The sequence below is a fragment of the Pseudomonas sp. 31-12 genome, from assembly GCF_003151075.1.
Classification (GTDB): Bacteria; Pseudomonadota; Gammaproteobacteria; order Pseudomonadales; family Pseudomonadaceae; genus Aquipseudomonas.
Map to the genome: position 1 here is coordinate 4,915,082 of NZ_CP029482.1, position 57,069 is coordinate 4,972,150.

At 55.0% G+C, this 57,069-nt stretch carries 53 protein-coding genes and 6 pseudogenes (2 of these 59 only partly in view); 21 read left to right on the forward strand and 38 right to left on the reverse strand.

The window, feature by feature from the left end; translation table 11 throughout:
* From DJ564_RS23165 to DJ564_RS23175, 3 genes and pseudogenes are all read right to left on the reverse strand, one after another.
* On the reverse strand, positions 1-717 hold the 5' portion of the coding sequence (locus DJ564_RS23165) for a L,D-transpeptidase family protein (protein WP_109633646.1). It extends 255 nt beyond the left edge of the window; the window shows 717 of its 972 coding nt (coding positions 1-717); its start codon is at positions 715-717; the stop codon falls past the left edge of the window.
* Between the two features lie 102 nt (positions 718-819).
* Positions 820-1,113, reverse strand: coding sequence for a hypothetical protein (locus tag DJ564_RS23170; protein WP_003226812.1), 294 nt, complete (start codon positions 1,111-1,113; stop codon positions 820-822).
* Positions 1,114-1,169: 56 nt separating this feature from the next.
* Positions 1,170-1,304, reverse strand: a pseudogene (locus DJ564_RS23175) (arylesterase); the annotation flags it as partial.
* Positions 1,305-1,476: 172 nt separating this feature from the next.
* Here DJ564_RS23175 and hxsA2 point away from each other — a divergent pair.
* The 4 genes from hxsA2 to hxsC are packed head-to-tail and all read left to right on the forward strand — an operon-like array spanning position 1,477 to position 4,672.
* Entirely contained in the window at positions 1,477-1,761 is a 285-nt protein-coding gene (gene hxsA2 / locus DJ564_RS32910; RefSeq protein WP_109633648.1) for a His-Xaa-Ser repeat protein HxsA2, read from the forward strand.
* A gap of 1 nt (position 1,762) precedes the next feature.
* Positions 1,763-2,065, forward strand: coding sequence for a His-Xaa-Ser system protein HsxD (locus DJ564_RS23185; RefSeq protein WP_109633650.1), 303 nt, complete (start codon positions 1,763-1,765; stop codon positions 2,063-2,065).
* Complete coding sequence (hxsB, locus tag DJ564_RS23190; protein WP_109633652.1) at positions 2,058-3,515, forward strand: His-Xaa-Ser system radical SAM maturase HxsB; 1,458 nt, start codon at positions 2,058-2,060, stop codon at positions 3,513-3,515. Before DJ564_RS23185 ends, hxsB begins: the two co-directional genes overlap by 8 nt.
* Positions 3,509-4,672, forward strand: a complete 1,164-nt coding sequence (gene hxsC / locus DJ564_RS23195) for a His-Xaa-Ser system radical SAM maturase HxsC (RefSeq protein ID WP_109633653.1) — start codon at positions 3,509-3,511, stop codon at positions 4,670-4,672. The genes hxsB and hxsC overlap by 7 nt, the downstream gene beginning before the upstream one ends.
* Before the next feature lie 86 nt (positions 4,673-4,758).
* Here hxsC and DJ564_RS23200 read toward each other — a convergent pair whose 3' ends face one another.
* Positions 4,759-5,364, reverse strand: coding sequence for an arylesterase (locus DJ564_RS23200; protein WP_162556232.1), 606 nt, complete (start codon positions 5,362-5,364; stop codon positions 4,759-4,761).
* 10 nt (positions 5,365-5,374) lie between these two features.
* Here DJ564_RS23200 and DJ564_RS23205 point away from each other — a divergent pair, with 10 nt between their 5' ends.
* From DJ564_RS23205 to greB, 3 genes are read left to right on the forward strand one after another with little or no spacing between them, the layout of a single operon-like run.
* The gene (locus tag DJ564_RS23205) at positions 5,375-6,058 is read left to right on the forward strand and encodes an ABC transporter ATP-binding protein (RefSeq protein WP_109633656.1); all 684 of its coding nucleotides are present in this window, start codon (positions 5,375-5,377) and stop codon (positions 6,056-6,058) included.
* Positions 6,058-8,562, forward strand: a complete 2,505-nt coding sequence (locus tag DJ564_RS23210) for an ABC transporter permease (RefSeq protein WP_109633658.1) — start codon at positions 6,058-6,060, stop codon at positions 8,560-8,562. Before DJ564_RS23205 ends, DJ564_RS23210 begins: the two co-directional genes overlap by 1 nt.
* A gap of 34 nt (positions 8,563-8,596) precedes the next feature.
* Entirely contained in the window at positions 8,597-9,094 is a 498-nt protein-coding gene (greB, locus tag DJ564_RS23215) for a transcription elongation factor GreB (RefSeq protein ID WP_033057207.1), read from the forward strand.
* Positions 9,095-9,098: 4 nt separating this feature from the next.
* Here the strand turns inward: greB and DJ564_RS23220 are convergent, their stop codons facing one another.
* The 3 genes from DJ564_RS23220 to DJ564_RS23230 all read right to left on the reverse strand — a co-directional run bounded on the left by DJ564_RS23220 (position 9,099) and on the right by DJ564_RS23230 (position 11,615).
* Positions 9,099-9,407, reverse strand: coding sequence for a hypothetical protein (locus tag DJ564_RS23220; protein WP_109633660.1), 309 nt, complete (start codon positions 9,405-9,407; stop codon positions 9,099-9,101).
* Positions 9,408-9,655: 248 nt separating this feature from the next.
* Positions 9,656-10,090, reverse strand: coding sequence for a DoxX family protein (locus DJ564_RS23225; protein ID WP_109633662.1), 435 nt, complete (start codon positions 10,088-10,090; stop codon positions 9,656-9,658).
* Between the two features lie 103 nt (positions 10,091-10,193).
* A complete protein-coding gene (locus DJ564_RS23230; protein WP_109633663.1) occupies positions 10,194-11,615 on the reverse strand; it encodes a transglycosylase SLT domain-containing protein in 1,422 nt (473 codons plus the stop codon).
* A gap of 236 nt (positions 11,616-11,851) precedes the next feature.
* Between DJ564_RS23230 and DJ564_RS23235 the strand changes: the two genes are divergently transcribed.
* From DJ564_RS23235 to DJ564_RS23245, 3 genes are all read left to right on the forward strand, one after another.
* Entirely contained in the window at positions 11,852-12,661 is an 810-nt protein-coding gene (locus DJ564_RS23235; RefSeq protein ID WP_109633665.1) for a TatD family hydrolase, read from the forward strand.
* Positions 12,662-12,868: 207 nt separating this feature from the next.
* Complete coding sequence (locus DJ564_RS23240; protein WP_109633666.1) at positions 12,869-14,350, forward strand: methyl-accepting chemotaxis protein; 1,482 nt, start codon at positions 12,869-12,871, stop codon at positions 14,348-14,350.
* Positions 14,351-14,582: 232 nt separating this feature from the next.
* The gene (locus DJ564_RS23245) at positions 14,583-14,948 is read left to right on the forward strand and encodes a terminase (RefSeq protein WP_109633668.1); all 366 of its coding nucleotides are present in this window, start codon (positions 14,583-14,585) and stop codon (positions 14,946-14,948) included.
* Here the strand turns inward: DJ564_RS23245 and DJ564_RS23250 are convergent, their stop codons facing one another.
* From DJ564_RS23250 to DJ564_RS23265, 3 genes are all read right to left on the reverse strand, one after another.
* Positions 14,949-15,746 (reverse strand): acyl-CoA thioesterase II, encoded by a 798-nt coding sequence (locus tag DJ564_RS23250; RefSeq protein ID WP_109633669.1) that lies wholly within the window; start codon positions 15,744-15,746, stop codon positions 14,949-14,951.
* A 243-nt stretch (positions 15,747-15,989) separates the two neighbouring features.
* The gene (locus DJ564_RS23260) at positions 15,990-16,757 is read right to left on the reverse strand and encodes a CHAD domain-containing protein (protein ID WP_109633672.1); all 768 of its coding nucleotides are present in this window, start codon (positions 16,755-16,757) and stop codon (positions 15,990-15,992) included.
* 43 nt (positions 16,758-16,800) lie between these two features.
* Positions 16,801-17,079 carry a hypothetical protein gene (locus DJ564_RS23265; RefSeq protein WP_034150181.1) on the reverse strand — a complete coding sequence of 93 codons (279 nt, stop codon included), beginning with the start codon at positions 17,077-17,079 and terminating at the stop codon, positions 16,801-16,803.
* Positions 17,080-17,300: 221 nt separating this feature from the next.
* On the opposite strand from DJ564_RS23265, the gene DJ564_RS23270 reads away from it, so the two are divergent.
* The gene (locus DJ564_RS23270; RefSeq protein ID WP_109633674.1) at positions 17,301-18,347 is read left to right on the forward strand and encodes a patatin-like phospholipase family protein; all 1,047 of its coding nucleotides are present in this window, start codon (positions 17,301-17,303) and stop codon (positions 18,345-18,347) included.
* A gap of 141 nt (positions 18,348-18,488) precedes the next feature.
* On the opposite strand, the gene DJ564_RS23275 is transcribed toward DJ564_RS23270, so the two are convergent.
* The 6 genes from DJ564_RS23275 to kdpF all read right to left on the reverse strand — a co-directional run bounded on the left by DJ564_RS23275 (position 18,489) and on the right by kdpF (position 26,632).
* Positions 18,489-19,187: a response regulator gene (locus DJ564_RS23275; protein ID WP_109636169.1), complete on the reverse strand. Its 699-nt coding sequence runs from the start codon at positions 19,185-19,187 to the stop codon at positions 18,489-18,491.
* A 36-nt stretch (positions 19,188-19,223) separates the two neighbouring features.
* Entirely contained in the window at positions 19,224-21,875 is a 2,652-nt protein-coding gene (locus tag DJ564_RS23280; RefSeq protein ID WP_109633676.1) for a sensor histidine kinase KdpD, read from the reverse strand.
* A gap of 130 nt (positions 21,876-22,005) precedes the next feature.
* Positions 22,006-22,551 carry a potassium-transporting ATPase subunit KdpC gene (gene kdpC, locus DJ564_RS23285; RefSeq protein WP_109633677.1) on the reverse strand — a complete coding sequence of 182 codons (546 nt, stop codon included), beginning with the start codon at positions 22,549-22,551 and terminating at the stop codon, positions 22,006-22,008.
* A gap of 220 nt (positions 22,552-22,771) precedes the next feature.
* A complete protein-coding gene (kdpB, locus tag DJ564_RS23290; protein ID WP_109633679.1) occupies positions 22,772-24,829 on the reverse strand; it encodes a potassium-transporting ATPase subunit KdpB in 2,058 nt (685 codons plus the stop codon).
* 10 nt (positions 24,830-24,839) lie between these two features.
* The gene (gene kdpA, locus DJ564_RS23295) at positions 24,840-26,534 is read right to left on the reverse strand and encodes a potassium-transporting ATPase subunit KdpA (protein ID WP_109633680.1); all 1,695 of its coding nucleotides are present in this window, start codon (positions 26,532-26,534) and stop codon (positions 24,840-24,842) included.
* 8 nt (positions 26,535-26,542) lie between these two features.
* Positions 26,543-26,632 carry a K(+)-transporting ATPase subunit F gene (kdpF, locus tag DJ564_RS23300; RefSeq protein ID WP_007899818.1) on the reverse strand — a complete coding sequence of 30 codons (90 nt, stop codon included), beginning with the start codon at positions 26,630-26,632 and terminating at the stop codon, positions 26,543-26,545.
* Positions 26,633-27,058: 426 nt separating this feature from the next.
* Here kdpF and eat point away from each other — a divergent pair, with 426 nt between their 5' ends.
* Positions 27,059-28,423 (forward strand): ethanolamine permease, encoded by a 1,365-nt coding sequence (gene eat / locus DJ564_RS23305; protein WP_109633682.1) that lies wholly within the window; start codon positions 27,059-27,061, stop codon positions 28,421-28,423.
* 123 nt (positions 28,424-28,546) lie between these two features.
* Positions 28,547-28,714 carry a DUF2897 family protein gene (locus DJ564_RS23310; RefSeq protein ID WP_010461642.1) on the forward strand — a complete coding sequence of 56 codons (168 nt, stop codon included), beginning with the start codon at positions 28,547-28,549 and terminating at the stop codon, positions 28,712-28,714.
* Between the two features lie 45 nt (positions 28,715-28,759).
* Here the strand turns inward: DJ564_RS23310 and DJ564_RS23315 are convergent, their stop codons facing one another.
* Together DJ564_RS23315 and DJ564_RS23320 are read right to left on the reverse strand one after the other, a co-directional pair.
* Positions 28,760-29,611, reverse strand: coding sequence for a DUF1989 domain-containing protein (locus DJ564_RS23315; protein ID WP_109633684.1), 852 nt, complete (start codon positions 29,609-29,611; stop codon positions 28,760-28,762).
* A 15-nt stretch (positions 29,612-29,626) separates the two neighbouring features.
* Positions 29,627-30,280: a GntR family transcriptional regulator gene (locus tag DJ564_RS23320; RefSeq protein WP_109633685.1), complete on the reverse strand. Its 654-nt coding sequence runs from the start codon at positions 30,278-30,280 to the stop codon at positions 29,627-29,629.
* Between the two features lie 176 nt (positions 30,281-30,456).
* Between DJ564_RS23320 and DJ564_RS23325 the strand changes: the two genes are divergently transcribed.
* Entirely contained in the window at positions 30,457-31,014 is a 558-nt protein-coding gene (locus DJ564_RS23325; RefSeq protein ID WP_109633687.1) for a TetR/AcrR family transcriptional regulator, read from the forward strand.
* Here the strand turns inward: DJ564_RS23325 and fabF are convergent.
* On the reverse strand, positions 31,011-32,285 hold the full coding sequence (gene fabF, locus DJ564_RS23330; protein ID WP_109633689.1) for a beta-ketoacyl-ACP synthase II: 1,275 nt from the start codon (positions 32,283-32,285) through the stop codon (positions 31,011-31,013). The genes DJ564_RS23325 and fabF overlap by 4 nt on opposite strands.
* A gap of 32 nt (positions 32,286-32,317) precedes the next feature.
* Positions 32,318-33,112 carry an SDR family oxidoreductase gene (locus DJ564_RS23335; protein ID WP_109633690.1) on the reverse strand — a complete coding sequence of 265 codons (795 nt, stop codon included), beginning with the start codon at positions 33,110-33,112 and terminating at the stop codon, positions 32,318-32,320.
* Positions 33,113-33,338: 226 nt separating this feature from the next.
* Between DJ564_RS23335 and DJ564_RS32915 the strand changes: the two are divergent.
* Positions 33,339-33,702 (forward strand): annotated as a pseudogene (locus DJ564_RS32915) (transposase domain-containing protein); the annotation flags it as partial.
* A gap of 118 nt (positions 33,703-33,820) precedes the next feature.
* Here DJ564_RS32915 and DJ564_RS23345 read toward each other — a convergent pair.
* The 5 genes from DJ564_RS23345 to DJ564_RS23365 form a co-directional block, all read right to left on the reverse strand.
* A complete protein-coding gene (locus DJ564_RS23345; RefSeq protein WP_109633692.1) occupies positions 33,821-35,353 on the reverse strand; it encodes a hypothetical protein in 1,533 nt (510 codons plus the stop codon).
* Positions 35,354-35,959: 606 nt separating this feature from the next.
* Positions 35,960-36,736 carry a class I SAM-dependent methyltransferase gene (locus DJ564_RS23350; protein WP_109633694.1) on the reverse strand — a complete coding sequence of 259 codons (777 nt, stop codon included), beginning with the start codon at positions 36,734-36,736 and terminating at the stop codon, positions 35,960-35,962.
* A complete protein-coding gene (locus DJ564_RS23355) occupies positions 36,733-37,128 on the reverse strand; it encodes a GtrA family protein (RefSeq protein WP_218277764.1) in 396 nt (131 codons plus the stop codon). The genes DJ564_RS23350 and DJ564_RS23355 overlap by 4 nt, the downstream gene beginning before the upstream one ends.
* Before the next feature lie 94 nt (positions 37,129-37,222).
* A complete protein-coding gene (locus DJ564_RS23360; protein ID WP_109633696.1) occupies positions 37,223-38,161 on the reverse strand; it encodes a glycosyltransferase family 2 protein in 939 nt (312 codons plus the stop codon).
* A 46-nt stretch (positions 38,162-38,207) separates the two neighbouring features.
* On the reverse strand, positions 38,208-39,416 hold the full coding sequence (locus DJ564_RS23365; protein WP_162556233.1) for a hypothetical protein: 1,209 nt from the start codon (positions 39,414-39,416) through the stop codon (positions 38,208-38,210).
* A gap of 609 nt (positions 39,417-40,025) precedes the next feature.
* Here DJ564_RS23365 and DJ564_RS23370 point away from each other — a divergent pair.
* Positions 40,026-41,187, forward strand: a pseudogene (locus DJ564_RS23370) (IS3 family transposase).
* 629 nt (positions 41,188-41,816) lie between these two features.
* On the opposite strand, the gene DJ564_RS23380 reads toward DJ564_RS23370, so the two are convergent.
* From DJ564_RS23380 to DJ564_RS32920, 6 genes and pseudogenes are all read right to left on the reverse strand, one after another.
* On the reverse strand, positions 41,817-42,152 hold the full coding sequence (locus tag DJ564_RS23380) for a helix-hairpin-helix domain-containing protein (RefSeq protein WP_109633699.1): 336 nt from the start codon (positions 42,150-42,152) through the stop codon (positions 41,817-41,819).
* Between the two features lie 112 nt (positions 42,153-42,264).
* Positions 42,265-44,253, reverse strand: a complete 1,989-nt coding sequence (locus DJ564_RS23385) for a nucleoside-diphosphate sugar epimerase/dehydratase (RefSeq protein ID WP_162556234.1) — start codon at positions 44,251-44,253, stop codon at positions 42,265-42,267.
* A 121-nt stretch (positions 44,254-44,374) separates the two neighbouring features.
* Entirely contained in the window at positions 44,375-45,391 is a 1,017-nt protein-coding gene (locus tag DJ564_RS23390; protein WP_109633702.1) for a glycosyltransferase family 4 protein, read from the reverse strand.
* A complete protein-coding gene (locus tag DJ564_RS23395; protein ID WP_109633704.1) occupies positions 45,391-46,374 on the reverse strand; it encodes an SDR family oxidoreductase in 984 nt (327 codons plus the stop codon). The genes DJ564_RS23390 and DJ564_RS23395 overlap by 1 nt, the downstream gene beginning before the upstream one ends.
* A complete protein-coding gene (locus DJ564_RS23400) occupies positions 46,371-46,781 on the reverse strand; it encodes a glycosyltransferase (RefSeq protein ID WP_218277765.1) in 411 nt (136 codons plus the stop codon). The genes DJ564_RS23395 and DJ564_RS23400 overlap by 4 nt, the downstream gene beginning before the upstream one ends.
* A gap of 67 nt (positions 46,782-46,848) precedes the next feature.
* Positions 46,849-47,000 (reverse strand): annotated as a pseudogene (locus DJ564_RS32920) (hypothetical protein); the annotation flags it as partial.
* 207 nt (positions 47,001-47,207) lie between these two features.
* On the opposite strand from DJ564_RS32920, the gene DJ564_RS23405 reads away from it, so the two are divergent.
* The 5 genes and pseudogenes from DJ564_RS23405 to DJ564_RS23425 form a co-directional block, all read left to right on the forward strand.
* Entirely contained in the window at positions 47,208-47,654 is a 447-nt protein-coding gene (locus DJ564_RS23405; protein WP_256597448.1) for a hypothetical protein, read from the forward strand.
* A gap of 48 nt (positions 47,655-47,702) precedes the next feature.
* A complete protein-coding gene (locus DJ564_RS23410; RefSeq protein WP_109633707.1) occupies positions 47,703-48,299 on the forward strand; it encodes a sugar transferase in 597 nt (198 codons plus the stop codon).
* A complete protein-coding gene (locus DJ564_RS23415; RefSeq protein ID WP_109633708.1) occupies positions 48,296-48,922 on the forward strand; it encodes an acetyltransferase in 627 nt (208 codons plus the stop codon). The genes DJ564_RS23410 and DJ564_RS23415 overlap by 4 nt, the downstream gene beginning before the upstream one ends.
* An 85-nt stretch (positions 48,923-49,007) precedes the next feature.
* Positions 49,008-50,186, forward strand: coding sequence for a DegT/DnrJ/EryC1/StrS aminotransferase family protein (locus DJ564_RS23420; RefSeq protein ID WP_109636174.1), 1,179 nt, complete (start codon positions 49,008-49,010; stop codon positions 50,184-50,186).
* Between the two features lie 165 nt (positions 50,187-50,351).
* Positions 50,352-50,549: pseudogene (locus tag DJ564_RS23425) on the forward strand (transposase domain-containing protein); the annotation flags it as partial.
* A 60-nt stretch (positions 50,550-50,609) separates the two neighbouring features.
* On the opposite strand, the pseudogene DJ564_RS32575 reads toward DJ564_RS23425, so the two are convergent.
* The 7 genes and pseudogenes from DJ564_RS32575 to rffA all read right to left on the reverse strand — a co-directional run.
* A pseudogene (locus tag DJ564_RS32575) lies at positions 50,610-50,714 on the reverse strand (NAD-dependent dehydratase); the annotation flags it as partial.
* A 54-nt stretch (positions 50,715-50,768) separates the two neighbouring features.
* Positions 50,769-51,929, reverse strand: a complete 1,161-nt coding sequence (locus tag DJ564_RS23435) for a glycosyltransferase family 4 protein (protein WP_109633710.1) — start codon at positions 51,927-51,929, stop codon at positions 50,769-50,771.
* 144 nt (positions 51,930-52,073) lie between these two features.
* Entirely contained in the window at positions 52,074-53,033 is a 960-nt protein-coding gene (locus DJ564_RS23440) for an NAD(P)-dependent oxidoreductase (protein WP_256597449.1), read from the reverse strand.
* On the reverse strand, positions 53,030-54,124 hold the full coding sequence (locus DJ564_RS23445; RefSeq protein WP_109633713.1) for an EpsG family protein: 1,095 nt from the start codon (positions 54,122-54,124) through the stop codon (positions 53,030-53,032). Before DJ564_RS23445 ends, DJ564_RS23440 begins: the two co-directional genes overlap by 4 nt.
* A 40-nt stretch (positions 54,125-54,164) precedes the next feature.
* Entirely contained in the window at positions 54,165-55,073 is a 909-nt protein-coding gene (locus DJ564_RS23450) for a glycosyltransferase (protein ID WP_109633714.1), read from the reverse strand.
* The gene (locus tag DJ564_RS23455; protein WP_109633716.1) at positions 55,073-56,368 is read right to left on the reverse strand and encodes an O-antigen translocase; all 1,296 of its coding nucleotides are present in this window, start codon (positions 56,366-56,368) and stop codon (positions 55,073-55,075) included. Before DJ564_RS23455 ends, DJ564_RS23450 begins: the two co-directional genes overlap by 1 nt.
* On the reverse strand, positions 56,352-57,069 hold the 3' portion of the coding sequence (gene rffA / locus DJ564_RS23460; RefSeq protein ID WP_109633717.1) for a dTDP-4-amino-4,6-dideoxygalactose transaminase. Its footprint extends 428 nt past the window's final position; the window shows 718 of its 1,146 coding nt (coding positions 429-1,146); its start codon lies beyond the right edge, outside the window; its stop codon occupies positions 56,352-56,354. The genes DJ564_RS23455 and rffA overlap by 17 nt, the downstream gene beginning before the upstream one ends.

Here is a 57,069-nt window from a genome sequence, read left to right on the forward strand (position 1 = left end):
GAACTTGTACGGATCGCTGAGGATGCGTACCGAGGTACCGACCGGCACCATGCCCGCCATTTCCAGCACGTTGTTGTTGAACATGCGGAAGCAGCCGTGGCTGGTGCGCATGCCGATGCCGAACTTCTTGTTCGAGCCGTGGATCAGGTAGCCCGGCGTACCCAGGGTGAACTTGAACGGCCCCAGCGGGTTATCCGGGCCGGCCGGCACGACGTTCGGCAGCGGATCGCCATCAGCGGCGTGCTCGGCCTTGATCGACGCTGGAGGGGTCCAGGTCGGGTTCGGCGTCTTGGCAATGATGCTGGTGTGGGCAATCGGCGAGCCCCAGCCTTCACGACCGATACCCAGCGGGAAGGTGTAGACCACGTTCCGGCCTTTCGGGAAGTAGTAGAGGCGGTATTCAGCCAGGTTGATGACGATGCCTTCACGCGGGCCCGGCGGCAGGATGAAGCGCGTCGGCAGGACGATCTCGGTACCAGCGCCCGGCAACCATGGATCGACGCCAGGGTTGGCCGCGACCATTTCCGAATAGCCCAGATCGTAAGTGGTGCCGAGGTCGGCGAAGGTGTCTTCGTACTTGGCCTTGATTACTTGCACCTGGCCGACGATGTCTTCACCGGGCGGTGGCAGGGGCAGCTCCAGTGCGGCTACGGGGCCCGCCATACAAAGGGCGGCAAGAGACAGGCAGCGGGTAACGGCAGGAAAACGCGGCAACATCCGGAAAATCCTTCGCATGATCGACAAGGGTATAAAAACGCGATTGTACACCGGCATCCGGAATTTCGGGGAGTTGGCCGATAGCAAGCTATCTTTGCCGCTTTACAGCTCGAACCGCAACTCTGGCCAGATCGGCGAGGTGCCGCGTTTCTGCGATTCGAGGATGGCCCGGCACAGCGAACACAGGCGCTGGTCCTGGAATACCCGACGGTCGACACTCGACCAGCGCGGTTGCGCGGGCAGCAGACTGCCGCACAAGGTTCGGTCGGCCGAGCCGCCCAGCTCCAGCTGACGAGTCACCAGATGCACCCGCACTTCCTGGCAGGCGAACAGATCCAGCTGTTCGTCAGGCTCGATCAGTTGGTAGGCAAAAAGGGACCAGGCAGGACGCGGCATCGGGGGCTCCAAATCGGGGGCGCCACCTTAGCCGAAACACCGCCGCTAGAAAAGCGTCAAAGCAGCGGTTTCAGTGTCGGCCAGACATTTTCCAGCAACTTGTCCTGAGCGCCCGCAGCCGGGTGCAATCCGTCGGCCTGCATCAGGTCTGGATGACCGCCCACGCCGTCGAGAAAAAACGGTACCAGCGGAATGTTTTTCTCGTTGGCTAGGCTTCTATACGCCTCGAAATTTGCCGGCCTTGCTACGTCTGTCGGATTTAAGAGATGGATAATCGTTCCAGCGCTAATTCCACATTGACATCACCGCCGAACGCCAGCGAGACTCGCTGCATAACCTCACCAATGATAAGGAAATCCAGTAATGAAAAAGCGTTCCTTTTTGGTACCAATGGCAACTCTGGCAGCAGCCGTAGCTACGGAGCAGGCTTCGGCTTTAGTCACCCACGAGGCTGTCGAGCCCAGCACCGACACCACAATCTCACTCCAATCGGCTACTCAGAGCGAAAACATTTCGGCTCGCGGCGGCAATGATCTATTTGCGTTTGTCCTGAAACGTGGAGATCAAGGTCAGTTCATGGCTTACCACAGCTCTCATAGCTCCCACGCTTCGCACAGCTCACATAGCTCCCACCACTCGGGCTCCTGAAATGGAATTTACGGCTAGGCTCGCGTTTGATGAGCGGCTTTATGACGGACAGGTTTTGCAAAAAGCCACTTACCGCTCGATGAATTCACTGACAGCTGATATCACATGCGCCGATGGGAAATTTATCTGCGCCTTATCCTCGAATATCGGCATAGATGAGCCTGCGTTTCTGTCTGCTGTTCAAGAATTCAAGAAGGATGTCCTCGACTACCAGCTGCGTCACAAGCTGAACGTTGAGACCCTACCGATCAGGAATCTGATCCTTGGGCTGGCCTTCTCAAAAACCGGGCTAATCAGTGAGTAAATTCCATAAGCTGGAATTTTATGTAGAGCAACGCCCCTACGAATTGCTGCCTTTCAAATTTGATCGCCTGAATGACGACGAGTACGTCATCACCAATATGGCAGGCGAGTATCACGTCATACCAATACCAATGCTCGAACCGCTGATCAGCAAAACGCTTGCGATCTCATCAGAGCTGATCCCTGCGCTCCGGTCGAAGCAGTTCATCCGATTCGCCAATGAGCAGGCGCCACTTCAGCTTCTGGCACTCAAAATTCGCACACGCTTGTCCCGACTAGCCCAGTTCACCAATCTGCACATCTTTGTCGTGACCCTTCGCTGCGACCATAGCTGCCCGTATTGCCAGGTATCAAGGCAATCGGAGAGTAAAGGGGAATTCGACATGACGAGAGAGATGGCTGAAAAGTCGCTTGATTTCGTTTTCAGATCCCCCAACCCAGCCATCAAAATAGAATTCCAGGGGGGTGAGCCACTGCTGAACTTTGAGATGGTGGAGTACGTCGTTCTTGAGGCTAAAAAACGCAATCTCAAAGAAGGTCGCGATCTTCAGTTCGTCATCGCAACCACGCTGTCGCTTCTGACTGATGACGTGCTCGACTTCTGCAAGCAGCACAACATCGTACTTTCTTCCTCTCTCGACGGGCCAATGGACCTTCATAATGCGAATCGCCCAAGACCCGGACGAGACAGTCATCAGCGTTTCGAAGAAGGCCTGAAAAAGGCCCGCGCAGCTCTTGGCTACGACCAAGTGTCGGCTCTAATGACGACTACTGATAAGAGCCTTCCGCTAGCCCGTGACATCATCGATGAGTATTTGCGTCTGGGTTTTGACGGAATTTTCCTCCGCACTCTTTCTCCATACGGCTTCGCAATCAAGACCAAAAAATTCATGTCGTATGACACTGAGCGCTGGTTGGAATTTTACAAGGAAGGTCTTGATTACATCATTGAACTGAACAAGTCCGGCATACGATTTGTCGAGCAATACTCCTCTCTCGTACTGACAAAAATGCTGACCTCTGGGGATCCTGGCTTTGTTGATTTGATGAACCCCGCTGGCGCAGGTATAGCCGCCATCGTGTTCAATTACGATGGAGCCGTCTATGCCTCAGATGAAAGCCGGATGCTTGCCGAGATGGGCGATCATACGTTCAGACTGGGCAACGTTCTTGAGCATTCCTATGAGGAAATCATTCTTTCCGATCAGCTTCTGGACGCACTGGAAAATTCCTTCACCTTGAGCGCCCCTATGTGCTCCGACTGTGCGTTTGAGCCTTACTGTGGTGCCGAACCCGTCTACCACCACGCCATGCACAAGGATCTGGTAGCGAGAAAACCTGAATCCTCGTTCTGCAAGCGCAACATGGCGATTTTTAAGCATCTCATTGAACTGATGGGAAGCGACGAACATACGAAACGGATTTTTATGGGGTGGGCCAATCGATGCTGAAGCTCAGCGGGAAGGTTATCCGTATCCACGCGGTCAATGTTTACAAGGACCTCACCCTGATCAAGGTTTCCACCAATCGGAACCTGCCTGAAATCCTGCGACGGGAAATGGCGTATCTGATTTCCGATCATGAGATACCCACAGGTTTCGCCCACTATCTACTGACTGAGCAATATCAGAAGCTGGCGGAGGGACTGCCTGCCGGCTCTGACTACTCCATCCTGGCGAATGAATTCAGTTACATCGGTGACAATGACGTTATCCGGCTTTCAGCTGATCGCCAGAGTATTCGAGTGTTGTTTAGGGCTACGTCACCCAACAACAGCATCCTGTTGACCGAGCAGTGCAATAACTACTGCCTTATGTGTTCTCAACCGCCTAAAGCTGCTGATGATTCATGGATACTCGATGAGGTCGAGAGCTTGATTCCGTTGATCCCGAAAGAGACCCGGGAGCTGGGGTTTACGGGAGGTGAGCCTACGACGGACAAAGAGCGTTTTCTTAAGATCATTCGCCTGACAAAGAGCTATCTGCCAAGAACCGCGATTCACATCCTTTCTAACGGTCGAAGCTTCAAAGATCCAACGTTCGCAAAAAAATATGCCGCAATTCAATTGCCTGACGCGATGATCGGAATCCCCGTCTACTCAGACGATCCGACACTGCATGATTACATCGTCCAGGCTCAAGGAGCGTTCGATGAAACCATTCAGGGCATTCTTAACCTCAAGCGCCTGGGTCAGAGGGTCGAGATCCGAGTGGTCATACACAAGCTCTCTGTGCAGCGACTTCCTGAGTTGTGTGAGTTCATCGCCCGCAATCTTCTTTTTGTCGATCAAGTGGCACTGATGGGCCTTGAAATGATGGGCTTCACCAGAGCCAATCTAGACGAGCTATGGATTGATCCAATTGAGTACAAAGACACGCTTAGCAGGTCCGTTAGCATTCTGGCCAAGTACGGCATGAACATTTCGGTCTACAACCATCAGCTTTGCTTGGTGAATCCCGACATCCTGCCCTACTACCGCAAATCGATCAGTGATTGGAAAAACGAGTTCGCACCCGAATGCCAGAGCTGTAAAAAACAGACTGAGTGCGGCGGCTTCTTCGCCTCGGGTGTCAAATTCGGCTACAGCAAACAGCTATCTCCTTTCTGACCCTCTCACGTAGAAATCTGCATTTTCAGTCACAAGCGTTCTATGTTCGACGATCAGCGTCCGAATTGATCCTCTTGGCAATTATTTCAAAGCAGCGGTTTCAGTGTCGGCCAGACATTTTCCAGCAACTTGTCCTGAGCGACCGCAGCCGGGTGCAATCCGTCGGCCTGCATCAGGTCTGGATGACCGCCCACGCCGTCGAGAAAAAACGGTACCAGCGGGATGTTTTTCTCGTTGGCGAGTGTGCTGTAGACCTTCGCAAAGGCCTCGGTATAGCGAACGCCATAGTTGGGTGGCAGCTGCATGCCAAGCAAAAGCACCTTGGCGCCACTGTTCCTGGAGCTGTCGATCATCGACGCAAGGTTTTGTTGCAAATTAGCTGGGGGCATTCCGCGCAGGCCGTCGTTGCCGCCCAACTCAAGGATTACCAGCTCCGGCTTATGCTCTGCAAGCAGCGCGGGCAGGCGCGCCTGGCCTCCGGCGCTGGTGTCGCCGCTGATGGAGGCGTTGACCACCTTATCGTCGAAACCTTCACGCTTGAGCCGTTGCTCAAGCAACGACACCCACCCCAAGCGGGTATCCAGGCCGAAACCGGCGCTGATACTATCGCCAACGATCAGGACTGTTCCCGCCGCTGCGTTCTGGGCCATGCACATCAAGGCCAGGCCAGCACTCAAAAACCACACTCGCATCGGATTCTCCATGGGCGCAAGCATTCTCACCGCGAAGAACCTCAGCAAAGTGGTTCCCAGCGCGGAAGGTGAACTGACTATCCTGCACGAACTCAGCCTGGAACTGAACAAGGGTGACAGCCTGGCCATCGTCGGCGCTTCCGGTTCCGGCAAATCCACCCTCCTCGGCCTGCTCGCCGGCCTCGACCTGCCGAGCAGCGGTGAAGTCACCCTCGCCGGCCAGGGCCTGAGCAATCTCGATGAAGACCAGCGCGCGCGCATTCGGGCCGAGCATGTGGGTTTTGTGTTTCAGTCCTTTCAACTGCTCGACAGCCTCAACGCTTTGGAAAACGTCATGCTGCCGCTGGAGCTCGATGGCCGCAAAGACGCTCGTGAACGGGCCACTCAATTGCTCCAGCGGGTTGGCCTGGGCCAGCGCCTGACCCACTCGCCGCGCCAGCTCTCCGGTGGTGAACAGCAGCGCGTAGCGATTGCCCGTGCGTTTGCCGCCGAACCGGACGTGCTGTTCGCCGACGAACCCACTGGCAATCTCGACAGCCATACCGGCGAGCGCATCAGTGACCTGCTGTTCGAACTCAACCAGGAACGCGGTACGACCCTGGTGCTGGTGACCCACGACGAACGCCTGGCACATCGCTGCCGGCGCCTGATCCGCCTTGAAGCCGGCCTGCTGGTCGCCCCTCTGGAGCCGTGATGGCACGCCTGCCGCTGTTGCGCCTGTTCAGCCTTGCCATCCGGCAACTCCTGCGCGACGCCCGCGCCGGTGAGTTGCGCGTGTTGTTCTTCGCCCTGGTGGTCGCCGTGGCGGCGAGTACCGCCATCGGCTACTTCGGTGCCCGCCTGAATGGCGCCATGATGCTGCGCGCCACCGAGTTTCTCGGTGCTGACTTGTTGCTCGAAGGCAGTTCACCGGCACGCCCCGAACAGATCAGAAGTGGGACGGAGTTGGGACTCGAACACGCTCAAGTGGTGGAGTTCTCCAGTGTCATCGCCACCGACAACGGCATTCAACTGTCCAGCATCAAGGCGGCCGACGATGTGTATCCACTGCGTGGCGAACTGAAAAGCGCCCCGGCGCCCTTTGCACCGGAGGAAGCCGGTGGCGGACCGAAACCCGGTGAAGCCTGGGTTGAAGCGCGACTGCTGACCGCGCTGGACCTGAAGATCGGCGACAGCATCGATGTCGGCCTGCGCACCCTGAAACTGGCGCGGGTCCTGACCTACGAACCGGACCGTGCCGGCAATTTCTACAGCCTGACGCCGCGGGTGCTGATCAACCTCAGCGACCTCGCCGCGACCGGCGTGGTGCAACCCGGCAGCCGGGTCAGTTACCGTGAACTCTGGCGTGGTAAAGCCGAGGCGCTGGAAACCTACCGTCAACTGATCAAGCCCGGCCTCGCCGCCAACCAGCGTATACAGGATGCCCGCGACGGCAACCGGCAGATCGGCGGCGCGCTGGGCAAGGCCGAGCGTTACTTGAACATGGCCAGTCTGGTGGCGGTTCTGTTGTCCGGCGTGGCCGTGGCGCTGTCGGCGACGCGCTTCGCCACCCGCCGCTTCGACGCCAGTGCCTTGCTGCGCTGCCTGGGTCTGTCGCGCCGGGAAACCATGGTGCTGTTCGGTTTGCAGCTGACGGTACTCGGCCTGCTCGCCAGCCTTGGCGGCGCCCTCCTCGGCTGGCTCGCACAGCTTGGATTATTCGCGCTGCTGCATGATTTGTTGCCGACCGATGTGCCACCGGGCGGTCTGTTTCCCGCCATCGCCGGGATCGGCACCGGGCTGGTGGCCTTGGCCGGTTTTGCCCTGCCGCCGCTGGCGGCACTCGGTCGAGTGCCACCGCTGCGGGTTCTGCGTCGGGACATGCTGCCGATTCCGTCCAGCACCTGGATGGTCTACGGCGCCGCGTTGGGCGCCCTCGGCCTGATCATGTGGCGCCTGAGCCTCGACCTGCTGCTGACCTTCGCCCTGCTCGGCGGCGGCGTGATCGCGGCGGTCATACTCGGCGGCCTGCTGTTGCTGCTGCTCAAAAGCCTGCGTCGGATGCTGGCGCGCGCCTCGTTGCCCTGGCGCCTTGGGCTGGGCCAATTGCTGCGCCATCCTCTGGCGGCAGCGGGACAAGCCCTGGCCTTCGGTCTGATCCTGTTGTCCATGGCGCTGATCGCATTGTTGCGCGGTGAGTTGCTCGACACTTGGCAGAACCAATTGCCGAAAAACGCGCCGAACTATTTCGCTCTGAACATTCTGCCCGCCGACAAACAAGCCTTCACCGATCGCCTGATCGAACTCTCGGCCCAATCGGCGCCGCTGTACCCCGTAGTGCCCGGACGACTGATCAGCATCAACGGCGAGCCGGTGCAGGAGATCGTCAGCAAGGATTCGGCGGGTGACCGGGCGATCCAGCGCGACCTGAGCCTGACCTGGGCGGCGGATCTGCCGGCGGGCAACAAACTGACGGCGGGCAACTGGTGGAGCGAACAGCCAGCTGATGAGATTCCTGGCGTATCGGTGGAGGGCAAGGTTGCCGAAAGCCTGAAGCTCAAGCTTGGCGATCACATGGTCTTTACCGTCGGCGGGGCCAATCGCGAAGCGAAAGTCACCAGTCTGCGGGAGATCAACTGGGACAACTTCCAGCCGAACTTCTTCATGATTTTCCAGCCTGGGACGTTGAAGGATTTGCCGGCGACCTACCTGACCAGTTTCTATCTGGCGGCGGGTCACGATCAGCAGATTGTCGACCTGTCCCGGTCGTTCCCGGCGGTGACCATCCTGCAAGTCGAAGCCTTGTTGGAGCAGCTGCGCAGCATCCTCGCTCAAGTCACTTTGGCGGTGGAATATGTGCTGTTGTTTGTCTTGGCGGCGGGGATGGCGGTGTTGTTCTCGGGCTTGCAGGCGACCCTCGATGAACGCATTCGCCAAGGAGCGCTACTGCGCGCACTGGGGGCCGAACGGCAGTTGCTGGTCAAGGCACGGCGGATCGAGTTCGGCTTGCTCGGCGCGGTCAGCGGGTTGTTGGCGGCGTTGGGTTCGGAGTTGGTGAGCCTGGTGCTTTACCGCTACGCCTTCGACCTGCCGTGGCATCCGCATCCGTGGCTTTTGGTGTTGCCTTTGATTGGCGCGGTGCTGATCGGCGGCGCCGGCGTGTTCGGTACCCGTCGTGCGCTGAACGCCAGCCCGCTGACAGTGTTGCGCGAGGGTTGATAGACTCAAGGCCTTTCCCTCACAAGAAGTTGCCATGAGCCGTTATCGCCCTCCCCGCACCGCTGGCACCGCGCTGATCACCCCCGAAGGTGAAGCGCGGATGCGGGCCGAGTTCCATGAGCTCTGGCATGTCCGTCGGCCTCAGGTGACGCAATCGGTCAGCGAGGCGGCGGCACAGGGTGATCGCTCGGAAAACGCCGAGTACACCTACGGCAAAAAGATGCTGCGCGAAATCGACAGTCGCGTGCGCTTTCTCACCAAGCGGCTCGAAGCGCTGAAAGTTGTCAGCGAAAAACCCAGCGACCCGAACAAGGTTTACTTCGGCGCCTGGGTCACCATCGAAGATGAAGACGGCAAAGAATCACGCTACCGCATCGTCGGGCCGGATGAGCTGGATTTGAAACTGGGACTGATCAGCATCGACTCGCCGCTCGCCCGGGCGCTCATTGGCAAGGCGCTGGACGCCGAGGTTCGGGTCCAGACACCGACCGGTGAGCAGTGCGTGTATATCGTGGCGATCGAGTATCTCTAAAGCCTCAGCGGCGCGTAATCAAACCTTGCCGGGCAACCCGGGTCAGTTGCTTGATCACTTCCGGCGCGTCTTCAACGCTGGGCGATTGAATGACGGCCAGATCAAAACTGTCGCTGGCAAATCGCGCCAGTGATTCACCGTCTTCGACAAACTGGATCAGGAACGCTGCGGGGCCGCCGGTACGACGTGGCCAGCCATCGAGATAACGCAGGAGCGTCGGCTGATGTTTTCCGCCAAGCAGGATTTTTGGATTGCGCTGGGTGAGGTGTGCCGTGATCGGCGCGGGGCGTACAACGGGGCTTAGTGCATTCATTGGGTCGTGTCTCTGCCTCAAAAGTCTGCATGGCAGGTGAGAGGCAACACCGAACCAGCGCTTTAGCGGTATTTCGAAGCCTGTTTCAAGCTTCTATCGGCAACTGGATAAGTCACCTGGCGCCCCGCAAGTAGCTGTTTAAATCGGCGCATGAGCAGCATCCTAGAGAAGCTGACCGGACAGTGTCAAGAATGACGCGCAACAAAAAAGGCCCGCGCAATGCGGGCCTTTTCGTTGAGCCAGAGCGGTCAGTCAGCGATCGCGCGGTCTACCGACAGTTTGCCGGCACCTTCGATCAGTACCGCAATGCTGCCGCCGAGCAAGGCCAGGGCGAATTCATAACCGTTATTGGACATGAACAGACCGTGGCTGATGTGTACGGTGAAAATGGCGACCAGCGAAAGGAAGGCCAGCCCCAGTGCTGCCGGGCGTGCCAGCAGACCGATGATCAGTGCCAGACCGCCGAAGAACTCGGTACCACCGGACAGAATCGCCATCAGGTGACCCGGTGCCAGACCCAGGCTTTCCATGTACTGCGCGGTGCCGGCAATGCCGTAACCACCGAACATGCCAAAGAGTTTCTGCGCGCCGTGAGCAGCGAAGATAATGCCGACGAAGATCCGCAGAACGGTCAAGCCGTAGCCAGCGCGGGTAAACAGTACCTTGTTGATCAGTGAGCTCATGCTGTGTCATCCATTGTGATTGTGTGTTGGTTGGCCGCTATACTAATCGATAAAACCAATGTTAAAAGCGCAATTTTTGCGACATAACAATCAGTTTAGTCGATCATTTGCGTGAGGCTACTTTCTGCCCCTGGGGCTCCAACGACTCCCTTTCACGATCGAACGCCAGGTAATACTTGTTCACGCTATTAACATAGCTGACGGCGCCCATTCCCACCTGCTCCATGGCAATGCGTTCGACCTGGAAGAACCACTGATTGGGATTCAAGCCTCGCCGCCGGGCTTCGGCGCGCATGCCCTGCACTCGTTCCGGCCCCATGTTGTAGGCCGCCAGCACGAACGCCATGCGCTCGCGTTCGTTGAGTTTGGGGCTTGCAAAGAACTTGCGACGGATCATCGCCAAGTACTTGGCACCGGCCTGCACATTGGCGTCGAGGTTCTGAATGTTGTTGACCCCGACGCGCTGGGCTGCGGACGGGGTGATCTGCATCAGCCCGGTGGGGCCGCTGCCGCTACGGGCGTTGGGTTGCAACGCCGACTCCTTGAAAGCCAGTGCCGCCAGGTTCAGCCAGTCCATGCCTTGGGCATCGGCGTGCTTTTGCAGCACCGGGCGAAGTTTCTCCAGACGCTGCCGATCAGCCTTGGCCAAGGGATAGTGCACTTGATACAGACGGCGATAGATGCGCAGAAACGCTGCGTCCTGGTCCGACGGTTTCTTGTAGGTGGTCAGGAAACGATCGATGCTTGCGCGCAACATCGAGGCATCGCGGCGCACGAACCAGAACTCTTCGCCCGGGTCGCTGATCGCCAGCTGCTTGTCGAAGCGCAACTTGGGCAGGATCTTGCCCCAGCGCTCGGCAATCGGCTGCTCGACGATGGTCAAGTGAAAGATCCCGCCCTGGACCATCTCCAGGACGTCTTCGACGGCCAGACTGGGATCGACCCATTCGATTTTCACCGGCGCCAGTTTGTGCAAGGCAAGTTTTGAATTGATCTGACTGACCGCGTCCCCGGCCGCACTGCCGGTGGGCAGTGCCAGGGTTTTACCCGAGAGTTGTTCGACGCGGGTGTAGCGGCGCTCACCTTTGATCCCCACCAGCACCAAGGGGATGTTGCTGGCAATCGGTTCGCTGCTGCTGACCGCATGCCCCGGTTGCAAGTCGAGCAACTCCCCCGGCGCGACCAGGTCACCCTCCCCGCGCTGCAAGGCACCGAGCAGTTGATCCTTGGCCTTGGGAATGATCTTGAGGGTGATTTCCTGTCCGTCACGGGCGTGACCGTTGAGGTATTGCTCGAAGGCGCGCAGGCGGTGGTATTCGACGCCGATGGCCTGGCCCTGGACTTCGCCAGAGCTGTTGCGGCTCTGGTTGACCAGCACCCGCAACACACGACTGCTGCGAATCTCCGCCAGGTCACGGACCTTGGCCGCCGGCACGGCTTGCAGCGGGCCGGCCAGACGTGCGACCGCCGGCATCGGCAGCAACAACGAACAGCACAGCAGTAGCAACATCGAGGGACGTGTCATCCACTCTCCGGAAAGAATACTGGGCCGACCTCACGAATTTTCATGACATCGAACGACAGAAACAGAGCGCCTTTGAGCGCTGACAAAGTGCGAAAGACTGGCACAGTGATGGCACCTTGACCACCCCGGCGTGTCTTGCGGCATCAAGAGACAGCTTTAACTCGTTGTAGTTCTTGGCTTTTCTTATAAATCTACAGCTCTGATATGCTTTCCGGCCTTTGGTCCGAGGTAGCACCATGCAACTCATCGATATCGGCGTCAACCTGACCAACCCCAGTTTTGGTGATAAACACCAGGCCGTACTCGATCGCGCGTATGCCGCGGGGGTCTGCCAACTCGTCCTGACCGGCACCAGTGTCGAAGGCAGCGAACAGGCGCTGGAACTGTGCCGGCAGCTGGACGAATCGGCGCAGCGGCTGTTCGCCACCGCAGGCATTCACCCACATTCGGCCAGTGACTGGAACGCTGACAGCGCCCGGCAACTGCGCAGTTTGCTCAAGGAACCCAACGTGGTGGCCGTGGGTGAATGCGGGCTGGATTTCAATCGCGATTTCTCGCCACGCCCCCAGCAGGAAAAAGTCCTTGAGGAGCACCTGGCGCTGGCGGTCGATCTGCAGTTGCCGGTGTTCCTCCACGAGCGCGATGCCAGTCAGCGACTGCTGGAAATCCTCCGTGATTACCGCGACCAGCTGCCGGCCGCGGTGGTGCATTGCTTCACAGGGGAAAAGAAGGCGCTGTTCAGTTACCTCGATCTGGATTTGCACATTGGCATCACCGGCTGGATCTGCGACGAGCGCCGGGGCACGCACCTGCATCCGTTGGTGAAGGAGATCAAGCGCGGGCGCTTGATGCTGGAGAGCGATGCGCCGTACCTTCTGCCGCGCAGCTTGCGGCCCAAGCCGAAGAACGGTCGCAACGAACCGGCGTATTTGACTGAAGTGCTGCGCGAAGTGGCGTTGCATCGAGGCGAAACGGAAGAGGATCTGGCTGCCCACACCACCGCCTGCGCTCGCGCGTTCTACGGCCTGCCCTCCATCCCCCAGTAACCACAAATCCCCTGTGGGAGCGGGCTTGCTCGCGAAAGCGACGAATCAGTCGACATCTACATTGACTGTTCCACCGCCTTCGCGAGCAAGCCCACACACATTGGATGTGGGTGTGGTCCTTTGATCCACATCAAGTCCAGAATCCCTGCATAGCGGCACAATGCTGGCACCTTGCCAATGCTGTTTCCGCTATCAGAGAAAACCTCCATGGGTGCCTGGCTTAGCAATATCTCGCTGAAATACAAATTCTGGGCGGTCAATGCGGTCGCCTTTTTCACCACCCTCTTGCTGGTGCTGTACGCCGTGCAGCTTGAACAACAGGCTCGCAGCCACGCGGCTCAAGCGTCGGCTCAGGCGCAGGCTCGCTTGCTCAATGCCTGGCCTGACGGGCAACCGCTGCCCAAGGCCGAAAACCTGCTGACTTTCAGTCGCGGCCAGGCGCCGTTGCTGAACGAGCAGCCGGTGCTGGAACTGGCCGATGCCCATGGCTGGGTCGAAATCAATTCAATGCCGCTGTTCGGCGACAACCCGTTGATGGGCGCCGAGGTGCTTTCTCGTCCCGACGGTCAGCAGGTCGCGGTGATCGCTCATGGACCGAGCCTGAGCCAGGTATTCGGCGAACGCTTCACCCATTACGCGGTGGCGGTGTTCATCCTGATGCTGGCGATGCTGGGCGCTTCGCAGTTGTTGATCCGCTTCCTGCTGAGTCAGCTCAACACCCTGAAAGACGTGATGCTTCACGTCGAGAAAACCGGAGACCTGTCAGCTCGCGTGCCGCTGGCCTGCAAAGACGAAGTCGGGCAGATGGCCAATGCCTTCAATGCGATGCAGGCCGGTTACCAGCGGGTGGTCAACACTGTCGCCAGCACTGCCCGGCAACTGGATGATGGCGCGGCGCGACTGGCCTCGAGCATGAACGAGGTGCGTCACGGCATGCTTGGCCAGCAAAGCGAAACCGATCAGGCCGCCACGGCGATCAACGAAATGACCGCCACCGTCTATCACATCGCCCAGCACGCCGGCGCCACCCGCGACCTTTCGCAAACCGCCGACACCTTGGCCGGCAGCGGGCAGGAAGTGGTCAGTCGGGTGCAGAAGTCCATCGCCGGGTTGTCCAGCGGCGTGCAGCAGACGGCCGAGATGATTCAGCGTCTGGCCGAGGACAGTCAGAAAATCAACGGCGTGGTCGGCGTGATTCACAGCATTGCCGAGCAGACCAATCTGCTGGCGCTGAATGCCGCGATTGAAGCAGCACGGGCGGGCGAAATGGGTCGCGGTTTTGCGGTGGTCGCCGATGAAGTGCGCAACCTGGCCAAGCGTGTGCAAACCTCGACCGACGAGATCACCATCATGGTCTCGGCGTTGCAGGCAGGGACCCGCGACGCGGTGGACTTCATGCAGGAAAGCTCGTTCAAGGCCGACGACTGCGTACAACAGGCCCAGGAAGCAGGCACAGCGTTGGCGCATATCACCAGCGCAGTGGCGCAGATGCGCGAAAGCAATACGCAGATTGCGGTGGCGGCCGAGCAGCAGAGTCAGGTGGCGGAAGAGATGAACCGGGCGGTGGTGAGTATTCGGGACGTGACCGAGAACACGGTTCAGCAGACGGTGGATTCGGCAGCCACCAGTAATGAATTGGCGGCGTTGGCTGGGGAATTGAACAAGGCGATCGGGCAGCTCAAGCTTTGAGGGCCCCATCGCGGGCAAGCCCGCTCCCACAGGATTAGCGCTATTTCAACATTTGCGCATTACCTGTGGGAGCGGGCTTGCTCCGGGCGGCGTTCCGACGATAGCGTCAGCCCGGTCAACATCAATCCCGACCATGGCCGCTATCACTTCGATAGCCAACCTTGATTCGCCGCCCTCATAAGCCAAGCCTATTCTTCAATCATGTGTTCAACATGGATCGAGGATCAGCATCATGGGCAAACGTCATCCCAACCTACCCGCCTGGCAATGGCGAGCCTACCCGGGCAATCACCAGCACCCGACCAATCTGGTGTTGCACCTGATTGCCGTGCCGCTGTTCATCGTGGCGTTTCTGTTGATTGTTTCCGGCGTGTTCGGCCTGAACTTCGCGAACTTCGCCATCGGTGTCATAGGCGTGATCGCCGCGCTGGGCTTGCAGCGCCACGGCCACAGCCTGGAGGCGCAAGCCTCCGAGCCGTTCAGTGATCGTAAAGATGCGCTGTCGCGCTTGCTGGTCGAGCAGTTCCTGACCTTCCCGCGATTCTTCCTCAGCGGCGGCTGGTGGCGCGCCTGGCGTGAGCGCCACCGTCGTCACTGATCAGGCGAAAATCGTCACCGTTTGCCGGCTCATGGCGATCAACTGGCCGTCCGCGCGCCACAGTTTCGCGGCCGCATGACCATAGCCGTCGGCGCCATGCTCGATTTCAACCAGGTATTTACACCAGTCCAGCGTGCTTAACTCAAGCAACGGCTGGACGAATTCGATGGTCCAGGTGAGTGTGCTGCCCATCGCGGGTTTGCTCAGGTGCGGCAACAGGGCCGGTGGCCAGGCGTCCACCAGCGCCAGAATATGCGACTCGCTGACCGCCTCTTCCTTCACATCCCCGCGCAAACGCACCCAGCCGCCCATCTCGCGGGATTTGTTGCCGGTGAACGGCAGACCGCCGACACTCCAGCGCATCGCCAGATGCTGCATGAATTCCGGGAGCACGCCTTTGATGTACGGCAGTTCCTGGCACTGCTCCCAATGTTTCATTTCAGGTGCGGGCTCGGCCGCAACCGCGACTTCGGAAGGTCGCGAGGCACCGAAGCTGCCCTGGATCAACGTCACCACTTGCCCCTTCTGCATCGCCCGGCCCAGCACCTGGCTGACGGCTTTGCCTTCGCGCAGCACATCAACCTCAAAACTGACCGGCACTTCGGGTTCAACCGGCCCGACAAAGGTGATCGCCAGCGAACGCACCGGCCGATCCGCCGGGACTTTTGCGCGCATGGCTTCGTATTGCAACGCGGCCACCAGGCCACCGAAACTGGCACGCCCTTGCGCCCATTCGGCCGGGATAGACAGCTCCAGCGGCTGGCTGCGGACGGCGTCGAGCAGATCGGAAAAGCGCATGAAAACCTCGGAGCGGAAAAGGATGGAGGGATGTTAACCAGACGGCGAGGACGGCACAGCGCTTATTCCGGCCAAAGAAACTGACAGATAGGCCGTGCAGGGCTGGAACACATGATTCCATGTTCAACCCCCATCCCTGTGGGAGCGAGCTTGCTCGCGATAGGGCCGTGACATTCAACATTGATGTTGGCTGTCATGCCGTCATCGCGAGCAAGCTCGCTCCCACAGTGATTTGCGGTGGTTTCAGGATTTGAAGCAGGCAGAGCTGAGTTTGTCGAGGACGCGGTCGGCGCGTTCTTCGGCCTTGGCCATGGTGGTTTTCCAGACGGCGACACAAGGTTGCAGATCGGATTCCTGTTCAGCCTTGGCCAGCCATTGAAAACAGTCATGCCATTCACCCAGGGCACCTTGCGCAGACTTCAAGCGCTGCATCGCCGCTTCAGGTAATCGATCCAGTTCGGGATAGGCGTCGATGCCATAGCGCACGCGCTTGATCAGCAAGCGCAAGCGATGGCGATCGTGGGCAGGATCGTGCAAAGCCTGATCGAGTTTTTTCCATTGTTTGGCCAGACGCTTTTCGACGCGTTTGCGCAAGCCCTTGAGCAAACCCTGACGCTGGGAGGCACGGAGAAAACGCGGAAAGGCGTCGAGGATCATCAACAACTGCGTCACCTCGGGGCTTGCTGCCACCGCCGGATACGCCGCAGCCATCTGCGCCATGCGTCGTTGCGCCGCCTCGGGTTGATCGTGCTTGAGCAGGTACGCCCCGAGCACCTCGCGATCACGCAACGGCGTGGTCAGGTCGCCCACCCGGGATGCCGCCGTTTCCAGCTGCTCGACGCCGGGAAGCCCACGCAACGGCCGCAACAGACTGCGCAAACGGCGAACCGTGGTGCGCAGGTCGTGCAAGGCTTCCGGGTCGGTGCGCGCACTCAAACGCGCCTGGCACGCCAGCAGTCGAACTTCCAGACCCAGAACATGAGCCACCAACCGATTAACCAAGGCAGACATCGTTTGCTCCCTGAAGCGAATTTCCTTGAGCCTAGATCATGTCTCAACGACCAGCGCGTGACTCACGAATATAGAAGCGCGCCTTCTCGGCCTTCTTGGTGCAGCCTTCAAAGCCTTCGAATTGCTGCTGGGTCTTGGCCGCGGTCAACAGCGACAGGGCCTTGGAGTAGCTGACGGTGCCGGCGAAACCTTCGGCCTTGGCCAGGTCCAGTTCATGCCACGCAGCATCGAGGTTGCTACCGCAGCTGTCACGGTAAGCGGTTTTGCCAGCACAACCGGCGAGTGCCAGGGCAATCAAGGGCACACAGATCCAGGCTTTCATCACTCACACCTCAAGAATAGGTAAACAGTCGTGCAGGTAAGACGGTCTGGCACGTGAAAAGTGCCTTGGCCCGCCGCGCAAACTTTATCGCTCGCGAGAATACCCATGTGCCGCCATGGAGTGTCGAAAAAACGACGTGTTCGCCCCACCGAGCGACCTTAGCGATTGAAGCGCGCCCCATGATAGGTGCATTGTTGAACCTTGTCAGACGAGGGCGATTCATGAAAAAGCGTGTCGCACTGGTGCTGGGCTCAGGCGGGGCCCGGGGCTATGCCCATATCGGTGTCATTGAAGAAATCGAACGGCGCGGCTACGACATCGCCTGCATCGCGGGCTGCTCGATGGGCGCCGTGGTCGGCGGGATCTACGCCGCCGGCAAACTTGACGATTATCGCGACTGGATCGAAAGCCTGGACTACCTCGACGTCTTGCGTCTGGTGGACGTCAGTTTTCGCTTGGGCGCGATTCGCGGGGAGAAGGTGTTCGGGCAGATCCGCAAGATCGTCGGCGAGATCAACATCGAAGACCTGCGCATCCCTTACACAGCCGTGGCCACCGACCTGACCAACCAGCAGGAAATCTGGTTCCAGGAAGGTTGTTTGCACCAGGCCATGCGCGCCTCGGCGGCAATTCCCAGCCTGTTCACCCCGGTGATGCAGGGCAATCGCATGCTGGTGGATGGCGGCATTCTCAACCCTTTGCCGATCGTGCCCGTGGTGTCGAGCCATTGCGACCTGATCATCGCGGTCAACCTCAACTCCACCAACCAGCGCCACTATCAACTGCCGGTGATTCAGCGGCCGCCTGCGTTCAAGACCCGGTTCGACAGCCTGATCAACTCTCTGGGTTCAAAATTGCCGTTCCGGCGCAAACAGGCGGAACAATTGCTCCTGCTGGAAAAGGAAGCCTTGATGGCCGAAGCGGCCGATATCAACCCCTGGATCGAATCCGCCGAACCCGAAGCCCAGCAACCGGCGGCCGCTCCTGAACGCGAAGGCGCACCGAAGTCGGCCACAGGCTCGTTCATCATCGACAACGTCGGGCCGGCGTCCTTGCTGGACCTGATCAACCAGAGTTTCGAGGTGATGCAGACGTCGTTGGCGCAGTACAAGATTGCCGGGTATCCGCCGGACATCCTGATCAACGTGCCGAAACGGGTGTGTCGGTTTTTCGAGTTTTACAAGGCGCCGGAGTTGATCGCTCTGGGGCGGGAGATTGCGCGGGATACGCTGGATCGGTATGAGAGTGAGCAGAATCGGGATTCTTGAAGTTCTTGAGCGAATCTGAGGGCCTCATCGCGGGCAAGCCCGGCTCCCACAGGTTTTGAGGTGATCACACAATTTGTGAACAACTCTGATCCTGTGGGAGCCGGGCTTGCCCGCGATGAGGCCCGATCATTTAGCAAACAGCTAAAGACCGCCCTCACTCAACAACCGATAACCGACTCCCGCCTCGGTCACGATGAACCTCGGCTGAGTCGGATCATCCGCCAGCTTCTGCCGCAAATGCCCCACCACAATCCGCAGATAGTGACTGTCCTCGGTATGGGTCGGCCCCCAGATATCTTTCAGCAATTGCTGCTGTGTAATCACTCGCCCGGGGTGCCGGGCCAGTTGCGCCAGCACCGCATACTCCTTGCGGGTCAACGCGACTTCAGTGCCGTCGAGCAATACCCGGCGATAGGCCAGGTCGACGGTCAACGGGCCGAACGTCAACGCCGCTTGCTGAGCCTCGCCAACCGGCGCCTGACGCAACAAGGCCCGCACCCGGGCAAGGAATTCCTGAATACCGAACGGTTTGGTCACGTAGTCGTTGGCCCCGCCATCGAGCGCTTCAACCTTCTGCCCTTCACTGGCACGCACCGACAGCACCAGCACCGGCACTGTCGACCATTCGCGAAACTCGCGCAGCACTTGCTGGCCGTCCATGTCTGGCAGGCCGAGGTCGAGCACCAGCAAGTCGGGTTTGTTCAACGCTGCCTGGGCCAGGCCTTCGTTGCCGGTGCCGGCCTCGAGCACTTTGTAGCCTTGGGAAGCGAGGCTGATACGCAGGAATTTGCGGATTTGCGGTTCGTCGTCGATGACCAAAATGGTTGCGGTCTGGCTCATGGTTTCCGGTCGCGGCATGGAGATGTCCAAAGGGTATCAGGCTTCACTTTCAAAACCCGGTTGTTCCTGCAATGGCAAGTGCAGCGTGATGCAGGTGCCGCGCCCTTCGATGCCGTCGGCGACGCTGATCCGACCGCCGTGGGCACCGACCATACCCTGACAAATCGCCAACCCCAACCCCGTGCCCTGCCCGCCCCGATCACCGCGGGCGGCGGTGTAGAACATGTCGAAAATCTTCGCCCGCTCCTCCTCCGGAATTCCCGGCCCTTCGTCGCAGACCGAGAAAAACAGTTCGCTGTCGTCGGCCCCGGCGCGCAATTGCAGTCGACCGTGGGGCGGAGAAAAGCGCGCGGCGTTTTCCAGCACGTTGACCAGCGCCTGCTCGATCAGCGCGGCATGCACGTACAGCAGCGGTAATTCGGCCGGCACTTCGGTGCTGACCTGCAATGGCGACAGCACCGCGCGCAGACGGTTGAGCGAGCTGCCGACGATGTCGGCCGGCGACACCCAGTCCCGCGCCAGCTTCAACGCGCCGTGACCGAGGCGGGTCATGTCCAGCAGGTTTTGAATGTAACGGTCGAGGCGCTCGGCTTCATCGCGGGTGCCTTCGAGCAGTTCGCGGCGATCCTCCAGCGGGATGGCTTCACCGAGGGCCAACAGGCTGTCGATGCTGCCGCGCATGGAGGTCAGCGGCGTGCGCAAATCGTGGGACACCGACGCCAGCAAGGCGCTGCGCAGTTGCTCAGTTTCACCGTGCAGGCGCGCCGCTTCCAGGTCCTCGGCCAGTTGCGCGCGGGCCAAGGCCTGCGCCAGCGGCTGACTCAACGCCGTCAACAAACGCCGACGCTGACCGCTCAAGGTCTGGCCTTCCTTGGCACACACGCCAAGCAACGCCAACGGTCCGTCTTCCACCGACAACGGCCACCACCACCAACGCCCGAACGGCAGCGTGCCGGTGCCCGCGCCCGCCGGCTGGTCGTGTTGCCAGGCCCAATCGGCGGCGGCGCGTTCGGCTTCGGAAAACTCCAGCGGGCCACCGGTCTCGACCTTCCAGCCGCCTTGGCCGTCGTGATTGAGCAGGCACAGTTGCAGATCGCTCCAGCCGTTGAGGTGCTGGGCTGCGGCGCTGACCACGGCCTGGCGATCGGTGGCGGCGGTGAGTTTGCGCGACAAATCGAGCAGTTCGGTGGTCTCTTCCTGGGTGTCGCGCAGCGCCTGCAATTGCCGCCGTTGCCGCGCCGCGAGGTTACCGGTGAGGGCTGCCATCAGCAGGAAGAACAGCAAGGTCAGCACGTCTTCTTCGCGCTGGATACTGAAGGAGAAATTCGGCGGAATGAACAGAAAGTCATAGGTCAGGAACGACAGCGCCGCACAGGCCAGCGCCGGGCCGAGGCTGCTGCGCACCGCCACCAGCAACACGGCGGCGAGGAACACCAGCGAGATATTCGGCAGCGGCAAGACACTCGCCACTGCCCAGGCCAAGGCCGTGGCCAAAACGGTTGCTACCACCGCCAACGCGTAATCGAACCAGACCAGCGAATGCGCCGAACGCTGACGCGGCTGATCCTGTTCCTGATCGCTGTCGAGGACGTTGATTTCCAGCCCGCGCGCATCGCGCAGCAAGCGTGACGCCAGACCGCCACCAAACAACCGCCGACGCAAACGCTGGCGCGACTGACCGACCAACACCAGACTCGCGCGGCGTTCGGCGGCGTGCTGGATCAGGGTTTTCGCCACCTCGCCGGCACGCAGCAACACCACTTCGCCGCCAAGACGTTCGGCCAGTTGCTGGGCACTTTGCAGGCGCAGGCGCGATTGCTCGTCGCGCACGCTGCCGTTGTCCACGTGCACCAGGCTCCACGGCAAATGACGACGTTGGGCGACGCGACTGGCGTGACGCACCAGGCGCTCGGCCTGGGCATCACCATCAATGCCGACCAGCAGCCGACCGCGCACGGCGGGCGCCGCTTGGCCGAGCTGGCGATAACCCTGGGTCAGGTCATCGTCAACCTGCGCAGCGGCGGTTTGCATCGCCAGTTCGCGCAGGGCGGTGAGGTTGGTCTGAGTGAAAAAGGCATCGATAGCCGCGCGCGCTTGCTCCGGCACATAGACCTTGCCGTCGCGCAGACGCTCAAGCAGTTCGCGCGGCGGCAGGTCGATCAGCAGCAGTTCGTAGGCTTCTTGCAGCACCCAGTCCGGCAGGGTTTCGCGAACCTGCACGCCGGTGATCCCGCGCACTTGATCGTTAAGGCTTTCGAGGTGCTGGACGTTAACCGTGGTGAAGACGTCGATGCCGGCGGCGAGCAGTTCCTGGATGTCTTGCCAGCGTTTGGCGTGACGGCTGCCAGGAGCGTTGGTGTGAGCCAGTTCGTCCACCAACACCAATTTCGGCTTGGCCGCGAGCAGGCCGTCGAGGTCCATTTCTTCGAGCATCACGCCACGGTATTCCGAACGCACCAACGGCTGTTGCGGCAAGCCGCCGAGCAGCGCTTCGGTCTCGGCGCGGCCGTGGGTTTCGACCACGCCGGCGATGACTTTCACGCCTTGGCGCAATTGGGTGTGGGCCGCTTGCAGCATGGCGTAGGTCTTGCCGACACCGGGCGCGGCACCGAGAAAAACCTTGAGCCGGCCACGGCCATCGCGGGGCAGGTCTGCTAACAGCGCGTCGGCGCGGCCGGAGTCACTCATGCTTGAAGCTCACTTTATTCAGATGTTGATGTGGTGATTATTCTGCCGCCATCGCTAGCAGGCTAGCTCCCACATTGAAATACAAACCCCTGTGGGAGCTAGCCTGCTAGCGATTGGCCGCACCACCGATTTACAGGTTATCCAGCGCCATGTTCAACGCCAGCACATTAACCACTGGCGGGCCAACGAGCGGCTGTTCGATATGCGCATCCATCAATTGCTGAAGCGTAGACGCCGGCAGATTACGCGCTGCCGCAACACGCGCCAGTTGATAGGCAATCGCCGCTGGTGGCAAGTGCGGATCGAGGCCGCTGCCAGAAGTGGTGAGCATGGCCAATGGCACTGGCCCCTGACCGGGCACCAGCAGTTTGCTGGCATCGTCAATCACGCGAGTCGCGAGCGCCGGGTTGCTTGGTGAAAGGTTGCTGGCGCTGCTCGATACGGTGGCAAACGCACCGGCGGAAGGCCGCGGGTGGAACCAGGCATCGCCAACAAAATCCTGGGCAATCAGCGACGAGCCACGGACCTTGCCGTCGGCGTCACGCACCAGACTGCCATTGGCTTGATCCGGGAACGCGACCTGGGCAACACCGGTGACGACCAAGGGGTAAGCGACGCCGGTGATCAGGGTCATCAGCACGAGCAGGCTCAGGGCCGGACGTATCATTGTGGACATTTCAGAATCCTCGAAATTGGAGAAGTAGTGGGGTGTCAGGGAAATCCACCCCTCACCCCAGCCCTCTCCCCATGGGGGAGAGGGGAAAGGGAGCCGATCTTTGTGCTGTTCAAAATCTGAGTTCGACTCGGTTTTTCAGGTCGATGTAGCTCCAAGAACACCTCGATCAGTCACCTCTACCCCTTGGGGAGAGGGTTAGGGTGAGGGGTCGATTTCAGCCTCAAACCAGATGCAACGCCGTCAACAGCATGTCGATGGCCTTGATGCCCACGAACGGCACCAGTAATCCGCCCAGTCCGTAGATCAGCAGATTGCGGCGTAGCAACGCCGCCGCACTCACGGCCTGCACCCGCACCCCACGCAGCGCCAGCGGAATCAGCACCACAATGATCAAGGCGTTGAACACGATCGCCGACAGAATCGCGCTCTGCGGACTGGCCAGATGCATGACGTTCAGCACACCCAATTGCGGGTAGATAGAGGCGAACAACGCCGGCAGGATCGCGAAGTATTTGGCCACGTCGTTGGCGATGGAAAACGTCGTCAGCGCACCACGGGTCACCAGCAATTCCTTACCGATCTGCACCACGTCCAGCAACTTGGTCGGGTCGCTGTCGAGGTCGACCATGTTCGCCGCCTCGCGCGCCGCTTGCGTGCCATCGTTCATCGCCATGCCGACGTCAGCCTGGGCCAGGGCCGGGGCGTCGTTGGCGCCGTCGCCGCACATGGCAACCAGGCGGCCGTCGTTCTGTTCGTGGCGAATACGCGCCAGCTTTTTCTCTGGCGTGGCTTCGGCCAGCACGTCATCGACGCCTGCTTCGGCGGCAATCGCCGCAGCGGTCAGCGGATTGTCGCCAGTCACCATGACCGTGCGGATCCCCAGTTTGCGCAGCTCGGCGAAACGCTCGCGGATGCCGGGCTTGACCACGTCCTTGAGGTGAATCACGCCGAGCAATTTACCCTCGGCACACACCAGCAAGGGTGTGCCGCCGCTCTGGGCGATCTTGTCGATTTCCCGGGACAGGGCCGGGGCCAGATCGGCGCGTTTCAGGCCGACGAACGCCAGCAGCGAATCGACCGCGCCTTTGCGATACACGCGACCTTGATAGTCAACACCGGACAAGCGGGTTTCGGCGCTGAACGGCACAGCGGTCAACACGTCAGCGGAAGGCTCAGGTTGCGGGTGAATCCCACGCAGGTATTCGACGATGGACTTGCCTTCGGCGGTGTCATCGGCCAGCGACGCGAACAACGCACCTTCGGCCAGCTCCTTGGCGGTCACGCCAGGCGCTGCATAAACAGCGGTGCAGCGACGGTTACCGAAAGTGATGGTGCCGGTCTTGTCCAGCAGCAGGACGTGTACGTCCCCCGCCGCTTCCACGGCGCGACCGGATTTGGCAATGACGTTCAGACGCACCAGACGGTCCATCCCGGCGATACCGATGGCGGACAGCAAGCCGCCAATGGTGGTCGGAATCAGCGTGACCAACAACGCCACCAGGAACACCAGCGGCAGGCTGCCGTTGGCGAAGTGGGCGAACGGTTGCAGGGTGACGACCACCAGCAGGAAGATCAGGGTCAGGCCGATCAGCAGGATGTCGAGCGCCACTTCGTTCGGGGTTTTCTGGCGTTTGGCGCCTTCGACCAGGGCGATCATGCGGTCCAGTGTCGATTCGCCCGGGTTGGCGGTGATCTTCACCAACAGCCAGTCAGAGACCAGGCGGGTGTTGCCAGTGACGGCCGAACGGTCGCCGCCGGACTCACGAATCACTGGCGCGGATTCGCCGGTGATCGCCGCTTCGTTGACGGCTGCAATACCTTCGATGACCTCGCCGTCGCCGGGGATCATTTCCCCGGCTTCGACACGCACCACATCGCCCTTGCGCAGGCTGGTGGCGGGCACCACTTGAAAGGTACCGTTGCTGGTTTTGCGGCGGGCGCTCAAGCCTTCGCTGCCGGCCTTGAGGCTGTCGGCACGGGCCTTGCCGCGACCTTCGGCCAGGGCTTCGGCGAAGTTGGCAAAGAGCACGGTGAACCACAACCACAGCGCGATTTGCGCAGCGACGAAGGTCGGCACGGTGCTGTCGGGAATGAAGCACAGCACGGTGGTCAGGATCGCGGTCAGTTCGACCACCAGCATCACTGGCGCACGCTGCAATTGCCGTGGGTCGAGCTTGACGAAAGCTTGCACCAGCGCCGGGCGCCACAGGGCCGAGATCGCGGTTTTTGGCTGTTCCGTCGCCTTGACGGCCGCCGGTTTATTTACAGGCATATTCATCATTGACTCCTTAGAAGCCCATGCTCAGGTGTTCAGCGATAGGACCCAGCGCCAACGCCGGCAGGAAGGTCAAACCACCCACCAACAAGATGGTCACGGTCAGCAGGACCACGAACATCGGACCATGGGTCGGAAAGCTGTTCTGGCCGATTGGTGCGGTTTTCTTCATCGCAAGGCTGCCGGCCAACGCCAACACCGGAAGGATGTAACCGAAGCGACCGATCAACATGCCCAGTCCCAGCATCAGGTTGTGGAACGCTGTGTTAGCACCGAAGCCGCCGAAGGCCGAACCGTTGTTGGCACCGGCCGAGGTGTAGGCGTACAGCAACTGGCTGAAACCGTGGGCACCGGGGTTGCTCACCGCCGCTACCGGACCGGGCAGGCTCGCGGCAATCGCGCCAAGCACCAGCACGCCGAGCGGCATCACCAGCAAGGTCACCACCAGCAACTGGACTTCCCTGGCTTGCAGTTTCTTGCCGAGGTATTCCGGCGTGCGGCCGATCATCAGGCCGGCTAGGAACACCGCGATCAACACGTTAAGCAACATGCCGTAGAGCCCGGCACCGACGCCGCCGAAGATCACTTCGCCAACCATCATGTTGACCAATGCGACCATGCCACTGAGCGGGTTGAGACTGTCGTGCATGCCGTTGACCGAACCATTGGACGCCGCCGTGGTGGTCACCGACCACAGCACGGTGGCGGTGGTGCCGAAGCGCGCTTCCTTGCCTTCCAGCGGTGCGGTCTGTTCGACGGCGACATTGTTCAGGGTCGGATTGGGTTGGTATTCAGCCCACAACGAGGTCGCGCCGCCGATCAGGAACAGCGCCAGCATGCAGGCGATGATCGCGCGACTCTGACGCAGGTCTTTCACGTAGTGGCCGAAGGTGAACACCAGCGCGGCCGGGATCAGAATGATCGAGCCAACTTCAAACAAGTTGCTCCACGCCGTCGGGTTCTCGAACGGGTGCGCCGAGTTGACGCCGAAGAAGCCACCGCCGTTGGTGCCCAGTTGTTTGATCGCAATCTGGCTGGCAGCCGGACCGAGCGGGATCACCTGATCGACGCCTTGCATCGTCACGGCATTCACGTACTGCGCGAAGGTTTGCGGCACACCCTGCCAGACCAGGTACAGCGCCAGCAGCAGGCACAGCGGCAACAGGCCGTAGAGGGTGGCGCGGGTCATGTCGACCCAGAAGTTGCCCAGGGTCTTGGTCGATTTGCGACCGATACCGCGACACAGCGCAACCAATACCGCCAGGCCGGTGGCGGCGCTGACGAAGTTCTGCACGGTGAGGCCGACCATCTGGCTCAGGTAGCTCAGGGACGCTTCACCGCTGTAAGACTGCCAGTTGGTGTTGGTCATGAAACTGACGGCGGTGTTGAACGCTTGGGTCCACTCCAGACCCGGCAGGTTTTGCGGGTTGAGTGGCAAGTGCGCCTGGAACAACAGGATCACGAACAACAGCAAAAAGCCCGCGAGGTTGAAGGCGAGCAAGGCCAGGGCGTACTTCTGCCAGCTCTGTTCGGCCTGCGGATCAACGCCGGCCACCCGATAACAACCACGTTCCACCGGTCCGAGGATCGGCGAAAGCCAGGTGCGCTGGCCTTCCATGACCTTGTAGTAAAACCGCCCAAGGAACGGTGCCGGGATCAGCACCACGGCAAAGAAGGCCAGGATCAGCCAATAGTCATAACTGTGCATAGCCGCTCCTAGTTCCGGTCCGCGCGCAACAGCGCAACCAACAGATAAATGAACAGCCCCACTGCCAATAGCAGTGACACCCCGTCCAGAACGCTCATGGAAGTTCTCCGTGTTACGGCGTATTGCCGCGTGTGGAGTCATTGTCGGCAGGGAGGCTGTAAAGGAACGAGACCAAGGGTGTTGGCTGTGCATAAAGAAAGCGTAAAGAGTGGGTTTATGCGGGCGTTACAGCAGATTTTTGCAGCGCCTGTCCGGGCCTCATCGCGGGCAAGCCCGGCTCCCACAGGTTCAGTGGTGGAGTCGGATTCGGAGATTGACTCAGATCCCTGTGGGAGCGTGGCTTGCCCGCGATGGCGGCAGGCCAGACAACATCGCACCCAACTGGCGCAACAAAATGCGTACCTCCAGTGCCGAACATCCCCGATACGACACCTTTTTACGCTTTACGACTGCCATCACAACACTGGCACGCCCACTGCAAACGCCCTCCCCGAAGCTGTCCAAACCGTTCAGGGAGCAAACGCATGAACACACAACTCAAACCCACGCTGGGCACACTGCACCTGTGGGGCATTGCGGTCGGGCTGGTGATTTCCGGTGAGTATTTCGGCTGGAGTTACGGCTGGGGCGTGGCCGGGACACTCGGGTTCCTGGTGACCTCGTTCATGGTCGCCACGATGTACACCTGCTTTATCTTCAGTTTCACCGAGCTGACGACGGCGATTCCCCATGCCGGCGGCCCTTTTGCCTACAGCCGTCGCGCCTTTGGTGAGAAAGGCGGATTGATCGCCGGGCTGGCGACGCTGATCGAGTTCGTCTTCGCCCCGCCGGCGATTGCCTTGGCTATCGGTGCTTACCTGAATGTGCAATTCCCCGCCCTCGACCCGAAACACGCAGCGGTCGGCGCCTACATCGTGTTCATGGGCCTGAACATTCTCGGCGTGAAACTGGCCGCGACCTTCGAGTTGGTTGTCTGCGTATTGGCCGTGGCGGAACTTCTGGTGTTCATGGGCGTGGTCGCGCCGGCCTTCAGCTTCAGCAACTTTGCCCTGAATGGCTGGGCCGGCTCCGATGTGTTCGGGGCACCAGCGATTGCCGGGATGTTCGCGGCGATTCCATTCGCCATCTGGTTCTTTCTCGCCATCGAGGGCGCAGCGATGGCGGCCGAAGAAGCCAAGGACCCGAAACGTACGATCCCGAAGGCCTACATCAGCGGCATTCTGACCCTGGTATTGCTGGCCATGGGAGTGATGTTCTTCGCCGGCGGCGTCGGCGACTGGCGCACCCTGTCGAACATCAACGACCCGCTGCCACAGGCCATGAAAACCGTGGTCGGCGAAAGCTCGGGCTGGTTGCACATGCTGGTGTGGATCGGCCTGTTCGGCCTGGTGGCGAGTTTCCACGGAATCATCCTCGGCTACTCGCGGCAGTTCTTCGCCCTCGCCCGCGCCGGTTACCTGCCGGCCTCGCTGGCCAAACTGTCGCGCTTCCAGACCCCGCACCGGGCCATCATTGCCGGCGGTGTCATTGGTATCGCAGCGATCTACAGCGACGGCCTGATCAACCTCGGAGGCATGACGCTGACTGCGGCGATGATCACCATGGCGGTGTTCGGCGCAATCGTGATGTACATCATGAGCATGCTCAGCCTGTTCAAGCTGCGTAAGACCGAGCCGAACCTGGAGCGCACCTTCCGCGCACCGTGTTATCCGTTGGTGCCGATGATTGCGTTGGTGCTGGCGGTGGTGTGCCTGGTGGCGATGGCCTGGTTCAACACCTTGATCGGGTTGATCTTCGTTGGCTTTATGGCGGTGGGTTTCGTGTACTTCATGCTCACGGCGCAATTGCGTGCCGATGCGCCGGCAGACGCGATGTTGACCGGCCTGTAATCAGCCAAGTGCGGCAGTCATATCAGGCATAGAATTGAACCACTGCGAAATGAAATCGCTCAAAGTGGTATGCACGATCGATTGGCGAAACCCGCCAATCGGCCTGCCCTCAAGGAGAGCCCTATGCCCTGGTATGCCTGGTTGATTCTGGTCGTTGCAATCGGCTCGATCGTTGGTGGTTTGATGATGCTGCGTGATACCGCCAACAAGGTCGAACTGACCGAAGAGCAACGTAAACGCGTCGCTGAGCGCAACGCGGAAGCGGACGCCAAGGATGCGCAGGACCGCTAAACCAAAAACCCTGTCATTCTGATCGAATGACAGGGTTTGGCGTTTCTACTTTTCCCAGTCTGCCTTGGCAATATGCAGGCCATGCAACCCTTTGTACGCCGCACGTTCGGGCTGGCTCCAGCCCTCGAGCAACGCATCCTCCAACCGATAAATCTCCACCCCCAGCGGGCGACAGACGCTCAGCGGATCCTGCGCATCCGGTCCCCACATCGCCAGCGAGAGATCCCCTCCCGGACAGGTCGACAGCGCACACAGCAAATCGATCTCGGCAAAGAACTCCAGGTAATCGCCCTTCTGCGCCGGACAGGCTTTCATGAAATACATGTCGTCATGGTTCAGGCCGGTGCACTGAAAAATGTTCAGCACGTCATGCACGTCGAACTCAGTCAGGCCATGGGGCAACACGGCGCGTGTCAGGTTGGAGTGGCAGTGATGATGAAAATCCTCGCCGGTGAGCATTTTATTCACATAGGGATCGCAGCGAGTGCCGAGCAAATCGTGCAAACGACCGCCATGTTCGTCAATGCCGTAACCGGCCAGGCTGTCGTCGGTGATGGTCACCAGCGGCCGCAAGAAAGGCAGGTTCGACCAGAGCCGGTCATGGGTGCTGACATGGGCGCCCTGCAACTGCCGGGTGCGCGCCGCCCACAGACGCTCGCGCGGATCGTTGGCATTCCAGACATTGAAATCGCCGACTTGCGGGCCGACCGGCGTGGTCACGCGAAACACATGCCCGGCCGGCACGTTCCAAGCGCGCCCGGTACGGATCGGCACCTCAAATGACTCGATCAGCGTCCGGCCGTCCTTGTTGTCGCGGATCCGTTCATAGAAGGCTTTGTCCACCTGCAAGGCCGAGCCTTTGCTGACTTGATAGGCCGCGGGATAGTCTTTGTACATGGCACAAATCCTCAATCAGTGATGGGGGGTTGGGGCAAGCATTTGCAACAGAAGGTGTTCGGAGTCATCGAGATAAACCCTCATGGCGTCTGCAGCGGCGCGCTTGTCGCCCTCGACGAGGAAGTCATGGATCTGCCGGTCGCGAGCCAGCCAGGGCGCCTGGAAACGTGATTCATCCGGAGCGTTGCAGAACGCCAGGCGCAGTTGCGCGACAACGTTGGTGAAAAACTCATCGAACAAAGGGCTGCGCAGCAACCCGACGATGTGTTGATGAAACGCCAGACTGTGGGAGCCAACGGCGCGCCAGTCCTCGCGTTCCCGGGCCAGCTCGGTGGCCTCCAGCGCCTCGAGCATCCGGCCGGACTGATCGTCGCTTGGCGGTTGGCTCACGCTGATGGCCTGCAACTCCAGAGTGCGCCGAACCTTGAACAGATCCCGTACGTCATCGATGCCCAGCCTGCGCACCATCACGCCCTTGTTGCGCACGTAACGGGTCAGACCGTCCTGGCCCAGACGGTGCAACGCTTCACGAATGGTGTTGCGGGAAGCGTTGTAGGCCGACACCAGATCGTTCTCTACCAGCGCCATGCCAGGCAGCAGGCGACCGCCAATGATGTCGGCGCGTAACTCCAATGTGATGTGATCGGCCAGGGACAGTCCGCTGTGCATGCTTATCGCCTCGTGATTGTTCAACAATCGTCAGCTGACAAGTAATCACTATTCGTGCCAGTTGATTCGATGCGGCAGGACGAAGTTGGACGCATCTGCATGCCTTTTAGAAGTAGAAGTACAGTCACCATCCCATTTTCATTGGTTAAGATGGCGCATTGTTGCGGAGATTCCAGATGCGTTACTCGCAGGACCATAAAGCCCAGACCCATCAACGCATCATCAACGAAGCCTCAGCGCGATTTCGCCGTGACGGTATTGGCGCGACCGGCTTGCAACCTCTGATGAAAGCATTGGGCTTGACCCACGGCGGTTTCTACTCGCATTTCAAGTCCAAGGACGAACTGGTGGAAAAAGCCCTGCAGGCTGCCGCCGATCAGTGCGACGCTACCTGTGCCGAGCTTTTCGCTCAGGATCGCCCGCTGGAAACGTTCATCGATACCTATCTGTCCGAATGGCACCAGACTTCACCTGATGAGGGTTGCCCTCTTCCGACGATGTCCTCGGAGCTGGGTTTGCGCGGACAACCCAGCCCGACCTCAGACGTGGTGCTCAATTCAAGGCTTGAACAAGTGCAAGGCACGCTTGAAGGCGAAGATGCCGCCGACCGCAGCATCTTCATCATGTCCGCACTGGTCGGGGCGTTGTTGCTGTCGCGCAGTGTCGAGAACCCGGAGCTGGCGCAGCGGATTCTCGACGTGACACGCGAGTTTCTCAAACAACCCCTGGTCTAATCCTGCCAGCGCTTGAACAATACGCTGGCATTGACCCCACCGAACCCGAAACCATTGGACAGCGCGTACTCGATGGCCATCGGCCGCGCCTGACCGTGGACGATGTCCACACCTTGCGCCGCCGGATCCGGGTTTTCGAAATTGAGAGTGGGTGGCACGATCTGATCGCGGATCGCCAACAGCGTGAAGATTGCCTCGATACCGCCCGCTGCGCCAAGCAAATGCCCGGTCGCCGACTTGGTCGACGTCACCGCGATCTTGTTGTCCGAGCCAAACAACGACTTGATCGCCGCCAGCTCTCCAAGGTCGCCCACCGGAGTGGAGGTGGCATGAGCGTTGAGATGCTGCACCTCTGCAGCCGAAATGCCTGCCTGGGCCAACGCCAACAATATTGCCCGACGCGCACCGCTGCCGTCTTCGGGGCCCGCAGTCAGGTGAAAGGCGTCCGCAGTGGTGCCGTAACCGACCAGTTCGGCCAAGGGTTGAGCACCGCGAGCCAGCGCATGCTCCAATGATTCAATCACCAGAAGGCCCGCGCCCTCTCCCATCACGAAGCCGTCACGGCCACTGTCGAACGGCCTTGAGGCGCGCTCCGGAGTGTCGTTGTAACCGCTGGACAACGCGCGAGCCGCAGCGAACCCGGCAAGACTGACGCGATCGATCGCGGCTTCCGCGCCACCGCACACGGCGATGTCCGCCTCACCACATCGAATCAGCCGCGCGGCGTCTCCAATCGCCTGCACCCCGGCCGCACACGCCGTCACCGGAGCCCCCAACGGGCCCTTGAATCCATGCTGGATCGACACATGGCCGGCCGCCAGGTTGACCAGAAATGAAGGAATGGTGAACGGCGACAAACGTCGCGGGCCACGACTGTCGGTAGTCCGAACCGCATCGGCAATCGCACCGAAACCACCGACGCCCGAGCCGATGATCGTGGCCGTGCGCTCCTGGGCATTGGCATCCTGAGCTTGCCAGCCGGCCTGCTCCAACGCCTGGCGCGCAGCTTCCATGGCAAACAGGATGAAGCGGTCCATCTTCTTCTGCTCTTTGGGCGGCGTCGCGCGATCCGGGTCGAAACCTGCTTCGGGATCCTCCGACAACGTCTGCACTGCCCCACCGACCTTGGCCGGCAGATCAGCGACCACCTCGTCAGGCAACTGACGCAAACCTGAACGCCCCGCCAACAGGCGCTCCCACACTGCCTCAACGCCGCTACCCAGCGGAGAAACCAGCCCCATACCTGTTACCACTACTCGACGATCACTCATACCGCAATTACCTCAAACCGATTGAAGGCGTCTTACTTATAGCGCGCGGCTGCCGTACTTTTGGAAAGATTAGGCGCCATGACCAGGCGGGCCTTCACAAAGTCGTCCCAGTCAGAGGCGTTCGGTAACGAGGGAATGGTGACCAGCTCACCCTGATCCAGACCCGACAACGCCGCGTCGACCATCTCCCCTGCTTCCATCACCATATCCGCCGGAATCTGAGTCGCATCGATACCGGAGCGCTCCCAGATTTCAGTGCGTGTTACCCCTGGCAACACTGCTTGAACCTTGACACCTGTACCGTCCAGTTCTGCGTTCAACGACTGGGTCAGGCTTAACACATAAGCCTTGCTCGCGCTGTAAGTGGCATTAAAGCGCTCGGGAAACAACGCCACCACCGATGCGATATTAATGATCGTCCCCCGACCTGCCTTGGCAAAACTGGCAGCCGCTGCCGATGCCAATCGAGTGACCGCGGTGACGTTCAGTTGAATCAGTTTTTCCATCTGGTCCATATCGGAATTGGCCAACAAACCATCAGCCGCCACACCGGCATTGTTCAGCAACAGGCTGATACTCGAATCACTACGAAGACGCTGCTCGAGCTTCAGCACATCATTCTTCTGTGTCAGATCCGCCTTGAACACCTCGACCTGAACGCCATGCTCGGCGCGCAACGTGGTCGCCGCCGCTTCCAGCCGCACTTGATCACGAGCGACCAACAACAAATCAAAACCACGCGCCGCCAACCGCTCAGCGTAGATTGCGCCGATACCGGAAGAAGCACCGGTGACGAGGGCGGTTCCTTGGGACGGGGTGGAAGTCATGGCTGTGCTCCTGGGAGTGCTTGAGGGAAAGACAAGCGCCTGAATCTCAGAACGCTTTGGCGGTTATTTGTTTATTATAGGCATAATCCAATTACAATATGATATCCGTAATTTTTATTGTGGGAACCGAAGGTTCTAACACGCGCCATGAGCCCCACATCGAAAACACACTGCCGAGGCCCGATGCTGAACTCCCGGTCCCGTTCTGGAGCTAGCCCTCATGGAGCAGCCCAAGGGCAAAACCGAGGGGCCGATATCGCCTTGAATGAGATCAACAAGCTATACGCTATCGAGCGAGATTTAAAAGAATTCGACGATGAACATCGCCACGCAGGACAGCAAAAATAGCCTGTCCATGCTGGCGCAGTGCAACTCGGCTGGAGAAAACCCAGTCCCAAGTAACCACGCAGAACGCGCGGAGTAGCAACACGCTAATAGGCGCGACGGCCAGCGCCCAACTGAATAGTTGGGTCGAGACTGTCGAAGCCAACAACCAACAACCCCATGCGTGGCTCCCCCACACACTTGAGTGTTTGCCACAAGCCTTGGCAATAGAGGACGTCGAATCCTTGCGGCCATGGAACTGCTGACCCCGTTTGCATAGCCAAGTGCGACGCCTATCTTTGATGAGGTGGAGTTTATGGAGCGCTGGCGAGGGAAGGCACAGGCTCGCTAACCACGGTCGGCAATTGCAACTGGCGGTGTCAGCTATCTAGACTTGCAATCCACCATATCGTTGCGATAAAGCGTCCCAATCGGGGTTTTAGCAATGGATGCCAGCGAGCTATTAGGATTAGCACTCTGGAGCACTTCGGCTACGCCCGGCCGAAGTAGCCAGTAGCGAGAACGCATAGGCATCGGATCGCTATTGGAGACGAAGAAGGTGATACCGATCCCGGCAGGGACTTCAATCAGGTCGGCGTCAAAGCTCTCTACACCCATGTTCAGAGTATTGCACCAAGGGTTGGTTTCCAACGGATCGTAAACCAGATGATCGCGCAGGCTGGCCTTGAACGCTGCAAGGTCTGTCTGATTTTTTAGCATCTTGGAATCAATTCGCTCTTGAAAAGTCGTCAACACGCCGGGCAGGAATAGCAGACTGGTAATGACGATCAACACCAGCGGGACGTAGCGCTTGAAGTAAAGCAGCACCAGCATACTAAGCAGTAGCTGGGCGCTCATCAGACGGAAGTCATGCCAGAAGCCTGCGTGGAAGAAGACGATGCAGGCAGCAAGAATGCCGCCCAGGTTGAGAAAGTGGAAAACGCCTTCCTGGCAGGTTAACCATTGGAAACGCTTGATACCCACCAATGCAAATACCGCCAACCCTAGGACAAACAGAAGCTGCAGGGTGAAGGCGATTTCTGCCGGCGTTTTCAATGGGCTGAAAAATCCAGCCAGATTTTCAACGATTCGATTCAGATAGGCATTCAATGGATGCCCAATTGCCAGAATGCCCTGCCCGCCTAACAGATAGGGAGCACGTACTTGCTCGAACAAGATCATCAACGCCAGCCCCACCACTACCGTCACTATCAGGGACAGCAGAAACATCTTGCGAGTGGGCGCTAACATCAACAGCAGACAGGGTAGTAAGACAATCACCCACGAAGGTCGCAAAAGCGAAATAAAGGCGATGAAGACCAGCACACCCACCTTCAAAGCAAGTGAAGCGTGCTCACCCCGCCGCCAGAGCGGAATACACAATGCTGCCAGCATCACCGCCAGCGCATAGTGCAGCGTTTCCAGCATGCTCAGAGGGTAGTGCAACAAGCCTGGCCAGAATGTCAGCATGATCAGCGCCAGCATTCCCAACTGGCGTCCGTTCAGGCGTGCTGTCCAGCAGAAGCCAGCCAGCGCCAGCGTCAATGCGGTTAAATTAAACAGTGGAAAACTATATGGCTCCCACCCAAACAAGCTTCCCGGTATTGCATAGATAAGATAGAGCCAGGGACCCCAGGCATAAAAGTGGAACGCTTCCAGCGGCGCGGGCTGCTCCCACAGGGTGTAGTAACCGCCTTCCAGTCCAGCGCGGATAGCAGTGGCAACCTGGTGCCAGTGCATAATTTCATCGCTCCAGCTTGGCAGGACGTTCTGCCACTGTCCCCGGCTGGCGATCAATGTGGCGATAATCGTCATCACCGCCGGAATCAGGCTGACACTGATGATGGCGAGCAGGCGTATGTAGCGTGCCGTAGATACCGATAGGTCAGTTTCAAGGTGGGGGCTGGCGTACTGCACGAATGGGATCCTAGTATGATTGCGTAGACGGTTAAATGTACTTGAAATCCGCGGTGCTACTGAGTTGTCGGCGCCCAAGCCGCTGTACTACTTCCTTTAGCACGGGAGGCGAGGTAAATAGTCGGTGTATTTACTACGAGTAATACTCGCCATCATGGCGTACAGGTCAGCGAGACGTCCATAATATACAAGAGCTTTCTACGCATCATCAATGGCCGCAATCAGTTTTGACCAGCCACAAAAATTAAGCCTGATATGCGTATCGTTGTCAGCGTCTGAAAGGCGCAATGATGAGGAATTCATGCCAGGTATCCCCACGCTATGAAACTCGCACTTCTGATGTTAATTGCCACACCGATTTGTACGCCACAATCAGTGAAATCCCACAATACCAACGCAAGCTGGACTTGCCAGACTTTAACTTGATCAGCCCACCTCTGCACCTGATAAAGAGTCGAACTATTCGTTGCTCCCCAAGCGACCTCCCTTAGTATGCCATCGCAAGCCTATGCTCCGAAGATGCGGCCCATCGAACAGACCTAGACACCTCCCGACAAGCACCACGAGAGATTATAGATACCTCTCATATCGCACATACTAGTATATTTATACGTCATTTTTTTTCGTCTCAAATGGCTTTCGAGCCACAACCAATCTTGATCCGCCTATTGGAAAATTAACACCGATACTAATCAGCGCTAATTCAAGATTCAGCGCCCACTCGAAAATCTTGTTAATGACAGGATTTATGCGCAGTTCTGCCACCTCATCAACTTTCGCGCCTGTTTTATCATTTTTCATAACTCGAGACAAATACATTGCCGGTAATAATGTGCTTACAAAAGACGTGCTTCTAATTACTTCGAACCCAGCTTGAGCCACTTTAACATGCAACTCATCAGCTTCATATCTTCGGGCATGACAGGCATGCACATCAACCGAACTCCAAAGCCAACGATGTTGAGGAACTGTAATAAATAGCGTTCCATCAGGCTTAAGTGCCTTGAAGATCTGACGCAATACCAGTTCGTCTTCTTCGATATGCTCCAGCACATCGAAGGCACCGATGACATCTGGCGACACTTCAAAATTAATATGTCTGGCGTCCATCTGGGTGAATTCCACATCCGGAAGGCGCTTGCGAGCATAGAACAATCCTTCATTCAAAAACTCACTACCAGAGAGCTGGGCATCAGGGAACGAATTGGAAACTTCGGAAATAACAAACCCAGTCCCACATCCAATTTCATGATACAAATTGAACCCTGGACTGTATTTTTTTAACGCCCAAATAATAATTTTGTTTCTAGCGCGAAACCAAAAATTATTGGCCTCCAACGTTTCCAACTCACTGTAAAAATCTTTTCTAAAGGAAGCTTTCATTTCGAACCACCTTGAAAAACATAATACTTACAGACAAAGAAACCGAATATTGCAACCAGTACTATTGATATCGCCTGCACCACCTGATGAGGATAATGAAGAAAGTCTACAAACGTAAATAGCAGCAGAAAATTCAACAAATAACCGACCAGATGCATTTGAAGGTAACGGAAAAGTGTTCCTCGATTATCTTCCTGCGAAAAAGTCCATTTAAAATTAGCAAAAAAACTAAAAACGACACCTGTTAAATACATGAGTGTCATTGAAAATTTCGCGCCCCCCCCCAAGTAAACGATAAATAAGTACCCACAATAAATCAAACAATTACTCATCACACCGACAATGCCGTAGCGTATTAACTGACCGATAGCTGGACTGATTAAAATTTTCACTTTACTCCATCAACCTTACTACAACTGGTATAAAATCGGCATGAGTCGCATATCACCGCTGAATCAGTCAAACAAATTGGATCGACATTAGACATTAAAACGTCTTCCGCCCGACGACATACAAAGGCCGCTTCTTGGTTTCATCGAACGTTTTACCAACGTAGATACCAACAATGCCCTGAATGGAAATTATGACGCCACCAATGAAGAACATCGAGACCATCAGGCTGCTCCAGCCTGGAACGACGGTACCGTGAAGCACGGTAGAACCTAAAAGATACGCCCCGTAAAAAAATGATAGAAAGGCCATGGAAAAACCAAGTTTTACTGCTAATCGAAGGGGTTTGTCCGAGTATGCGATTATTGTTTCCATCGCTAAATCCCACAGCTTTGAAAACGTATAAGTACTCTTCCCCTGGAGTCGCTCAGCATGTTCAACCTCAATACCTGTGGTGCTAAAGCCCATCCAGTGAACCAAGGCACCAAAAAAACGTAGTTGCTCTCGCATCTGACAGAGATTATCAACAACCTCACGAGAAATGATACGAAAGTTTCCACTATCGCCATCATAATCAAAATCCGCCAAATAGCTAAACACTTTATAAAACAACCAGGAAGTTGCTCGTTTAAGTGGGGAGTCGCGTCGCTTACCCCGCAAGGCCAGAACAACATCGTACCCCTCCTTCGCCTTGGCATATAAACGTGGAATTTCTTCCGGGCGATCCTGGAGATCACAATCCATTACGACGACCCACTCCCCTCGACAACAATCAAGACCGGCAGTAATTCCATAGTGCTGACCAAAATTACGACTTAGTTGAATACCAAGCACCCGTGGATCTGCCTTTGCGAGGCGCTCTATTATTTGCCATGAGCGATCACCACCACAGTCTTCGACCAATAAGATTTCAAAATCTAGCGATATCTCTTCAAGCGATGTCTTTAATCGAAAATAAAGTTCGTCAAGCGAGGTCTCGGCTTTGTAAACCGGAACAATGACTGAAATATAAGGTTCAGCTATTTTTAGTGGCATCGTATTTCACGCTTCATATATTTTCAACAATAATGAGATTAAGTCTTTACCAAAACTGCATATAAGAAAAAAGTAATTCCTGCCTATAATAAAATATTCCAAATGCTGTATGCGCGAAAAACATTACCAGACAGAGGACATACTTTATCTTATCGATCCTCTTGATAGTAAACTTCTTTGCATTTTCAAGCAAAAAAACTAAAGAGAACAAAAACGTCAAATACAGCCCAATCTGTCCACTCCACCAAAAATTTCCGGCATACAGCCTATATCCACTTTCAGCGAAAAAATACGTCAGAACAAGCCCCATCAAAAGACAGGCACTGGACAAAATCAAAGCTTTTTCTTTTACAAATTCCTTTGAATAGCACAGGAACACAATAAGCGGGAATGCAATAGACAGGAAGAATTTCACAGTCAAAAAACTTGAATAATGACCCATACTCTCAAAGGGTAGCAAAACAACATGACTTTCATCATTACCAGTCCCCAATGAAAGACCTTGATAATAATAAGTATGAAAGAACTGAAGGCCTAACACCAAGAAAACCGGAAGAAAAAAAGCACTATATATATATCTGCGCGACAGTATGGACTTTAACTTACAAGCAACAATTAAAAACATCAGAAAGGCTGGCAATATTATGATAAGAAAATTCGGCTTCGAAACACCGCAGACAAATAATGATAAGGCAAAAGCAATGCCATTTGGCAAATCACTCTCTGACGTACTGGTCGCTGCTTTCAATACATAGCAGAATGCAATTAGAGACAAGGGCTTTAAGAGTAACATGGTGGGACTGTGGTACACAGTGATCCCAACATACCCAAAATACAAATGACCATCAATAAAATAAATAACTTGAAGCGGCGTAACGACGAGCAGACAGATCGAAAACAGTACAGCTATTAGCGGAGAGCTGCATTTGGCCAATAGTCTATAGTTCAAAATTGCCAAAAAATAGATGGCGAACACCACAACTATTGTTGACGACTTTACATAATCAATGGAAAATATGTTTTTTACCAGGATGACCAATATGTGATATAGCGGGTGCGGAAGAAGCAATTTTCCATGTTTTTCTATTTCGCCCGCCCACTTCAGATGGGCGATATAGTCTCCGCCAACCAATGACAACTTACTTATCAATGGCGTAAACATGACTACGCTAATTACTAGCAAGGCGATATAAGCAGCTAAATCAAACATGTGACGCGATCGCATGTTTAAGTCAGCTTCGCTTTTAATCACCATATGCTTATCCCTGTCCATACTGAGGGGTTTGACTGGCTTCGATATAATCATAATAATTACTCCCCTCTGCGTAGTTATTTCAGTTGAGATTACAAGACTCTAAAATTATTGAACGCGCCATATTTGAGCGACTTTCAGGGTGACTGCCAATTTACCGGCAGCGTTGCTCTCACAGGGCGCCTTCCCGATACACACCTGACGTCGAACAGGCCGAAATTGCAGCGGTTCAAAAATGACGCGCCCCCCCTATCATCTCGGGAGCAATTCAAGCTTCACCTTCTGAAATGCGGCCAGCCAAAACTGTTACTCTGCATTACAAGCACCTCAATCCACGGATCGCCGCTAATACAGGAGTATCAGTCGCGCCCGCGAGTATACCTGCTGGGGACGAGTGTCGTCTTCTGCTGGTGGCGCCGGCATGAGAATTGAGAAGTAATGCATTCGCCCCTTTCTGCGCGTTACCGAATCACTGCCTGTAAATCACAAATGCAGGTAAATAATCTGCACTAGGGCCGGGGTTTCTTGAGGTTATCAAAATCAAGATGTGTAGTGGTCTAATGAAACCGGACACCCATTTAGGCGAGAATGCTCGCCAGATCGAGGTGCCAGATGACCAAACAACGCCGTTCCTTTTCCGCTGAATTCAAACGCGAGGCTGCTGACCTCGTACTCAAGAAAAACTACGGCTACATCGAAGCCAGCCGTTCACTCGGCGTCGGCGAATCGGCCCTGCGCCGTTGGGTTGACCAGGTTCAGAAGGAGCGCCAAGGCATCACCCCGCAGAGTAAAGCGCTGACACCAGAACAGCAGAAATCCAGGAACTGGAAGCCCGGATCGCCCGCCTTGAACGGGAAAAATCCATATTAAAAAAGGCTACCGCGCTCTTGATGTCGGAAGATCACGAGCGTACGCGCTGATCAATCAGCTAAGCGTCCATGAGCCGATTGATTGGCTGCGCAAAGTGTTTGATATCAACCGCTCAAGCTACTACGCCCACCGCCTCAAACGGCGAACGCCTGATGTCGAACGGCTTCGGTTGCGCAGCCGGGTGAGCGAGTTGTTTTCACAAAGTCGCAGTGCTGCTGGCAGTCGTAGCCTTCTCTCGATGATGCGTGATGATGGTGAGCAACTCGGTCGGTTCAAAGTGCGCAGCTTGATGCGCGAGCTTCATCTCGTCAGTAAACAACCTGGCTCTCATGCCTATAAACGAGCGACGGTTGAACGGTTGGATATCCCGAACATCTTGAATCGGGAGTTCGATGTTCCGGCACCCAACCATGTGTGGTGCGGCGACATCACCTACATCTGGGCCCAAGGGAAATGGCATTACCTGGCTGTCGTGCTGGATCTTTGCACACGCCGGGTAGTGGGCTGGGCGTTGTCGGAAAAGCCGGACGCCGATTTGGTTATCAAGGCGCTGGATATGGCTTACGAGCAACGAGGAAAACCTCAGGGCCTGCTGTTTCACTCGGATCAAGGGTCGCAGTATGCGAGTCGTTTATTTCGCCAGCGGCTGTGGCGTTATCGCATGCGCTAGAGCATGAGCCGGCGGGAAAATTGCTGGGACAACGCGCCAATGGAACGCGTGTTCCGCAGCTTGAAAACAGAATGGATACCGACCACGGGCTACAGAACGGCTCAAGAAGCCCAGCGCGATATCAGCCATTTCTTGATCCATCGGTACAATTGGATTCGACCCCATCAATTCAATGATGGGCTGGCGCCAGCTCGGGCCGAAGAAAAACTTAACGTCGTGTCCGGGATTAGTTGACCACTACAGTTCGTCCATGTCACAGACGCCGTCGATGCTTGCGCCCTGTCAGCCGTCATCCTCGGATACCATCCGGGACTTGGGGTAACAGTTTTCTCTTGGAGAATATTCTGCGTTTCAGCATTCGACGAGACTCCGACACCTACTGGCGGCATAACCTATTCGGCCCTTGGTGACGGAGTTACTCGTCACTTACTACGGCTTCGGCTGACTTTTGCACGTTCATCCCGTCGCCTCTCGACGCTCGGTAGCACACTGGCAAACGTGCAGATCTCCCAGGGTAATTCGCGCGACCTTTCTGCTTATGCCTGTCGGGTTTACGTCGTAGCGTTCCGTGCAAGTATTGGGCTTTGATGATGCATGCCATCTCACCCCGCTACGTAGCCTAATCCGCTTCCTGTTCGTCAGGCCAGCATTTTGCCTCGGGCTTCCTTCAGATTCGCAGTCACCCGCGACACCCTTGCCTCTGGCTAACACTCCCCCTTGCCGGGTGTGTAGAGGACTTTCACCTCCAAGTTACCAGCGTGGCCACCACAGCCAAACTGGTTGCGCTTACGCGCAACGCGCCATGCCTGGCGCACATGCAAAAAGGCCGGTCAATGACCGGCCCCTAGCGTTGAGTTACAAGATTAGTTCACTTGAAGCTTTTCGCGGTTCTTGTCCAGAATCGCTTTCCCTATCCCTTTCACTTCCAGCAGTTCGTCTACGGACGAAAATGGACCATTACTGTCACGATAAGCAACAATCGCCTTGGCCTTGGCTTCCCCGATACCGGAGAGCTCACGCTGCAGGGTGGGTGCATCAGCGCCATTGAGATCGACTTTTCCAGTTTGCGCTTGAGGGGAAACTTCCAGCACCAAAGGTGCGTTGCCTGTCTCAGGCTTCACCGCAGGCGCAGCTATTGCAGCAATAGAGGCGCTGGTGAGCAGGGCAAAAACCAGGGAGTAGAAATAGCCAGTACGCATAATTGAAGCTCCATGACATCGATTAGGAAAGCAGCTTTTCCGAAGCTGCTCTCCAAACTTAGGCGATGTAATGGAGCTGTCAAAAGTGTGTCTGTTGCAGGATGTGAAACAATCAGGGTTCGAGGCGACGTTGTTGGTAGATCCAGTCGACGATCTCACCGTCAGGGGTGTAGCCGCTGACGGTGTCGCGCAGGAGTTGGCGGACGCGGGAGTAGTCATCCTGCTCAACTGCCGCCAACAGCTCAACCAGCCTTGCCTTGAGCACATCCCAGGAAAGGTAGTCCTCGCTGGCAGTCATGATCATTGGGTGGAGAGTCGCCGCAACGTTATCGCCAATCAGTAACTCTTCGTAAAGTTTTTCACCAGGACGAAGCCCCGTGAACTCGATGGCAATATCACCATGGGGATTCTTTTCCGATCGCACACTCAGACCAGAAAGGTGAATCATCTTTTCTGCCAGCTCTACAATCTTCACCGGCTCGCCCATATCCAGAACGAAAACGTCGCCGCCCTGCCCCATTGAACCTGCCTGAATCACGAGTTGGGCGGCCTCAGGGATAGTCATGAAATAGCGGGTGATCTTCGGATGAGTGACCGTGAGGGGACCACCCAACTGGATTTGTTTGTGGAACAACGGTATGACCGACCCAGAGGATCCCAGCACGTTCCCGAAACGCACCATCGTGAAACGGGTTTTATTGACCCGGGATACATTCGACGCATCGGCGAACAAGACAGGAGCCAGTTCGCGGCTCAGGGCCTGGAGCGTCATTTCAGCCAAACGCTTTGTACTGCCCATTACGTTGGTGGGCCTGACAGCCTTGTCCGTGGAAATAAGTACAAAGTTGGCAACACCAGCTTGCAACGCAGCTTGCGCGGTGTTCAGCGTACCGATGACATTATTGAGTACGCCTTCGGCAATATTGTGTTCAACCATCGGAACGTGCTTATAGGCCGCGGCGTGATAAACCGTATCGACGCGCCACGTCTTCATTACGTCCAACAGTTTGTCCTGGTTGCGCACAGAGCCAAGGATCGACACCAACTTTACAGGCAACGATTCGCGCGCAATCCGCTGCTCCAACTCCGACATGATGCTGTACAGGTTGAACTCACTGTGTTCAAACAGCATAAGTGTGGTGGGTCGCAAGGCGAGGATTTGCCGGCACAGTTCAGAGCCGATCGAACCACCGGCACCGGTAACCAAAACCACTTGCGCCTTGATGCAGTGTTCAAGCAGATCGCCCTGTGCCGGTACTGCATCACGGCCAAGCAGGTCGCCGATGTCCACCTCTTGAATATCATCGACTTTCACACGGCCGCTCGCCAGGTCCATAAAACCGGGAACACTTCGGACGTGCAATGGGAATCCTTCCAGGTACCCCAGAATCTCACGACGTCTTCCGCGATTGGCCGAGGGTATGGCCAGGAGAATTTCCTGGGCGCCAGTCGCATCGATCATCCGCTGAATATGCTTGGGCTTGTAAACCTGTAATCCTGAAATAACCCTGTCGGCAATACTGCTGTCGTCGTCGATAAAGGCGACCGGACGCATTGCCCGCCCCATGCGTAGTGCCGCAACGAGCTGGTTGCCGGCCGCCCCAGCGCCATAAATGGCAACCTTGGGCAATCCATTGTCCCTGTTCGTAAAAGGTACGTGCTGCGCAGCGGTAAACCAGTCACCGAGAAAATATTGACGCATTGCCAGCCGCAGCCCGCCGACCATCAGCAGACTTAGCCACCAATAATTGAAAACAATTGAGCGGGGCACAACATTCTGATGATTGCTATACCAATAGACCACAACGCCGAGGATGAGCGCCGACAGACTCACAGCCTTCACGATTTCAATCAGCGCATCGTTACCAAAGTAACGTAGAACCGCGCGATACAGACCGAAACGAACGAAGAGCGGAATCGCGATGACAGGAGCACACAGGAACAACCACGTGTGGTCTCTGAGCGGATTTATGAACTCGTCAATTCCAAGGCGAACGACAAAAGCCATCCAAAGCGCAATCCAGACCAACACTACATCGGTCCCAACCTGCATCAGCCTTTTTTGCCGCCGAGGAAGCTGGAGTAGCCATTGGCGAAGCATTTCAATATCCTTTTCAAAAAATCAAGCGACAAGCTTAAAGCTCAAGAGGTTTTATCTCAATTGACTTCAAGGTCTTATCTCCCTGCGCCCCCTGAAGACTGTGCTGGGAGGAAGAACCGAATCAACCTTCGCGTTGACCTGCCTTGAACCGCAAGGCCAAGAGAATCAATGGTACGTAGGCTATCAACAAACCGAAAAAACCGTCGAGACTGCCCACGGCCACCAGAATGGCTATCGGTAACAGCCAGATCAGATTTATACCGGCGACAGACAGGGTGATGGGCAGGTGACCACCAAACTGACGTGATGCATATTGATAGGCATGGCTGCGATGAGCCACGTGCACCTGTTCACCCTTGACCAGTCGGACAACAAGGGTGCAGGTCGCATCGACGATGAATACACCCAATAGAATGAGCCACCCCCATAATAATGCTGGGTTAACCCACGCTGCTTGCAACGACAAGACACCCAGCGTAATCCCTAGGAACCCACTACCTGCATCGCCCATGAAAATACGTGCGGGGGGGAAATTCCAATACAGAAAACCAGCCACTGCCAGGGCCAACGCTATCGGACCCCACACAAATTCGATGTACCCGGAAACAACATAAAGTAGCGCCCCGCCCAAGCACGCAAATATCGCTTCCATACTTGCCAATCCATCGATCCCGTCCATGAAGTTATAGAGGTTCAACAACCAAACAAGATAAAAACTTCCAAACACGTATCCAGCCCACGCCAAATTCACCGACATACCGAATAGCGGAATCGGCGCCAATCCGCCCACAAGAACCAATCCCGTGATCGCGGCGATAAAATGCCCCAATAACCGCCAACGTACCGTAATATGACTGAAATCGTCGAGAAAACCGATGACAGTGACTGCGACCCCTGGCACCGCGATCGCCCATATCAGGGACCAATGAACCTGCCCGGTCAGTGCAAGCAGAACTGCGCTTAATATAAATGAGATTACAAATGCCACGCCGCCGCCCCTAGGGGTAGGCAGCACATGAGAACTTCGTGCATTTGGTATATCTATAAGATTATTGGAGAGCATATATCGACGCAGTAGAGCGGTGCCAGTGAGTGCACCGACAAACGCCAACGATAAAATCCAATATAAGCTTGTCATCAACAACACTCCAAAAATTCTTTAGCCGTTCTATTCAAGGCATCTTGTACGGAAACTGGCGGATTCCAACCCAATAAAGTTTGGGTTTTACTGATATCAACCTGCAGTGATCCGCACAAACGCTGAGACAATGCTCGGCGCCCCAAAGCAACCGCACAGAAAACCAAAAATCGCTCAGGCACGGGAATTAAACGACTCTTGACACCTAGAGCCTCGGCAGTGCGACTCAGTAACTCAGTCGTAGACAAGTCAACGCCATCACTAACTAAAAATATTTGACCAGCGGCATTAGGATGCGTAAGGCAAACCAAAATCAAACTGATCAAATTTTCGAGCGAAACCAGGCTGCGCTTATTATAAATAGCGCCAAAAGGCAGAGGTATGCCTTTCTTGAGCCACCCCATCATATTTCGAAAATTAGCCTTGACACCCGGACCATAAATCAAGGTAGGACGAACAATTACAACTTCCATCCCAGTTTCCTGCGAAAGAGCAAGTAACGCCTCTTCCGCTTCCTTCTTGGAAATACCATACGGGTCGGAGGGAGCCGGATTATCGTCAGCAGTAAAAGAACGACCAGGATGCGTCTCCTCACCATTCACTTTAATAGAACTGATAAAGACAAAACGTTTAACTCCGGCTTGTGCCGCTTGCCGGGCAAGATTGACTGTGCCCTCTACATTAATCTTGCGAAACTCGGATAACGCATCCGCGGCGACCTCTTTCATCACATGCACCCGTGCAGCAGCATGAACGATAACCGCGACGCCCCTTAAACAATCCTGCCATTCGGTTGATGATGAGATATCAGGGATACAGAATGATTGGGAGTTTCCTACAGGCGTAGCAGCTTTTGAACGCACGACGGAAACTGGTAAACAACTCGATTGCTTATTCAAGGCGCTGACCAATGCGGATCCCACAAAGCCGGTTGCCCCGGTGACCAAGACTCGCTGAGGTGCGTGTTCTATATCAATAGTCAATTTGAGAAATCCCTGCGCTCGTTGATCAATAAATCAGAACAGTTGCTCGCCGCAAAATCGTTGAGAGCACGATCCCTGCAAGCAGCACCCATTGCCGACATTAATGGAATGTTATTCAACGCTGAGAGATTCGTCTTTTCAAGTGCAACAGTATCTCTGACAGGAACCAAAACTCCTGTTCCGCCATCGACTATTGCATCAGACAAGCCATTGATATCGGTAGCAATCGTGGACGCCCCCATTGCAGCGGCCCCCATAACGACTGTAGAAAATCCTTCCCGACAATTGGAGAGACATAAAAAATTATTCACAACATCGGAGAATGCCGAGACAAGTTCTTTAATATCTTTGTCAGGCGTAATTCTACCAAAAAATAAAAGAACTTTACTCGACTCAGGAATGTCCATATCGCCTCGCGACACACTTCGTGTTTCCGAGGAGTAGCGGGACCGATCAAACCGATTCAAATCGATGCCCAACCCAAGGCGCGCGATAGTACAGCGAAAAACTACCAAACCCACAATATCATTCCAGTCCCCAGTAGCCAGACATGGGGACATTTGCTCAAGCATGGTCTTGATAGCCAGCTCTACACCCTTGGGTTCCTTCCATATGTAAAGGTCCATGGTTCTGCCGCAGACTCTTCAAGTGTCCGAATTTCATTTTCTCTACCGACAGCTTAAAATTTTGGAGGTGTTCCAGGACCCCGCGTGTTTGCAGTTCCTTGAAAGGCGACCTGATGGTTTTTTGGTTTTTGGCATTTTCTCGTGAGCTTGGGGTTGCAACAATGGCTAATGAGCTTGGATAGTAGCAAAGTAGCATAGTGAAAAAACGTGCGGCAGCTAAACGGTGGGGCAAAAAAACGTCTCAGTGTGTCATTATGTGCCGCAAAATTCGTCGCCTGCCGGGTAACGATGCGCGGGCTCGAGCCGCTAAGCCTAATCCTACAGCAGATTGGCGACGATCGAGTTATCGCTTCGGTTTGTGTGTTCACCATCACCATTCCCTCTAAAACCCAGGCATACATTGCAGCCGGGAAGCCGATTTTGATGGCTGTCGACGGTGATACCGCAGATTTGGTGCGCGCTGCTGGTTGTGGGGTTGTTAGCGAGTCGGATAGTCCGCAGGCACTTGTGGCTGAGATCCTGGCGTTGATGGAGATCTCAGTTGAGGGACGCACCACCATGACTGAGAATGGGGCTGCGTTCTATCGAAAAGAACTGTCATTTCTAGTCGGTGCCGAGTGGTTTGGCGAGCATTTCAAGCGCTTGGCGAAATGATTTGGACGCTTTTTTCTCCAACGATAATCTGTTTTTCAAGGACCTCCGATGTCAAAACGCTTATTCGATATTGTAGCCTCCGTGGCCGGGTTGATTGTCTTGTCTCCCGTGATCGTGTTAGTCGCATACTTGATTCGCAAGCGATTGGGATCTCCGATTTTGTTTCGACAGGTTAGGCCAGGTCTCGGTGGTAAACCCTTTGAAATGGTCAAGTTTCGCACGATGCGGGATGCGTTGGACGCCAACGGTAACCCCTTGCCCGATTCGGAGCGAATGACAGATTTTGGTAGATTTCTTCGATCCAGTAGCTTGGATGAACTGCCTGAATTGTGGAACGTCTTAAAGGGAGATATGAGTCTGGTTGGGCCTCGCCCACTGTTGATGGAGTACTTACCTCTGTACGATATAATACAGGTTCGCAGACATGACGCACGCCCTGGCGTCACTGGGTGGGCTCAGATAAATGGCCGCAACGCACTGTCCTGGGAGGAGAAGTTCAAACTGGATGTGTGGTATGTAGATAATCAGTCCCTTTGGCTCGACCTCAAGATCATCTTCCTCACTGTCAAAAAAGTTTTGATCAGGGATGGGATCAGTGCTGAAGGGGAAGCCACAATGACCAAGTTCACCGGGTCAAAAAAATGAAGAGACTGGCAATTCTCGGTGCGAGTGGTCATGGCAAGGTTGTCGCCGACACGGCTGAATGTTGTGGATGGCGAGGCATCGAGTTCTTTGATGATGCATGGCCTGAGGTTTCATCCATCGGGATTTGGCCGGTAGTTGGAACAACCCACGACTTGCTCCACCGGGTGCAAGAGTTCGACGGTGTCCTGGTAGCTATTGGCAACAACAGTGTCCGCCGCGGCAAAATTGACGAACTGAAGGCATCAGGCGCACAAATTCCTACGTTGGTCCACCCTTCTTCGATCATAAGCCGATACGCTAAGATTGGGGCTGGAACCGTGGTGTTTGCATCGGCAGTGGTCAATGCCTATGCGACAGTCGGTGAAGGGGCGATTCTGAACACGGGCTGCAGCGTTGATCATGACTGCATTCTTGGTTTGTGCGTGCATATCAGTCCAGGTGCCCGCTTGGCAGGCTCTGTCAACGTAGGCGACGGAAGCTGGATAGGTATCGGCGCCTGCGTCAGGCAGATGCTCAGGATAGGCTCCAACGTGATGGTTGGTGCCGGTGCCGTTGTGGTCTGCGATATCTCTGATAGCAGGACTGTAGCTGGAGTCCCCGCTCGAGCGATTGTCAAATCCTGAGTGTTTAAGCATCGGATAAATGTGAATGATTAGCCGTTCGAACGTTCGACGGTTCTTTTTAAATTATGGATGGCAGGTAAAAACCGTGTTGAATACCCCATTTTCTCCTTGGCCTTCGTTCACTGAGGAAGAGGCCAATGCCGTTCGCGATGTGGTTCTTTCCAATAAAGTTAACTATTGGACCGGGCAAGAGTGTCGCGAATTTGAGAAGGAGTTTGCCACTTGGGCAAGCACGGAATATGCCATCGCCTTGGCGAACGGTACCGTTGCACTTGATCTTGCTTTAAATGCTCTGGGAATTGGGCGTGGAGACGAAGTCATCGTCACCCCCCGAACTTTTCTGGCGTCAGTTTCCAGCATCGTCAATGCCGGCGCGATTCCGGTCTTTGCCGAGGTCGACCGCGACTCCCAGAACATTACCGCGCAGAAAATCCAGGCTGTACTGACTCCCCGTACCCGGGGTGTAATCTGCGTGCACCTGGCTGGGTGGCCATGCGATATGGACCCGATCATGGAGCTTGCGGCTCTCCATGACCTCAAGGTAATCGAAGACTGCGCCCAGGCACATGGTGCTACGTATAAGGGGCGTCCGGTGGGTTCCATTGGTCATATAGGTGCTTGGTCATTTTGCCAAGATAAGATTATGACCACCGGGGGTGAGGGCGGGATGGTTACGACGAATGATCGAAGTCTCTGGTCGAAAATGTGGTCATTCAAGGATCATGGCAAGAGCTGGGAAGCCATTTACGAACGCGAGCATCCATCAGGCTTTCGTTGGTTGCATGAAAGTTTCGGTACGAACTGGCGGATGATAGAAGTGCAAGGAGTCATAGGACGGATTCAGCTTCGTCGCATGGCTGAGTGGCGTGCCAGCCGAGTCAATTATGCGGAACGTATTTGGTCGCTTGCTCGTGAGCTTAAAGGTTTGCGTGCTCCAGTGGTTCCTGAAGACTACGTTCATGCTGCTTATAAATGTTATGTGTTCATAGAGCCACAGCAGTTGAAGGCAGACTGGGACCGCGACCGCATTCTGTCCGCGATTTCCGCGCTTGGAGTTCCATGTTTTTCTGGTTCTTGCTCTGAGGTGTACCTAGAGAAAGCGTTTGATAATACCGGCTGGCGCCCAGAGGCACGACTGGCTGTGGCGAAAGAGTTGGGAGAGACAAGCCTGATGTTCATGGTGCATCCGACGCTGACTGAAGCCGAAATTGATAAGACCTGCGATGTGATTAGCAGCGTAATGCAGCAAGCCAGCAAGCCCTAGCGCTACTTCGGCCCTGGAACATCTGCGGGATCTCCCGGGCCAGCTTCTTGCTGGTTCGGGAGTTGCGATAAATTGTCTTGTCTCCCTAAACCCAGTCCCGATCCCGCACATGCGCAACGGAAGTTTATCGAGGCGCAAAATGCACAGGGCAACGCCAACAGCTAACTGATCAGCAACCGGATTAAACTGGTGCGTTACACCGAAGCCGGTTACTTGCCGATCGACAGCAATGCGGCTGAGCGTGCGATCCGATCCTTCGTTATCGGATGCAAAGGGCCAAGAGCCCTATTCGTGGCTGCGCCATGCACTTGAACACCTGCCAGAGGCACCTCGGTTGAAGATTACGAAGCCTTGATGCCTTGAAACTGTTCGCTCACATCGCCTCGCTAAGCACGCCGCGTATTTTTGGATAGGTGGGGTTCATGGAGAATTTACGGTCCGCCCTTCGCAATTCACTTTAATAGAACTGATAGAGACAAAACGCTTAACTCCGGCTTGCTTAGCTTGTCGAGCAAGATTGAATACCCCTCGACATTAAACTAACCAAGACTCGCTGAGTCTGCGCGATCTATAAATCAATAGTCAATTTGAAAAGCCTTTGTACTCATTGATTAACAGATCAGAACAAATGTTCGCGCCAAAATCGCTACACGCGCGATCCCGGGCAGCAGTCCCCATTGCCGACATCAACGGAGCATTGTTCAATGTAGATAGAATTGCCGTTTCAAGTGCCACAGAATCTCTGACTGGAACTAACACGCCTGTTTTGCCATCGACTATTGCATCAGACAAACCATAGATATCGGTACCAATCGTAGGCGTTCCCATAGCAGCGGCTTCGATAACGACCGTACCAAACCCTTCCCGATAACTAGGCAGACATAACAAATCGGCGAGAGCCATGTATTTCTCTGGCTCATCGGAATAACCAACTATCTTTATATTTTTCCGCACGCTCACATCTGTAACCTGCTCGACAATATTCTTGCCGGATGATTCGAACGGCCCAACAAACACAAGAAATATATTGCTGTCCTTATTCACGATCTCGGCGAACGCCGAGACAAGTTCTTTAATACCTTTTTCAGGCGTAATTCTACCAACAAATAAAAGAATTTTACCCAACTCAGGAATGTGCAGATCGTCTCGCAACATACTTAGTTGTTCCGAGGTGTAGCGGGACGGATCAAACCGATTTAAGTCGATACCTGCAATAGAGCCAGCACCTATAACCGAGATCTTCTCTCTCTTGATTATCCCGCTGGAAACAAGAAAATTCTTCTGACTTTCACTATCAGCATAACAATGAGTGTTCAACAAACCGATAATGCGGTCGCACAACTTCAATATTGATCGTTTGACGCCACTCATGGTGGCCCAGGGCTGCCCCGTGAACGTATGCAATCGAATCTTCGTGCCCGAAAAAACGCCTGCTATCGCACAAAGCAATCCGGCTTTGGGAGTAGTTGAGTGAATAATATCAAATTTGTTTTTTCTGAAAGTGCGAATCAGAGCGACAAGACTTAGAAAATCCTTGATGAGATTTATCTCTCGCTCAATATTTACAGGTACATAGGTGAGGCTTTTATTTTTCGTAAGCTCATCACTCATTTCGTCGCGACTGGTAATGACCGTAACCGCCATACCGGCAGCGCTCAACGCTTTGATCTGAGCTTGTAGGTGGGCGACCACAAAGAGCGGAACTGTCGAAACTCGAGCAATCTTTAATTCATTAGCTTGCAATGAAAATCCCCCTTAAATGACTTGACGCCGACCATACCTATGTAAACCCAGCGAATTCGAATATTTACAGTCTGTAAGACATGCCCAAAATATAGCTCACATTCTGAGGCAATCAGCCTCGTAAAACAATTAATATGCCCCTGATCAGTCTGCCGGTTTCTCCACGAAAAGCTCGCCAATGGTAGCCGGCACTTCTCTTTCAGGGACAAAACTAAGGATTTCGCGCAGCTTGGTGGATGGATAAGAGGTCCTGGCCACTAGCGCGTCAATCCGTGCTTGAGTTACAGGCAATCGCAAAAACCCACTGGCAATACTGGCCATCAGACGCAAAGGAGCTTCGGGAAGACTCCATTTAGGTCGCGAAACACGCTGCGCATCAGCCATTCCATTTATCAGATCGGATAAAGCACAATCATTGGAAAGGTTAAATATTTCACCTTTTGCCCTGCTGTCGAACCCGCAAAGCATCAAGGCAGAGACAACATCATCAACGTGTATATAAGTGGCCACCGAGTCTTTTTTGGCGGAACCGATGTAAAAAAACAATCCTTTCCGAACAATTCGACCCAACTGCCTAAGTGAGTTATTGGACATACTTTGGCCAAACACATTGGAGGGTCGCAAAATAGTGTAACTAAAAAACTGATTGCTTCTATCTTTGATTACGCGCGAGTCCCCAATAGTTTTTGTTTCTTCGTAAACACCTTGCGGATTTTCTAGCGTAAGTTCATTTACGACCCGAGCCGCTCCTCGTGCGGGCCCATAAGCCCCTACACTGCTCAATTGAACAAAATGTATGGGGTGTTCTTTAGCTGCCAATCGATTTGCAGCTGCGACCAATCGCTCCGTGGCATCCACATGAAGAGAGCGCATCAGCTTTTCTTCATGGATCTCACCTGCGCAATTAAAAACAACATCACACCCGTAGAGCAAGGAATCAAAATCGGTATCGGGGCTCGTTAAATCAGCACACACAACTTCTACGTTATTAAATTCACACTCGAAGGCGGTACGAGTCACCAATCTAATTTTATGGCCAGATCCACAAAGACGCAAAAGCAGCGAGCTCCCAATGAATCCTTTGGCACCTGTCAGCAATATCAAAATTTCTCTCCTTGTTTTATGGGGATAGATCGTTCTTGAGCGTAAAAACGTCGCTGACCATTCGCAAAGTTATTGCTGATCGCACGAATCACATACGCCAACTCTAAAGGATAGTAAATCCAAGAGTACACCCCAAATCTATCATTATAAGCCACATCAAACATCGCAATATGAAGACAGGAAAGCAAAGCGCAAACATAAAAAATATAAGCCTCTCGTTTATTGAGCTCCCCTCCAAGCCACTTCAGAACCACCAGCAAAACTATTGCAACCGACGAAAACACCCAAAAATCCCATCTAAATCCAGTAATATAATCAACACCATCAAGATCACTATAATTAACAGCTAAGCCATAACTAGACGACAAATCAAACAATACGGCGACCAACAAAACAAACAGTTTTAGATATGAAGCCAAGGAGACACTTAGCCATAAAACCACTAGACCAGAAACACCAACTTTAAACACCACTCGTCGAAATAAAATAACTGGAAAATAGACAATGGATGATTTATGAAAAAGAGCCGCAAGCAGTGTATAAATCGCACCTCGATTCCAGTATCCTCTAACACTGCAATATATCGATAAATTTATAAAGCACATGGCGAAGCCTTGTCGAATGACATTAGCAGTCAACGACAAGAAAAACGGGTAAAACAAAACAGCCGCAAAAATAAACAACGACCAACGCGACTGCGCACCAAACACTGCTTTGATCAAAAAATAATACGACCACAAAAACACAAACGTAATTAAATAGAAAAAACTCTGGTAGTCGAGTGACAAATAACCAAAAAGTCGCACAATACCAATAAATCCCGGTTCGAAGGTTTGAAAGGGATTTTCCAGGCCAGAATTCAAATCATTGAAAAAATTTATATAAACCGCCGTATCACCTTCCATATCAAATGGCCGATTTGATACGTCGTACGAAACCACCGCAATTGCAAAAAACACAGCAAAGAGTTCAATCGCTCGATTGACATCTACAACACTGCGGTTCCGTACTAGGGTTTGGAACACTGCAAACAAGAATAGAAAAGCGCTAACCAGATAAAACGGCGCACCGTAAAGATTTAGACTTAACATTCTATCGCCTCAGTCACTCCCGAGCCACAATGCACATCCATCACCTTACCTGTTTCTCTGGCCCGACACGTTTTCGGACGTTTACTGTCTCAACAATTTTCTGTAAACGAAAACAGTGTAGATTTCGAAACAAAAATATCAAACTTTTGGCGGTGCATTTATGAGTTGACCTTGCCATCGCTAAAAAAGTTACGAGAAAATTAGAGTAAAGATCACTCCTTAATCTCGGCTGCGAATTAAAATAGCCATACAAATCATTAAGATATATTGTATAAGACTTTATCTTCCCGGCAGTTGTAGACAAGTATGATCCTGCTGAAGGATTACATCTATATCTTACCAACGGTGCATTGATATAAGCAGCCTGTTTATCGGGAAGTAAAGAATCTATTACGAAAAACCATTCCATAAATTCACGATCGATCACCGCCCGTCTCGAAGTCCGTCGATAGGCGTAGGAACTGTGAACGGCAATAGCTCCCCAACGAGCCATCTCTTCTAGTGAGATTAAAGACACCATCTCCGTATCCGCGTTTGGATATCGCGTTTCAGACGAATACGAATTATCATCTGAAAAATAAACAGCCTTGTGAAACACTACATTCACATCAGCGTTATCTTTAAAAACATCGTATTGCCGTTGTAGCTTCCCTGGCAGCATGACGTCATCACCATCAAAGTGATAAACAACATCGCCAGATGCCATTTTATGCACGCCATGATAATTTAACGCCGCGCCAACATTTTTATCTCTGAGCAGGAGTTTGAGTCTACCTGGATTTCTATCAGAATAGGCGCGAAGCCTTTCCTGGGTGCGATCAGTCGAACAATCGTCCGAAACTATAACTTCACAGTCAAAGTTGATTTCTTGAGAAAGTATGCTATCCAAACACTCTTCTATATAATCTTCCTGATTATAGCAGGATACCACTACGCTCCCGGTCAACATCAAACACCCCTCCGTCTGTAAATCATAAACCCAATAATCGAAACCACAAAATACACGATATTCATTATCAAATTAGCAAGAAATACGCCCTCAACCCCCAATCCGCTATGCAGCGAAAAGAGGCTCAATCCACAAAAAATAAAACCTTGAGTCAATTCACTTATCAGATAAATTCTCAGCGCAGCCTTAGCTACCACAACAAAACTTATCACATAAGTTGAAATACGAAAAAAATCAGCCAACAACTGATATTTTATTAAACCTTCAAGGTCTACAAATTCAGCGGAAAGCAGTAATGGTATAAGGTATTGTCTCAAAGCATAAAAAACGACCGCTCCCGATATAAAAATCGCCATTACAAGCTTCATAAATTTTAAAACCAAAGGTGTAATATGAGAAACTTCAGCTTTCTCCGACACCATTGGCATGAAATACACGGCAAGAAATATGGTAAAAAACCCCATATAGGCGCTTGATAGCTTGATGGAGGCCTGCCAAATACCAGCAGCAACAAACCCAACGTTCTCAATGATTTGTTCGCGAATTATTATTTCTATCAGTGGGACACTGACCGCACCGACCATCGCCATCAAAGTGAACGACAGTAGCCGCTTAAAACCTTCGGACTCGTACTTGAAACCTATAGGAAACTTAAAAAAGATAGACCGTCGATAGAAATACAATGCCGGGATAGTGTAGAACGAGAAAAAAAACACCATCGATAGCGCTGCACCGATAAGGTGAAGATTCCTGATCAGAATCCAGCTCACAGGCAGTACAAGCACATTCCCTACAATTTGAATGATCGCATACGTCTTGGTGTCCCGTAGCCCATTTGTCACTCCCGTCACCAAATTTGTGAACGCAAATCCAAATTGAGCGACAGAAAGAAATATAATAATCCAGTAATTATCCGGAGTTTTAAATATATACTCCGATAAAAATCTGGAAAAAACACACCCAAATAAGCAAATAAGTATGCAAAACATCAAAGAATAAGCCTTTGACACTGCAACCATGTCCATCAGTTTTTTCGGCTGCTTTTTATATTGAGCAACATATTTAATCAGACCGTTAACTATCCCTCCCCCCGCAAGTAAAGACAGCAGCGTGGCTGCGCTCATGAAGTGGCCAAGTTGGCCCATGCCCCCGGCACCGAGGTAAACCGCGATGAGTTTAATAAAGGCGAAACCCACCCCGATCTTAGAAACCTGAGCAATGGTAGTAAAAGCGGCGCTGATGAGCGCACGCTTTTTGTCAGAAGCACCGAATGCAACCTTACTGGAAGGTTGCATTTACCGCACCAATCACAGCCGTAGTGACTCGCTCCATTTCCGCCTCTTGCATGCCATACCAGATTGGCAGGCGAATAAGGCGCTCACTCTCTATAGTGGTATTAACGTCGGTGCCATGGAAACGACCAAGCCGCAATCCGGCAGGTGCAGAATGAAGTGGGATGTAATGAAAAACAGCACCAATGCCCTGTTTTTTCAGAATATCCAAAATCTTGCTGCGAACGTTGATATCCTGGACTTTTATATAAAACATATGCGCATTGGCAGCGCAATCACCCGGAATTTTTGGCAGTTCAACGCGACCGTCTTTAAAAACTTTTTGCAATGCATTGAAGTAATAATCCCAAACATCATGCCGAGCTTTATTGATTTGATCAGCTTTTTCCAACTGTCCAAAAAGATAAGCGGCCTGAAGCTCTCCTGGAAGATAGCTACTTCCAACATCAACCCAAGTATATTTGTCAATCATCCCGCGAAAAAACAGGCTGCGGTTAGTGCCCTTTTCGCGAATGATCTCTGCTCGAACGACAAATTGCTCATCATTGATAATCAGCAATCCGCCCTCGCCACCGCTGGTGTAGTTTTTTGTTTCGTGAAAACTATAAGCGGCCATATGGCCAATGGTGCCTAATGCCTTACCTTTGTAGGTCGACATCATGGCTTGAGCAGCGTCTTCGATTACAAACAAATTATGTCGCTTT

What these genes read in the sequence shown, in the direction of transcription:
- DJ564_RS23170 (WP_003226812.1), bottom strand. Translation starts at nt 1,113, where the DNA reads ATGCCGCGTCCTGCCTGGTCCCTTTTTGCCTACCAACTGATCGAGCCT.
- hxsA2 (WP_109633648.1), top strand. Translation starts at nt 1,477, where the DNA reads ATGAAAAAGCGTTCCTTTTTGGTACCAATGGCAACTCTGGCAGCAGCC.
- DJ564_RS23185 (WP_109633650.1), top strand. Translation starts at nt 1,763, where the DNA reads ATGGAATTTACGGCTAGGCTCGCGTTTGATGAGCGGCTTTATGACGGA.
- hxsC (WP_109633653.1), top strand. Translation starts at nt 3,509, where the DNA reads ATGCTGAAGCTCAGCGGGAAGGTTATCCGTATCCACGCGGTCAATGTT.
- DJ564_RS23200 (WP_162556232.1), bottom strand. Translation starts at nt 5,364, where the DNA reads ATGCGAGTGTGGTTTTTGAGTGCTGGCCTGGCCTTGATGTGCATGGCC.
- DJ564_RS23205 (WP_109633656.1), top strand. Translation starts at nt 5,375, where the DNA reads ATGGGCGCAAGCATTCTCACCGCGAAGAACCTCAGCAAAGTGGTTCCC.
- DJ564_RS23210 (WP_109633658.1), top strand. Translation starts at nt 6,058, where the DNA reads ATGGCACGCCTGCCGCTGTTGCGCCTGTTCAGCCTTGCCATCCGGCAA.
- greB (WP_033057207.1), top strand. Translation starts at nt 8,597, where the DNA reads ATGAGCCGTTATCGCCCTCCCCGCACCGCTGGCACCGCGCTGATCACC.
- DJ564_RS23220 (WP_109633660.1), bottom strand. Translation starts at nt 9,407, where the DNA reads ATGAATGCACTAAGCCCCGTTGTACGCCCCGCGCCGATCACGGCACAC.
- DJ564_RS23225 (WP_109633662.1), bottom strand. Translation starts at nt 10,090, where the DNA reads ATGAGCTCACTGATCAACAAGGTACTGTTTACCCGCGCTGGCTACGGC.
- DJ564_RS23230 (WP_109633663.1), bottom strand. Translation starts at nt 11,615, where the DNA reads ATGACACGTCCCTCGATGTTGCTACTGCTGTGCTGTTCGTTGTTGCTG.
- DJ564_RS23235 (WP_109633665.1), top strand. Translation starts at nt 11,852, where the DNA reads ATGCAACTCATCGATATCGGCGTCAACCTGACCAACCCCAGTTTTGGT.
- DJ564_RS23240 (WP_109633666.1), top strand. Translation starts at nt 12,869, where the DNA reads ATGGGTGCCTGGCTTAGCAATATCTCGCTGAAATACAAATTCTGGGCG.
- DJ564_RS23245 (WP_109633668.1), top strand. Translation starts at nt 14,583, where the DNA reads ATGGGCAAACGTCATCCCAACCTACCCGCCTGGCAATGGCGAGCCTAC.
- DJ564_RS23250 (WP_109633669.1), bottom strand. Translation starts at nt 15,746, where the DNA reads ATGCGCTTTTCCGATCTGCTCGACGCCGTCCGCAGCCAGCCGCTGGAG.
- DJ564_RS23260 (WP_109633672.1), bottom strand. Translation starts at nt 16,757, where the DNA reads ATGTCTGCCTTGGTTAATCGGTTGGTGGCTCATGTTCTGGGTCTGGAA.
- DJ564_RS23265 (WP_034150181.1), bottom strand. Translation starts at nt 17,079, where the DNA reads ATGAAAGCCTGGATCTGTGTGCCCTTGATTGCCCTGGCACTCGCCGGT.
- DJ564_RS23270 (WP_109633674.1), top strand. Translation starts at nt 17,301, where the DNA reads ATGAAAAAGCGTGTCGCACTGGTGCTGGGCTCAGGCGGGGCCCGGGGC.
- DJ564_RS23275 (WP_109636169.1), bottom strand. Translation starts at nt 19,187, where the DNA reads ATGAGCCAGACCGCAACCATTTTGGTCATCGACGACGAACCGCAAATC.
- DJ564_RS23280 (WP_109633676.1), bottom strand. Translation starts at nt 21,875, where the DNA reads ATGAGTGACTCCGGCCGCGCCGACGCGCTGTTAGCAGACCTGCCCCGC.
- kdpC (WP_109633677.1), bottom strand. Translation starts at nt 22,551, where the DNA reads ATGTCCACAATGATACGTCCGGCCCTGAGCCTGCTCGTGCTGATGACC.
- kdpB (WP_109633679.1), bottom strand. Translation starts at nt 24,829, where the DNA reads ATGAATATGCCTGTAAATAAACCGGCGGCCGTCAAGGCGACGGAACAG.
- kdpA (WP_109633680.1), bottom strand. Translation starts at nt 26,534, where the DNA reads ATGCACAGTTATGACTATTGGCTGATCCTGGCCTTCTTTGCCGTGGTG.
- kdpF (WP_007899818.1), bottom strand. Translation starts at nt 26,632, where the DNA reads ATGAGCGTTCTGGACGGGGTGTCACTGCTATTGGCAGTGGGGCTGTTC.
- eat (WP_109633682.1), top strand. Translation starts at nt 27,059, where the DNA reads ATGAACACACAACTCAAACCCACGCTGGGCACACTGCACCTGTGGGGC.
- DJ564_RS23310 (WP_010461642.1), top strand. Translation starts at nt 28,547, where the DNA reads ATGCCCTGGTATGCCTGGTTGATTCTGGTCGTTGCAATCGGCTCGATC.
- DJ564_RS23315 (WP_109633684.1), bottom strand. Translation starts at nt 29,611, where the DNA reads ATGTACAAAGACTATCCCGCGGCCTATCAAGTCAGCAAAGGCTCGGCC.
- DJ564_RS23320 (WP_109633685.1), bottom strand. Translation starts at nt 30,280, where the DNA reads ATGCACAGCGGACTGTCCCTGGCCGATCACATCACATTGGAGTTACGC.
- DJ564_RS23325 (WP_109633687.1), top strand. Translation starts at nt 30,457, where the DNA reads ATGCGTTACTCGCAGGACCATAAAGCCCAGACCCATCAACGCATCATC.
- fabF (WP_109633689.1), bottom strand. Translation starts at nt 32,285, where the DNA reads ATGAGTGATCGTCGAGTAGTGGTAACAGGTATGGGGCTGGTTTCTCCG.
- DJ564_RS23335 (WP_109633690.1), bottom strand. Translation starts at nt 33,112, where the DNA reads ATGACTTCCACCCCGTCCCAAGGAACCGCCCTCGTCACCGGTGCTTCT.
- DJ564_RS23350 (WP_109633694.1), bottom strand. Translation starts at nt 36,736, where the DNA reads ATGAAAGCTTCCTTTAGAAAAGATTTTTACAGTGAGTTGGAAACGTTG.
- DJ564_RS23360 (WP_109633696.1), bottom strand. Translation starts at nt 38,161, where the DNA reads ATGCCACTAAAAATAGCTGAACCTTATATTTCAGTCATTGTTCCGGTT.
- DJ564_RS23365 (WP_162556233.1), bottom strand. Translation starts at nt 39,416, where the DNA reads ATGGTGATTAAAAGCGAAGCTGACTTAAACATGCGATCGCGTCACATG.
- DJ564_RS23380 (WP_109633699.1), bottom strand. Translation starts at nt 42,152, where the DNA reads ATGCGTACTGGCTATTTCTACTCCCTGGTTTTTGCCCTGCTCACCAGC.
- DJ564_RS23385 (WP_162556234.1), bottom strand. Translation starts at nt 44,253, where the DNA reads ATGCTTCGCCAATGGCTACTCCAGCTTCCTCGGCGGCAAAAAAGGCTG.
- DJ564_RS23390 (WP_109633702.1), bottom strand. Translation starts at nt 45,391, where the DNA reads ATGACAAGCTTATATTGGATTTTATCGTTGGCGTTTGTCGGTGCACTC.
- DJ564_RS23400 (WP_218277765.1), bottom strand. Translation starts at nt 46,781, where the DNA reads ATGGACATTCCTGAGTCGAGTAAAGTTCTTTTATTTTTTGGTAGAATT.
- DJ564_RS23410 (WP_109633707.1), top strand. Translation starts at nt 47,703, where the DNA reads ATGTCAAAACGCTTATTCGATATTGTAGCCTCCGTGGCCGGGTTGATT.
- DJ564_RS23415 (WP_109633708.1), top strand. Translation starts at nt 48,296, where the DNA reads ATGAAGAGACTGGCAATTCTCGGTGCGAGTGGTCATGGCAAGGTTGTC.
- DJ564_RS23445 (WP_109633713.1), bottom strand. Translation starts at nt 54,124, where the DNA reads ATGTTAAGTCTAAATCTTTACGGTGCGCCGTTTTATCTGGTTAGCGCT.
- DJ564_RS23450 (WP_109633714.1), bottom strand. Translation starts at nt 55,073, where the DNA reads ATGTTGACCGGGAGCGTAGTGGTATCCTGCTATAATCAGGAAGATTAT.
- DJ564_RS23455 (WP_109633716.1), bottom strand. Translation starts at nt 56,368, where the DNA reads ATGCAACCTTCCAGTAAGGTTGCATTCGGTGCTTCTGACAAAAAGCGT.